Annotated in this window: 49 protein-coding genes and 2 pseudogenes (1 of these 51 running past the window's edge); 10 read left to right on the top strand and 41 right to left on the bottom strand. The window is 41.4% G+C overall.

What is annotated here, in order from left to right:
• From K5Q29_RS01115 to ligA, 16 genes and pseudogenes are all read right to left on the bottom strand, one after another.
• A pseudogene (locus K5Q29_RS01115) lies at positions 1-199 on the bottom strand (PfkB family carbohydrate kinase) (it extends 830 nt beyond the left edge of the window).
• A 54-nt stretch (positions 200-253) separates the two neighbouring features.
• On the bottom strand, positions 254-1807 hold the full coding sequence (locus K5Q29_RS01110; RefSeq protein ID WP_105139840.1) for an MFS transporter: 1554 nt from the start codon (positions 1805-1807) through the stop codon (positions 254-256).
• Positions 1808-1993: 186 nt separating this feature from the next.
• Positions 1994-2843: pseudogene (locus K5Q29_RS01105) on the bottom strand (DNA/RNA non-specific endonuclease).
• Positions 2844-2872: 29 nt separating this feature from the next.
• Complete coding sequence (locus K5Q29_RS01100; protein ID WP_012775177.1) at positions 2873-3064, bottom strand: DNA-directed RNA polymerase subunit beta; 192 nt, start codon at positions 3062-3064, stop codon at positions 2873-2875.
• On the bottom strand, positions 3057-4340 hold the full coding sequence (murA, locus tag K5Q29_RS01095) for a UDP-N-acetylglucosamine 1-carboxyvinyltransferase (protein WP_105139841.1): 1284 nt from the start codon (positions 4338-4340) through the stop codon (positions 3057-3059). Before murA ends, K5Q29_RS01100 begins: the two co-directional genes overlap by 8 nt.
• Before the next feature lie 23 nt (positions 4341-4363).
• On the bottom strand, positions 4364-4588 hold the full coding sequence (locus tag K5Q29_RS01090; protein WP_012775178.1) for a DUF1146 family protein: 225 nt from the start codon (positions 4586-4588) through the stop codon (positions 4364-4366).
• 59 nt (positions 4589-4647) lie between these two features.
• A complete protein-coding gene (locus tag K5Q29_RS01085; RefSeq protein ID WP_002936007.1) occupies positions 4648-5064 on the bottom strand; it encodes a F0F1 ATP synthase subunit epsilon in 417 nt (138 codons plus the stop codon).
• A 9-nt stretch (positions 5065-5073) separates the two neighbouring features.
• Complete coding sequence (gene atpD, locus K5Q29_RS01080) at positions 5074-6480, bottom strand: F0F1 ATP synthase subunit beta (RefSeq protein ID WP_024407431.1); 1407 nt, start codon at positions 6478-6480, stop codon at positions 5074-5076.
• A 19-nt stretch (positions 6481-6499) separates the two neighbouring features.
• Positions 6500-7378 carry a F0F1 ATP synthase subunit gamma gene (locus tag K5Q29_RS01075; protein ID WP_002936012.1) on the bottom strand — a complete coding sequence of 293 codons (879 nt, stop codon included), beginning with the start codon at positions 7376-7378 and terminating at the stop codon, positions 6500-6502.
• Between the two features lie 11 nt (positions 7379-7389).
• Positions 7390-8910: a F0F1 ATP synthase subunit alpha gene (atpA, locus tag K5Q29_RS01070; RefSeq protein WP_032497571.1), complete on the bottom strand. Its 1521-nt coding sequence runs from the start codon at positions 8908-8910 to the stop codon at positions 7390-7392.
• A 3-nt stretch (positions 8911-8913) separates the two neighbouring features.
• Positions 8914-9447 (bottom strand): F0F1 ATP synthase subunit delta, encoded by a 534-nt coding sequence (locus K5Q29_RS01065; RefSeq protein ID WP_024400742.1) that lies wholly within the window; start codon positions 9445-9447, stop codon positions 8914-8916.
• On the bottom strand, positions 9448-9954 hold the full coding sequence (gene atpF, locus K5Q29_RS01060) for a F0F1 ATP synthase subunit B (protein WP_029171228.1): 507 nt from the start codon (positions 9952-9954) through the stop codon (positions 9448-9450).
• 17 nt (positions 9955-9971) lie between these two features.
• Positions 9972-10688: a F0F1 ATP synthase subunit A gene (gene atpB, locus K5Q29_RS01055; RefSeq protein ID WP_024407435.1), complete on the bottom strand. Its 717-nt coding sequence runs from the start codon at positions 10686-10688 to the stop codon at positions 9972-9974.
• Between the two features lie 36 nt (positions 10689-10724).
• Entirely contained in the window at positions 10725-10925 is a 201-nt protein-coding gene (locus tag K5Q29_RS01050) for a F0F1 ATP synthase subunit C (protein ID WP_002936021.1), read from the bottom strand.
• A 136-nt stretch (positions 10926-11061) separates the two neighbouring features.
• Positions 11062-12105 (bottom strand): diacylglycerol kinase family lipid kinase, encoded by a 1044-nt coding sequence (locus K5Q29_RS01045; RefSeq protein WP_105139842.1) that lies wholly within the window; start codon positions 12103-12105, stop codon positions 11062-11064.
• A gap of 10 nt (positions 12106-12115) precedes the next feature.
• A complete protein-coding gene (gene ligA, locus K5Q29_RS01040; protein WP_105139843.1) occupies positions 12116-14074 on the bottom strand; it encodes an NAD-dependent DNA ligase LigA in 1959 nt (652 codons plus the stop codon).
• A gap of 122 nt (positions 14075-14196) precedes the next feature.
• Here ligA and K5Q29_RS01035 point away from each other — a divergent pair, with 122 nt between their 5' ends.
• The 5 genes from K5Q29_RS01035 to K5Q29_RS01015 all read left to right on the top strand — a co-directional run bounded on the left by K5Q29_RS01035 (position 14197) and on the right by K5Q29_RS01015 (position 18393).
• Positions 14197-14343, top strand: coding sequence for an SPJ_0845 family protein (locus K5Q29_RS01035; protein WP_002936026.1), 147 nt, complete (start codon positions 14197-14199; stop codon positions 14341-14343).
• A 1-nt stretch (position 14344) separates the two neighbouring features.
• The gene (locus K5Q29_RS01030) at positions 14345-15250 is read left to right on the top strand and encodes a permease (RefSeq protein WP_105139844.1); all 906 of its coding nucleotides are present in this window, start codon (positions 14345-14347) and stop codon (positions 15248-15250) included.
• Positions 15247-16062 carry a TIGR03943 family putative permease subunit gene (locus K5Q29_RS01025; RefSeq protein WP_029175337.1) on the top strand — a complete coding sequence of 272 codons (816 nt, stop codon included), beginning with the start codon at positions 15247-15249 and terminating at the stop codon, positions 16060-16062. Before K5Q29_RS01030 ends, K5Q29_RS01025 begins: the two co-directional genes overlap by 4 nt.
• Positions 16063-16140: 78 nt before the next feature.
• A complete protein-coding gene (gene zwf, locus K5Q29_RS01020) occupies positions 16141-17628 on the top strand; it encodes a glucose-6-phosphate dehydrogenase (RefSeq protein WP_105139845.1) in 1488 nt (495 codons plus the stop codon).
• 42 nt (positions 17629-17670) lie between these two features.
• Positions 17671-18393, top strand: a complete 723-nt coding sequence (locus K5Q29_RS01015; protein ID WP_105153158.1) for a DNA alkylation repair protein — start codon at positions 17671-17673, stop codon at positions 18391-18393.
• A 38-nt stretch (positions 18394-18431) separates the two neighbouring features.
• On the opposite strand, the gene ftsY is transcribed toward K5Q29_RS01015, so the two are convergent.
• The 5 genes from ftsY to rnc are packed head-to-tail and all read right to left on the bottom strand — an operon-like array spanning position 18432 to position 25538.
• Positions 18432-19706 carry a signal recognition particle-docking protein FtsY gene (gene ftsY / locus K5Q29_RS01010; protein ID WP_105153159.1) on the bottom strand — a complete coding sequence of 425 codons (1275 nt, stop codon included), beginning with the start codon at positions 19704-19706 and terminating at the stop codon, positions 18432-18434.
• A 1-nt stretch (position 19707) separates the two neighbouring features.
• Positions 19708-20520, bottom strand: coding sequence for a Cof-type HAD-IIB family hydrolase (locus tag K5Q29_RS01005; RefSeq protein ID WP_105120964.1), 813 nt, complete (start codon positions 20518-20520; stop codon positions 19708-19710).
• Positions 20510-21319, bottom strand: a complete 810-nt coding sequence (locus K5Q29_RS01000) for a Cof-type HAD-IIB family hydrolase (RefSeq protein WP_105120963.1) — start codon at positions 21317-21319, stop codon at positions 20510-20512. The genes K5Q29_RS01005 and K5Q29_RS01000 overlap by 11 nt, the downstream gene beginning before the upstream one ends.
• Positions 21316-24849 carry a chromosome segregation protein SMC gene (gene smc, locus K5Q29_RS00995; protein ID WP_203181148.1) on the bottom strand — a complete coding sequence of 1178 codons (3534 nt, stop codon included), beginning with the start codon at positions 24847-24849 and terminating at the stop codon, positions 21316-21318. Before smc ends, K5Q29_RS01000 begins: the two co-directional genes overlap by 4 nt.
• Positions 24850-24851: 2 nt before the next feature.
• Positions 24852-25538, bottom strand: coding sequence for a ribonuclease III (gene rnc / locus K5Q29_RS00990; RefSeq protein ID WP_012028264.1), 687 nt, complete (start codon positions 25536-25538; stop codon positions 24852-24854).
• 188 nt (positions 25539-25726) lie between these two features.
• Here rnc and K5Q29_RS00985 point away from each other — a divergent pair, with 188 nt between their 5' ends.
• A complete protein-coding gene (locus K5Q29_RS00985) occupies positions 25727-26716 on the top strand; it encodes an acyltransferase family protein (RefSeq protein ID WP_105153161.1) in 990 nt (329 codons plus the stop codon).
• Positions 26717-26960: 244 nt separating this feature from the next.
• Here the strand turns inward: K5Q29_RS00985 and K5Q29_RS00980 are convergent, their stop codons facing one another.
• Together K5Q29_RS00980 and K5Q29_RS00975 are read right to left on the bottom strand one after the other, a co-directional pair.
• Positions 26961-28001, bottom strand: a complete 1041-nt coding sequence (locus K5Q29_RS00980; protein ID WP_105139851.1) for a helix-turn-helix transcriptional regulator — start codon at positions 27999-28001, stop codon at positions 26961-26963.
• Positions 28002-28011: 10 nt separating this feature from the next.
• Positions 28012-29280: an MFS transporter gene (locus K5Q29_RS00975; protein ID WP_105139852.1), complete on the bottom strand. Its 1269-nt coding sequence runs from the start codon at positions 29278-29280 to the stop codon at positions 28012-28014.
• Positions 29281-29551: 271 nt separating this feature from the next.
• On the opposite strand from K5Q29_RS00975, the gene K5Q29_RS00970 reads away from it, so the two are divergent.
• Positions 29552-31039, top strand: a complete 1488-nt coding sequence (locus K5Q29_RS00970) for a DUF1846 domain-containing protein (protein ID WP_105139853.1) — start codon at positions 29552-29554, stop codon at positions 31037-31039.
• Positions 31040-31082: 43 nt separating this feature from the next.
• Here K5Q29_RS00970 and ptsP read toward each other — a convergent pair whose 3' ends face one another.
• The 5 genes from ptsP to acnA all read right to left on the bottom strand — a co-directional run bounded on the left by ptsP (position 31083) and on the right by acnA (position 38208).
• Entirely contained in the window at positions 31083-32816 is a 1734-nt protein-coding gene (gene ptsP / locus K5Q29_RS00965; protein ID WP_105139854.1) for a phosphoenolpyruvate--protein phosphotransferase, read from the bottom strand.
• 4 nt (positions 32817-32820) lie between these two features.
• Complete coding sequence (locus tag K5Q29_RS00960) at positions 32821-33084, bottom strand: phosphocarrier protein HPr (RefSeq protein WP_002936050.1); 264 nt, start codon at positions 33082-33084, stop codon at positions 32821-32823.
• Positions 33085-33239: 155 nt separating this feature from the next.
• Positions 33240-34421: an NADP-dependent isocitrate dehydrogenase gene (gene icd, locus K5Q29_RS00955; RefSeq protein WP_105139855.1), complete on the bottom strand. Its 1182-nt coding sequence runs from the start codon at positions 34419-34421 to the stop codon at positions 33240-33242.
• Positions 34422-34423: 2 nt separating this feature from the next.
• Complete coding sequence (locus tag K5Q29_RS00950; RefSeq protein ID WP_044683198.1) at positions 34424-35542, bottom strand: citrate synthase; 1119 nt, start codon at positions 35540-35542, stop codon at positions 34424-34426.
• Positions 35539-38208: an aconitate hydratase AcnA gene (gene acnA / locus K5Q29_RS00945; RefSeq protein ID WP_105139856.1), complete on the bottom strand. Its 2670-nt coding sequence runs from the start codon at positions 38206-38208 to the stop codon at positions 35539-35541. Before acnA ends, K5Q29_RS00950 begins: the two co-directional genes overlap by 4 nt.
• A gap of 387 nt (positions 38209-38595) precedes the next feature.
• Between acnA and nrdH the strand changes: the two genes are divergently transcribed.
• From nrdH to nrdF, 3 genes are all read left to right on the top strand, one after another.
• Positions 38596-38814 carry a glutaredoxin-like protein NrdH gene (gene nrdH, locus K5Q29_RS00940; RefSeq protein ID WP_004299071.1) on the top strand — a complete coding sequence of 73 codons (219 nt, stop codon included), beginning with the start codon at positions 38596-38598 and terminating at the stop codon, positions 38812-38814.
• A 32-nt stretch (positions 38815-38846) separates the two neighbouring features.
• Positions 38847-41006: a class 1b ribonucleoside-diphosphate reductase subunit alpha gene (gene nrdE, locus K5Q29_RS00935; RefSeq protein WP_105139857.1), complete on the top strand. Its 2160-nt coding sequence runs from the start codon at positions 38847-38849 to the stop codon at positions 41004-41006.
• 189 nt (positions 41007-41195) lie between these two features.
• A complete protein-coding gene (gene nrdF / locus K5Q29_RS00930; protein ID WP_105139858.1) occupies positions 41196-42155 on the top strand; it encodes a class 1b ribonucleoside-diphosphate reductase subunit beta in 960 nt (319 codons plus the stop codon).
• Positions 42156-42399: 244 nt separating this feature from the next.
• On the opposite strand, the gene K5Q29_RS00925 is transcribed toward nrdF, so the two are convergent.
• From K5Q29_RS00925 to K5Q29_RS00865, 13 genes are all read right to left on the bottom strand, one after another.
• Positions 42400-43401, bottom strand: a complete 1002-nt coding sequence (locus K5Q29_RS00925) for a LacI family DNA-binding transcriptional regulator (protein WP_029188556.1) — start codon at positions 43399-43401, stop codon at positions 42400-42402.
• A gap of 94 nt (positions 43402-43495) precedes the next feature.
• Positions 43496-45472 (bottom strand): heparinase II/III family protein, encoded by a 1977-nt coding sequence (locus K5Q29_RS00920; RefSeq protein ID WP_172699859.1) that lies wholly within the window; start codon positions 45470-45472, stop codon positions 43496-43498.
• A gap of 256 nt (positions 45473-45728) precedes the next feature.
• Positions 45729-49244: a hyaluronate lyase gene (gene hylA, locus K5Q29_RS00915; RefSeq protein WP_105139859.1), complete on the bottom strand. Its 3516-nt coding sequence runs from the start codon at positions 49242-49244 to the stop codon at positions 45729-45731.
• Between the two features lie 92 nt (positions 49245-49336).
• Positions 49337-49645, bottom strand: coding sequence for a preprotein translocase subunit YajC (gene yajC, locus K5Q29_RS00910; protein ID WP_105139860.1), 309 nt, complete (start codon positions 49643-49645; stop codon positions 49337-49339).
• Between the two features lie 6 nt (positions 49646-49651).
• Positions 49652-50467 (bottom strand): PTS system mannose/fructose/sorbose family transporter subunit IID, encoded by an 816-nt coding sequence (locus tag K5Q29_RS00905; protein ID WP_002936073.1) that lies wholly within the window; start codon positions 50465-50467, stop codon positions 49652-49654.
• Positions 50454-51230, bottom strand: coding sequence for a PTS mannose/fructose/sorbose/N-acetylgalactosamine transporter subunit IIC (locus K5Q29_RS00900; RefSeq protein ID WP_002936077.1), 777 nt, complete (start codon positions 51228-51230; stop codon positions 50454-50456). Before K5Q29_RS00900 ends, K5Q29_RS00905 begins: the two co-directional genes overlap by 14 nt.
• 18 nt (positions 51231-51248) lie before the next feature.
• A complete protein-coding gene (locus K5Q29_RS00895) occupies positions 51249-51740 on the bottom strand; it encodes a PTS system mannose/fructose/N-acetylgalactosamine-transporter subunit IIB (RefSeq protein WP_024412368.1) in 492 nt (163 codons plus the stop codon).
• A 9-nt stretch (positions 51741-51749) separates the two neighbouring features.
• Positions 51750-52940, bottom strand: a complete 1191-nt coding sequence (locus K5Q29_RS00890; protein WP_104930073.1) for a glycoside hydrolase family 88 protein — start codon at positions 52938-52940, stop codon at positions 51750-51752.
• Between the two features lie 11 nt (positions 52941-52951).
• Positions 52952-53386: a PTS sugar transporter subunit IIA gene (locus K5Q29_RS00885; protein ID WP_032505021.1), complete on the bottom strand. Its 435-nt coding sequence runs from the start codon at positions 53384-53386 to the stop codon at positions 52952-52954.
• Between the two features lie 285 nt (positions 53387-53671).
• The gene (locus K5Q29_RS00880; protein WP_024399468.1) at positions 53672-54313 is read right to left on the bottom strand and encodes a bifunctional 4-hydroxy-2-oxoglutarate aldolase/2-dehydro-3-deoxy-phosphogluconate aldolase; all 642 of its coding nucleotides are present in this window, start codon (positions 54311-54313) and stop codon (positions 53672-53674) included.
• A gap of 10 nt (positions 54314-54323) precedes the next feature.
• Entirely contained in the window at positions 54324-55325 is a 1002-nt protein-coding gene (locus K5Q29_RS00875; protein ID WP_105139861.1) for a sugar kinase, read from the bottom strand.
• Between the two features lie 16 nt (positions 55326-55341).
• Positions 55342-55983 (bottom strand): RpiB/LacA/LacB family sugar-phosphate isomerase, encoded by a 642-nt coding sequence (locus K5Q29_RS00870; RefSeq protein ID WP_002936092.1) that lies wholly within the window; start codon positions 55981-55983, stop codon positions 55342-55344.
• A 50-nt stretch (positions 55984-56033) separates the two neighbouring features.
• Entirely contained in the window at positions 56034-56849 is an 816-nt protein-coding gene (locus tag K5Q29_RS00865) for a gluconate 5-dehydrogenase (RefSeq protein WP_029188565.1), read from the bottom strand.
• Positions 56850-57671 lie beyond the last annotated feature (822 nt).

The following is a 57671-nucleotide window of genomic DNA, read 5'->3' as shown; positions in this document are numbered from 1 at the left end:
GTTCTGCCATTTTTCCCACTTCATTCTTAGGCAGTGCCGTCACCAACTCAACTGAATGCCCCAGCTGAGCCAAGCTGGCTAAAACATTCAACTCCGAACCACCAAACTGACAATCTAAACTGGTAGCCTGTGTTAAGGTCTGATAATGAGGAGGAGATAGCCGCAATAAAACTTCTCCAAATGCTAAGATTTTTTTCATACCGCCTCCTAGATAAAGACCCAGCTGGAAGCCTCCAACTAGGTCGTTAATGTATTATTTATCGTCGTATTGATCAACCTTATATTGAGTTACATCAACATAATCCATATCAGATAATGGAACATTTTTTGCAATCGCACGCACACGTTCTTCATCTTTTGCCGCTTTCATAACATGGATTTTTTCTTGAATACGAGCCATTTCTTCACGGTCTAGTTTGTAGAATTTCATCAAGAACAAGGATACACTCAATACCGCTGCTGGAATCACTGTCAACAGGACAATCAGTGCCATTCTCAAATCTGTTGAGAATGCTGTTTCAACAGTTGGGTACTCTTTACCAAAACCGATACCTGCTAATACAAATCCAACAACCATTGGAGCAAATGAAGAAGCAATTGAGTCTGTCAATGAGAAGATAGTCCCAATCATACCTGACAAGTAACGACCAGATACTGATGTTTCATAGTCTGTAATATCCGCACCCATGGTCAATACCAAACCAGATGGAGCACTAGATGCGTAGCGAGCAATGATATAAACAACAAAGAAACCGATTGTGTAGAGATTCCAATTTGTCAAATCCAACATACCTGGTTTAGCTGAAAAGAGCATTGCTGCCAAGGTCACAAGACCAGCAATCCCAAGTTGAAGCGCTGTAATATAGGCAAAACGTAAACCTTTACGACGAGCCAATTGCGCAGCACCAACTGTTACAAGAATACCTGGCAAAATCAAAAGCATAGACATTTTTCCAGAAAGAGCATAGTCACCGAAGATAATACCATACAGCATAACTCCGATAACGGAATCTCCAAATAGTTGAGCAACAAATTTTACAAAGGCTGCAGAGATTGAAAGAACCTGCAAAGGTTTGTTTCCTTTGATAACTTTCCAGTAGTCTTTCAACTTAGTTTCCTGTGTCTTCTCACCAAGACCAAAGTATTTCTTATTGTCTTTCTCCCAAATACCGATAATAGCAAGAATACCCAGAACAGCTGAAATTACTACTACACCGAGGAACAATTCTTGGAAGAAACTTGGAGTGAAACCACCATGTTTCGGAACCAATGTCCCTGACACAACAACCTGACTACCAGTCATCAACACAGTTGTGGCAATACCATCAACAATATTAAAGATTGGACGTTGCTTTGGATCATTGGTAAGCGCAACTTGTCCTGCTTTTGTAATAGTCTGTTGCAATGAATAACCAATTTTATGGATAATCAAAACAAGGATGAATAGAGGAAGACGGAGACTCTCACTAACTCCACTTAAACCTAACATCATAAAAAGAGAAGCTGCTGTAATGATATTCCCCCAAACCAAGATAGGACGATATTTACCAAACTTAGTATCCGTTTTATCAATGATAACTCCGATTGTAGGATCAATGAAACCATCAAAGATGCGAATATAGCCCATGAGTTGACTAACAAACAGGGCTGCAAGACCAAGCACACCTGTCGATAAATAAGTCACGAAAGTAAAGGCAACCAAGTAAATATTCGTCGATGAATTGTTCATCGCAAATAATATGATTTGCCATAACTTGGCTTTGTTATAAGTAACGTCTTCGACACGTTGCTCAACATGTTTTTCCATTGGAAATTCCTCCTAAATGTTTTCTACGACAAAGTCGTAAGCGTTTTCTTTAACTATATTCTAATATTCATCAGATGATTTGTCAACTGTTTTTGTAAATATTTTTAATTATACGCAAAAAAAGACGATTTTACGTGAAAATCGTCTGATATATTTGATTTAGCGAGAGAGAATTCGTCTGACTATTTATTGATTTACTGTAATTTCCCCACTATGATAGTTGATACTGAGACCACTCTGCACATTTGGAACGAACACATTGAACTCTAGGCTACCATCTGCTGCTTTTGCCTCTAGATGGCTTCCGACAGGAACAAGGTCTTCACTCTCAGCATACACCAAGGTCACACGATAGCGGACACGCTTATTTTTATCCAAGGCCCGCCGAATCTGACTTTCAAAATAATTCTGCATAATTCTGCCCAGTTGAAGTTTGGTCATTAGCTTGGTTGGACCAAGCTGTTTGAACTGCAATATTCTTAGGATTGCTGGTTGAAGCATCGAAACCAGACAATCCACCAATCAAAGCATAACCTAGGAGGTGACCACGGTCCACTGCATGGTCATATTCTCCAGTTAAATCATGGACCTGATGCCAACCCGCAGGTGTCCAAGAAGTCCGACCGTTTCCTGTTTCTTCACGGTCCTTATACTGACGTGTAGATTTGGCTAAAAGCGCATTGGCTACTGTTGGAACCGTTTCTCCCTGGACTGTTTTTGTCTTATTATCACCATAAGGAACACTGGCAACCGATGCATCTAAATCCGTTTGATTCCCGTTAATAATAAATGCTCCAGCACCATTCCATTCAATCGAATTCCCCAGTTGTTTTTTTACATCTTCTGTCAAAACCGAACTAGCCAGTTCCTGACTAGGTGTGCTCTCACTTGCCTTAGACTGATTGACATAATAGGAATAATCAGCAACGTTACTGCTCTTGTTATCACTTAAAAGATAGCCACCCGCTACTACAACAATCGTAGCCAATAAGCTGAGCAGACTCATTGCTTGTTTTTTTACATTTTTCTTCGCCATTTTCTCTCCATCAAAAAAGCAGGTCCAGCCTACTTTCCTGTAAATTTACCGATTAGTTCTTGCCACTTAGCTGGTGACAACACCGCAAATACATTGTCTCCATCTCCTATGACACCGTAACCAACCATTAATCCTAAAATAAACACCAAAATAGCAATCAACAAAACAACTGCTACTAAGATTAAATTTTTACCAACATAGCTAAGATTATCCTTATCCATTTTCATCTTCTCCACTCACACGTTCAATCGTTGCACCTAAAGTAGCTAATTTCTCATGAAAACGATAGTAACCTCGGTCTAAGTGCGTTAATTTACCTACAATCGTCTCACCTTCAGCAACCAAACCAGCCAGAATCAAAGCGGCACTTGCTCGTAAATCAGTAGACATAACCTGAGCACCTTGCAGAGCTTGTCCTCCCGTGATGATAGCTGTATCTCGTAAAATTTCCGAATGCAAATCCATCCGACGCATTTCTTCCAAATGCTGGAAACGATTCTCAAATACCGTTTCAATCATGGTAGATTCACCCTTTGCAACTGCCATTAGGGCTGTAAATTGAGCCTGCATATCCGTTGGGAAGCCTGGGTGTGGCAAGGTTTTTACTGTTACAGGTTTAAGCTTATCCACTTGCGAACGAACTCGAATCCCTTCAGCTTCTTCCGTCACCTCAACTCCCATTTCCAACATCTTAGAGATAAGTGGACGGTTGTGTTCCCATACAGCATCCTTGACTAAGACATCACCACCAGTCATTGCCGCAGCTACCATAAAGGTCCCTGCTTCGATACGGTCTTGGACAACTTGGTGTTCTGCGCCAATCAATTCTTCTACACCAGTAACCGTAATTGTCTCTGTACCTGCCCCCTTAACTTTGGCCCCCATTTTGTTTAGGAAAATAGCCAAGTCAACAATTTCAGGTTCTCGCGCTGCATTTTCCAATACCGTTGTACCCTGCGCCAGAGTTGCAGCCATCATCAAATTTTGCGTTGCCCCAACACTTGGGAAGTCAAGATAGATATGAGCTCCCTGCAAGTTCTCTGCACTCGCTTCAATATAACCAGCTCGTTGTTTAATTTTAGCCCCCATAGCTTGCAAACCTTTTAAGTGCAAATCTATTGGACGACTACCAATTGTACAACCTCCTGGCATAGAAACCTTAGCATAACCATTGCGTGCCAAAATCGGACCAAGAATAACAATAGAGGCGCGCATTTGACTCACATACTTATAAGGAGTTTCGCTACCAAGTTTACCTGTTGCATCAATATCGATAGTCTTTGTTTCCTCGTCAAATTTCACACGAACTCCCAGACCACGTACAACATTATTCATTGTATAGACATCAGACAAAATAGGAACCTGAGTCAATTTGGTTTGCCCTTGACTTGCTAGAACTGTTGCTGCCAATAAAGGCAGAACGGCATTCTTCGCCCCCTCAATCTCAACCTGTCCTTTCAAACTGTTTTTACTACCTGTAACAATAATTGTATCCATTTCTTATCCTTTTCTTACTTAAATCACATATTTGCAAAAGAGCGTCCCATCATCAACAATTCTAAAAAGAAAGTCGAGACCAAGTACCCCAGTGCTATTGCCAGAAAGAGAATCAGCAAATTGATTTTACGCTGATTGTCCCCTGTCACCTTCAACCACCGTGACCAATCAACTGTTGTAACCAAGAGATGATGAGCCAGATAGATAAACAATATATGACTAAAAAACTGTAAAATTGAAATTACCATATTTCCATTATACCATGAAATTAAAAAATGGAACTGAACCAAGTTCAATCCCATATAGATTAATGTTTCCCAACACGGATACGATTTATCGCACGTTGGAGGGCGACTGTTGCACGCATCTCCATATCAATATTACGAGCAGTCTGTGCTTCTTCCAATTCACGTTCCGCGCGCAATTTGGCACGTTCCGCACGACTAATATCAATATCCCGTTCCCGCTCAGCGGAATCAGAAATGACCGTAATAATATCCTTGTTGACTTCAATGATTCCACCATTGACCGCAATCCAGTCTACATGGTTTTCATCATCAACACGACGCACTTTCATTTCACCGATTTCCAAAACTGCAATCAGTTCTTCATGTCCAGAATAGACCCCCATCTCACCATCAACCGTTTTGACCAAAACAAATGCTGCATGATGGTCATATTTGATACCGTCTGGTGTTACGATTTGTACAGTCATTTGTCCCATAAGCCACCTCTAGAATTTCATTTTAGCAGCTTTAGCGACCACATCCTCAATTGAACCAACATTTCGGAAGGCATCTTCTGGTAGATGGTCGTGTTTGCCGTCCAAGATTTCCTTAAAGCCTTTCACCGTTTCAGCTACTGGCACATAAGAACCTGGCATACCTGTAAATTGCTCCGCAACGTTGAAGTTTTGAGAGAGGAAGAATTGGATACGACGAGCGCGACCAACCAAGGTCTTCTCTTCATCTGACAATTCGTCCATACCGAGAATGGCAATAATATCTTGCAATTCTTGGTAACGTTGAAGAACACGTTTTACTTCCATAGCCACTGCATAGTGCTCTTCACCAACGATTTGTGGAGAAAGCGCACGAGATGATGATGCCAATGGATCCACCGCAGGGTAGATACCAAGCTGAGTCAACTTACGTTCCAAGTTGGTAGTCGAGTCCAAGTGAGCGAAAGCTGTCGCTGGAGCTGGGTCTGTATAGTCATCCGCAGGTACGTAAATAGCCTGAATAGATGTAACAGAACCCTTCTTGGTCGAGGTAATACGCTCCTGCAATTGTCCCATCTCAGTTGCAAGTGTTGGCTGATAACCAACGGCTGATGGCATACGACCCAAGAGGGCAGACACTTCTGAACCAGCCTGAGTGAAACGGAAGATATTATCGATGAACAGAAGAACATCCTGCCCTTCCACATCACGGAAGTATTCCGCAATGGTCAAACCAGTAAGAGCAACACGCATACGGGCTCCTGGTGGCTCATTCATCTGACCAAATACCATGGCCGTTTTTTCAATAACACCTGATTCTTTCATTTCCCAGTAAAGATCGTTCCCTTCACGGGTACGCTCGCCAACTCCGGTAAATACAGAGATACCACCGTGTTCTTGGGCAATATTGTGAATCAATTCTTGGATAAGAACGGTTTTACCAACACCGGCACCACCGAAGAGACCAACCTTACCACCTTTTAGATAAGGTGCTAGGAGGTCGATAACCTTAATCCCTGTTTCCAAAATTTCGCTTGAAGTAGATAATTCGTCAAAAGCTGGCGCTTTCTTATGGATAGGCTCACGTTCAAAATCTGCCGGAAAAGACTCTTCAAGGTCAATGGTATCTCCCAACACATTGAAGACACGACCCAGCGTTTCTTTACCGACTGGAACAGAGATAGGACGACCTGTATCGAGAACTTCCATCCCACGTGTCAATCCATCCGTTGATTCCATGGCAATGGTCCGTACAACGCCATCACCAAGTTCCAAAGCCACTTCAAGCACGACTTTTTGTTTGGAATCATCATTTTTATATACAACGAGTGCGTTGTTAATCTCAGGAAGTTTATCTTCTGCTGCAAACGCAACGTCTACAACTGGTCCGACAACCTGAGTAATTTTGCCTGAACTCATTCTATTTCCTCTATTTCTATTACTCAAGGGCTGAGGCACCAGCTACAATCTCAGTAATTTCCTGAGTAATCGCTGCCTGACGAGCCCTATTGTATTGGATTGTCAAATCGTTAATGACATTCTTAGCATTATCCGTCGCTGTCTGCATGGCTGTCATACCTGCTGCATTTTCAGCAGTTTTGGCATCCAAAATCGCTCCATAAATAGTTGATTCTGCATATTGAGTCAAGAGTTGTTCCAAAATAACCTCACGGTTTGGTTCCAACTCAAAGGTAGCTGTATAACCATCTGCTTCATTGTGGTCCAAATCTTCTACAGGAAGCATCTGTTGTACACGCACCTGACTGGTCAAACTATTGACATGGTGGTTATAACAAACATACAACTCATCAAAGAGTTCATTCTTGTACATCTCAACAGACTTAGAAATGATTTTTTGAACCTCTTCAAAACTTGGGTTGTCTGCTAAACCGCGCAATTCAAAGACAGGATTGATACCACGAGCACGGAAAAAATCTGCTCCCATACTACCAATAGCAATAATCTCATACTCATCTTTCGAGTCATGGTCCTGTTCAATCATCCCCATCACAGCCTTCAAAATACTGGAATTATATGAACCTTTTAGTCCACTGTCAGAGGTAATGACAATATAACCCGATTTTTGAACTGGACGGCGAATCAGCATTGGATTGCTTGTATCTGAAGCCATCAATTCTCCACGCAAGAGATCCGTTGTAATCTGACGAACCTTACTAGCGTAGATCTGAAAGGATTGCGCTAATTGCTCTGATTTGGCTAATTTAGAAGCCGAAACCATCTGCATGGCACCGGTGATTTGACTGGTTTTCTTAGTTGATGCAATTTTTGACTTGATTTCATTGAGAGAACCTGCCATTATTCACTCCTTTACTTAAAGACAGACTGGTCTTTGAAAGCTTGGATAGCAGCATTCAATTCATCTGTGTCAGGAAGATCTTTTGTTGTGCGAATAACATCTAAAAGACCATCGTAGTGCAAATCAAAATATGCGTACAGTTCTTCTTCAAATGCCAAAATGTCATCAATTGGCACTGAATCCAAGAAGCCATTTGTCAAAGCATACAGAATCAAAACCTGTTTTTCAACTGGAAGTGGCTTATGCAATGGTTGTTTCAACACTTCCACAGTCCGACGACCACGGTTGAGTTTGGCCTGAGTTGCTGCATCCAAATCCGAACCAAATTGAGTAAAGGCTTCTAATTCACGATAAGAAGCTAAGTCGATACGAAGGGTACCTGCAACCTTTTTCATGGCCTTAATCTGTGCAGAGCCACCTACACGTGATACAGAAGAACCCGCATCAATCGCTGGACGGATACCAGAGTTGAATAAATCGTCCTTCAAGAAGATTTGTCCATCCGTGATAGAAATCACGTTGGTCGCGATGTAAGCTGAAATATCTCCCGCTTGTGTTTCGATAAATGGTAGAGCTGTAATGGAGCCACCGCCCAATTCATCTGAAACCTTTGCTGAACGCTCTAGCAAACGACTGTGCAAGTAGAATACATCCCCTGGATAGGCTTCACGACCCGGAGGACGACGAAGCAAGAGAGATAATTCACGGTAAGCTACCGCTTGTTTTGACAAATCATCGTAAACAATCAAGACGTGTTTGCCTTCATACATGAACTCTTCTGCCATCGCAACACCAGCATAAGGAGCCAAGAAAAGCAATGGAGACGGTTGTGAAGCAGATGCAGTTACTACGATTGTGTAATCCAAAGCACCGTATTGACGAAGCGTTTCAACCTGAGTACGAACAGTTGACTCTTTCTGACCGATAGCCACATAGATACAAATCATGTCTTGGCCTTTTTGGTTGAGAATAGCATCAATAGCTACAGATGTCTTCCCTGTCTGACGGTCACCGATAATCAATTCACGCTGACCACGACCAATCGGAACCAAAGCGTCAATCGCCTTAAGACCAGTTTGAAGCGGTTCATTAACCGACTTACGTTGCATAACACCTGGTGCTGGATATTCGATCGGACGAGTCTTACTAGTACGAATTTCACCAAGACCATCCACAGGTTGACCGAGTGGGTTGATGACACGACCAATCAAAGCCGAACCAACTGGTACTTCCATAATTTTACCAGTACGACGAACAACTGACCCTTCACGAATATCGGTAAATTGTCCGAGAATGATGATACCAACATCGTTGGTTTCTAAGTTTTGTGCCATACCAATGGTGCCATTTTCAAATACCAAAAGCTCTCCACTCATGGCATTGTCAAGACCTTGCGCACGGGCGATACCGTCACCGATATAGGTTACGACACCAGTCTCTGTGTAGTCAAAGTCAGGCTGAAAGCCTTCAATTTGTTGTTTTAGTAAAGCGCTAATTTCTTGTGCATTAATCAAAAGAACACCACTTTCTATTTTCTAAAGTTTTTTTCTAACGTCCTTCAACTGTGTCCGAACGCTTGCATCGATTACCTTATGGTTAACCGTTACAATAAAACCACCGAGGAGACTTTGATCAAGTTCTTCCGTGATATTGCGTACACGCAAGGAAAATCGTTGTTCTACCAAGTGACGGAGACGCTCTTTTTGAGCTTCTGTCAACGGATAGACCGAAACCACACGGGCTTCAAATTCATTTTTAAATTTACTGATTTGTAATTGGACACGCTCAAGGGTTTCAAGAAGCAAATCTGCATGACCATCACGAATAACATCTTCAATCAAGTCATTGATTTGCCAGAAACTAGATTGACGTACCGTCCTTACAAAGTCAGCCTTTTCTTCTCTCGACACTGTCGCTGACAGCAAGAGTCGATTCAGCTTACTATCATGAATGATGGAAATCAAGTCAGAAATCTGGTCATACATATCCCAAATATCTGCATGATCACTGACTTTTTCAACAAATGATAGAGCATATTTTTGCACGATGGCATTTTCTCTAGCGTTCATCTACTTGTCTCCTAGTTTGTCCAAATAACGGTCAATCAAGTTACTATGAGCTTGTTGGTCCAAATCTTCCAAAATAATTTTGCTTGCAAGATCAACTGCCAATTCAGCAACTTGAACACGCAAGTTTTCTTGTGCTTCACGTTTTTCAGCTTCAATTTCCAATTGAGCTTTTTGCTTCAATCCTTGAATTTCAACATCTGCTTGCTCAAGAATACGTTTTTTCTCTAGTTTTGCGCGTTCAACCGCGTCTTGAATAATCTTTTGACTTTCAATACGTCCCTGTACCAACTCATCTTCACGTTGTTGAACAAGGTTCGCTGCTGCTGTTAGTTTTTCTTCTGCAGCATCAATATCATTTGCAATCTTATTGGCACGTTCTTCAAAAATACCTGTAATTTTATCCCATGCAAAAACACGAATAAGAATAATAAGTATTGTAAATGAGGCTGTTACCAAGATAAAGTTTCCAAGAATGGTACTAGATTGCATTGTAATAGTTGTTGCCATAGTTGTCATTCCCTTTCCTATTCACTCTCACCACTAATTTTTTTATTTAAGTACATAGATACCAACATGATAAATACATATCCCTGCAAGCATGAAATGAATACAGAAAATGCTGTCCAAACAACGTTTAGAGCAAAGGCAATTGGATATGCAAGTGCACTTTGTTGAGATAATTGTAGAAGAAGAGAGACAAGCACTTCACCAGCATAAATGTTACCGTACAGACGAAGAGCAAGCGACACAAGGTTGGTCACTTCTTCCAAAATGTTCATTGGAGCCATAGCCCAGGGTGTCACAAAAGATTTGAGGTACGCCTTGAAACCGCGACGACGAATACCTTCAACATGACAAAATACTGTTGCAATTGTTGCCAAACCGAAATCGTAAGCCATATTGGCCGTTGGAGAAGTCCACAAATTATGTCCTTCTGCTGTTTCCAATTTGGTCATCAAACCTAGATTATTGGCAACCAAAAGAAAAGTAAAGACTGTAAAGAAGAACAAGGAATACCGCTTTGCTTCCGCATCGCCAAGATTCCCTTTTGTAAAATTGATGGTCAATTCGTAAACGTACTCCAAAACATTCTGTTTCCCTTTTGGCTTGAGCTCCATCCGACGACTAGCCCAAAAAACAAGTAAGAAAATAATGGAAATGGTAATGACAGAAACCAATACCATGGTCAGGTCAAAGGTTACGGGACCAAGGGTAAGGGTTGGACTTAAATGTTCTTCCAATGGAGGTTCCCCCCTTTTCTATTTCTCTATTTTCTACTATTTCAAGACAAATGTCATAGCCAAGGTTACGAAGAAAGTTCCCTCGATAAAGGCAACACCCAAAAATACACCAGCCATCAATTTACTTTGCATTTCTGGTTGACGTGCAGTCGAACTAAGGTATGAAGCCACCAACAGTCCCTCACCGATACTTACACCAAGACAGGCCAATCCAAGGGCCAATGCGCCTAAACTCATAACGAATTCTCCTTTTAAAATTTAATACCATGTAAGGATACTCCTAAAACATCTATTTGTCAAGAAAATACCGCCATTGTAAGCGTTTAATTCGTTTTTACAAAATAAAAAGAAAAGACGGTTTCATCTTTTCTTCCTATTTAATAGCTTCATCAATATGGTCTGTTTCTTCAATGAATCGTTTGGCCATATCTTCTCGATTCATCTGATCAGTATCAAGAGTGATTGCATGGTCAGAAACCAGATCTGTATCTGCGAAAAACTCTATATGGTTTGATAGGTTGTACAGACGTACAGGGGCTTCCCCACCAAACTCTCCATCTAGATTGAGCAGTAGACGGTTATCTGGGTTCAGATTTTCGATGGATAGGCTCTTGGTTTTTATGTATTCAACTAAATCACTATCAATGTGTTTGCCACCGTCTAAGACTTGACGAATCAGATGCAGAATTTCAAATAAATTCCCTGTTTTAACCATCAATAAGGTAAAATTACCATCATCTAACTTAGCATCTGGAACGATCTGTTCAAAACCTCCAATTGAATTGGTTAAGGCAACAAAAATCATTGAAACCGAGCCTTCGAATACTCCCTCATCATGCTCTACACAAACAGGTGTAAATTGTACTTGTGGCAGGAGTTCTGCTCCTTTTACCACATAGGCCAAATAGCCAAACATGGTCTTAAGTTGACTTGGAACACTGTAGGTCAATTCCGTAAGTGTACCTGCCGCAGCAATGTTGATAAAATAATGTTCTTGATGAAAACCATTTTTTTGATTTTTGGCTAAACCAATATCCATTAAAATGGTCTGCTGCTTACCAATAACCTTAGCTGCTTCTACAGGATTTCCCCTGGGCACTTTTAAGGCACGCGCATAGTCATTGGTGGTTCCAGTCGGTATGATGGCCATCTGCGGACGTTTTTCAAGCGGAGCAATTCCATTGACGACTTCATTGATCGTTCCATCTCCACCAGCCGCAATAATCAAGTCAAAGCCCGCAAGTGCCGCACGTGTAGCCTCATTTTTTGCAGAGTCTTTCTCAGCAGTTGTTTGGAAAGCTGAAGTTTCATAACCGTAACCTTCCAAAATTTCCAATACTTCGGCCACATTTTTCTTCATGATTTCTTGACCTGAGGTCGGATTATATATTAGTCTAGCACGTTTTCTTTCTTCCATCGTTTTACCTTTACAAGCTCTCTAACCAAGCCTCATCTTTAATTTCGATACCTAGCTCCTGTGCTTTGGTCAATTTACTACCAGCATCTGTTCCAGCAACCACAAGATTAGTTTTTTTAGAAACTGATCCTGCTACATTTGCCCCTAAAGCTTCTAATTTGGCTTTGGCTTCGTTTCGTTTCATTCGCTCCAATTTACCAGTCAGTACAACTGTCATACCCGATAGCGCAGCATTTTCATCTACTACTTGTCCGAGATAGGTCAAGTTTACCTTAGCTTCCTTAAGTTCAGCTAAAAGTTGCTGCGCACCTTCACTAGCAAAAAAAGTTGTCAAGGACTTAGCAATAACCTGACCAAGACCTTCTAGCGAAGCAATTGCTTCTTGTTCAGCAAATGCTAAGGTTTCTAAATCGCCAAATTTTTCTACTAAAATCTTACTTGCCTTACTGCCGACATGGCGAATTCCTAGTCCAAACAGGAGGCGTTCTGCTGAGTTGCTCTTAGAAGTTTGAATGGCTTGATAGAGCTTGTCAGCCGATTTTTCTTTGAAACCTTCCAAGGTCAATAGGTCATCAACAGTTAATTTATAAATATCGGCAACATCGTGTACCAAGCCTGCTCCAAAGAGTTTTTCAACGATTGAAGACCCTAGCCCTGCGATGTTCATGGCATCCCGACTTGCAAAATGTTCCAACTTACTCATCAGCTGGCTAGGACAAATAGGGTTGATACAGCGGAGGGCAACTTCGTCCTCATAGTGTTGTAGGTCGCTCTGACAAGACGGACAACGACTAGGAACGGGCATGATTTCTTGCTCTTTTCGATACTTGTCCACCACTTTCAGAACTGCTGGAATAATATCTCCCGCCTTATAAACAATGACCGTATCGCCAATACGAATATCTTTTTCGGCGATATAGTCTACGTTGTGCAAGGTCGCTCGACTGACAGTCGTTCCTGCCAGTTGAACAGGACTAAGGTTGGCAGTTGGTGTCACAACACCTGTCCGGCCAACAGTCCAATCAACCGACAAGATTTCTGCTTCTTTTTCCTCAGCTGGAAACTTGTAGGCTACTGCCCATCGTGGCGCTTTTACTGTAAATCCTAGTTCTTCTTGTATAGCTAAATCATTTACCTTGATGACAACACCATCTATCTCATAGGGTAAATCATCTCTACGCTCTGCTATTTTTTCAATAAAATCCCACGTGTCATCAATCGACTCCGCCAAGCAATATTCGTGGTTGGTCACAAATCCCAGAGCATCTAACTTGCGAAGCACATCGGACTGACTAGTCGCTTCAGATGGACTAGCCTCTTGGTAAAGGAAGGTTGCAAGTCCACGCTGGGCCACGACACCTGTGTCTAATTGGCGAAGAGTTCCTGCCGCTGCGTTACGCGGATTAGCAAATTCAGCTTCACCAGCCTCCTGACGCTGTTTGTTAACACGGTCAAAGGAAGCCTTTGGCATATAACACTCACCTCGGACAGTGATGTCCACAGCTTCGGGTAGGGTTAAAGGAATATCAGCCACTCGTTTGAGATTTTCTGTGATATTTTCACCGACACTACCGTCACCACGTGTAGCACCCACGACTAAATTACCCGCTTCATAGGTCAGGGAAATAGATAGACCATCAATCTTCAATTCACAGATATAAGTTGCTTGAGGAAATTCCTTGCGAACTCGCTGGTCAAAAGCTTCTAATTCTTCACGAGAAAAGGCATCCTGCAAACTAAAAAGAGGATAAACATGACTATATTTTTCAAATCCGTCTAGCACCTTTCCCCCGACCCGATGGGTAGGACTATCTGGTAAAATCAGTTCTGGATGAGCTGTTTCCAGTTCTACTAATTCACGATAAAGCGTATCATATTCTGCATCTGATACGCTAGGTTGGTCCAATTGATAATACTCTTTAACGTATTGATTGAGCACGCTAACTAATTCTGATATTCTTGTTTTCATAAGAATATTATATCATGATTTGAGGGTGCGAACTATATTTGCGCTTCAATAAAAACAGATTCCTTTAGATAATTTTTAGTAAAAAATGTATAATGTGTATATAAAATTTTTGGAGGTGCCTTATGGCTGTAACCTATAAACGACAAGATGATTTAGAAAAGATGCTGGAAGAATTTGCTTCATTTGAAAAACTGGAAGAAATTGAGTACCCTGATCCAAAATCAAAAGAAAATTCCGAGAAAAACAACTTGAATCAGGATAAAAAATAATATGTTCGGTCTTGATCAATTACCTACCTCCGTCCTACAGGCAGGGGCTATTTTCCTGTCTATCATGATTGAAGCCTTGCCCTTTGTGTTGATTGGAGCATTGATTTCTGGCTTTATTGATGTGTTTATCACCCCTGAAAAAGTCCATAAACTCCTTCCCAAGAACAAGTTTCTTGCCATTCTATTTGGAACCTTTATCGGCTTCATTTTTCCGTCTTGCGAATGTGGTATTGTCCCTATTGTCAATCGGCTATTAGAGAAAAAAGTACCTAGTTATACTGCTGTTCCCTTTTTAGTAACGGCTCCTGTGATTAATCCCATCGTCCTTTTTGCAACCTTTACTGCTTTTGGCAATTCCTTACTTTTTGCCTTCTATAGAGCCCTAGGAGCCATCATTGTATCCCTAGTATTGGGAATCATTCTTGGTTTTTTCATAAAAGGACCAATTCTTAAAGGAAGCAAGTTTGACCATCACCAGCATGATTATTCAGATAAAACCAGCTGGCAAAAAGTTGGCTTCGCACTTATTCATGCCATTGATGAATTTTTTGATACGGGACGTTACCTAGTCTTTGGTTGTCTCTTTGCAAGTCTCGTACAGGTCTATATTCCAACTGCTGTCCTGACTACCATCGGTCACAGTCCATTAACAGCTATTTTACTGATGATGTTGCTGGCCTTTCTTCTTTCCCTATGTTCTGAAGCCGATGCCTTTATTGGTGCATCACTACTATCCAGCTTCGGATTCGCCCCAGTAATGGCTTTCTTAGTTATCGGACCCATGGTAGATGTTAAAAACTTGCTCATGATGAAACATTATTTCAAGGGGAAATTTATAGCCGGTTTTATCATTACTATCACTCTCGTTATTTTGGGATATAGTCTGATACTTGGAGGTGTAGTATGATTCGTTTTTTAATTCTTGCAGGTTACTTTGAGATGACCATGTATCTTTATGTCTCTGGAAAATTAGACCAATACATCAATCTGCACTATAGCTATCTAGCCTATCTATCCATGGTTTTATCTTTCATACTTGCCATCGTACAATTGTATGTCTGGGTAAAAGAAATTCGAGTACATAGCCATTTAAAAAGCAAAATTGCCAAACTATCAAGCATTGGACTATTGCTCATTCCTCTTGCTATAGCCTGGCTCTTTCCTACGGTAAGCCTGGATTCAACAACTGTTGCTGCCAAGGGCTATCATTTCCCACTAGCAGCAGAAAACGATGCTAATACACAAAACCAAGAAGGGACGACTGTTCAGTATCTCAAGCCTGATACTTCTATTTATTTTACGAAATCTGCCTATCAAAACCAGATGCGTGAAATTGCTGATCGGTACTTGGCTGAAGAAACCATTGTCGTAACTAATGAAAACTATATGGAAGTGATGGAAGCAATCTACGACTATCCTACGGAATTTTCAGGAAAAACGATTGAAATGATTGGATTTGTCTACAATGACCCTGACAATAGCCAGCAATTTTTCCTTTTCCGCTTTGGTATTATTCACTGCATTGCTGATTCTGGAGTATATGGCTTACTCTCTACGGGGGCTACCACAGAATTTCCTAACAATACTTGGGTAAAAGCCAGAGGAACAATCAAGGTTTCCTACCATACATCGTTGAAACAAAATCTCCCAACACTTGAATTGCAATCGATGGTTCAGATTGAACAGCCAGATTCCCCGTATGTCTACCGTGTTTTCTAATAATTCCAATTCAAAAAGTGAATTTTCTGACAATTTATGCTATAATAGTGTCTATACTCAACAGATAGGAATGAAATTATGTCATCACATGTATTGTTTACAATTTTTGGTGCTAGTGGCGACCTTGCCAAACGCAAACTTTACCCATCTTTATTCCGCCTCTATAAGGCTGGACACATCAAGGAAAACTTTGCAGTAATTGGTACAGCTCGCAGACCTTGGACCAAGGAATTTTTTGAGCAAACCGTCATTGAATCACTAGGTGATCTACCTGACACACCACGTCAAGCTCATGAATTTGCTAGTCATTTCTACTACCAAAGCCACGATGTCAATGACACGGAACATTATGTAGCTCTTCGTAAATTGCAGGACGACTTGTGTGAAAAATACGATACCCAGCACAACAAGGTCTTCTTCCTCTCCATGGCACCTGAATTTTTCGGAACCATTGCCAAACACCTCAAATCTGAACAAATCGTTGACGGACAAGGTTTTGAACGCTTGATTATTGAAAAACCATTCGGAACTAGCCTTGCAACCGCAAGCAAACTCAATGATGAATTGGCAGCAGCCTTCAATGAAGACCAAATCTACCGTATCGACCATTACCTAGGCAAGGAAATGGTGCAAAATATCTTTGCGGTTCGCTTTGCAAATATCATTTTTGAGCATATTTGGAATCGCGATTACATCGATAACGTCCAAATTACATTTGCTGAAGCGATTGGTGTTGAGGATCGTGGGGGCTACTACGATCATTCTGGCGCCTTAAAAGACATGGTGCAAAACCATGCCCTTCAAGTTCTTTCACTTCTAGCAATGGATAAGCCAGCCAGCTTCAAGGAGGAAGATGTCCGCGCTGAAAAAATCAAGGTCTTCCAACACCTTCGTCAGCCTTCTGATGAGGACCTCAAACGCAACTTCATCCGTGGTCAATATGCAGCAGGTTCCATCGACGGAAAAGACTACGTTAGCTACTTGGATGAACCAAATATTGCCGAAGCTTCTCAGACAGAAACCTTTGCAGGAGGTGTCTTCTTCGTTGATACTGACCGTTTCCGTGATGTCCCTTTCTTCTTCCGTACAGGTAAACGCCTGACAGAAAAGGGCACACGCGTGACCATCACCTTCAAGCATGCGGAAGATATTTTTGGTCAACCTTCTGAGGCCAATGTCTTGACCATTTTCATCCAACCAACCGAAGGCTTTATGCTCTCTATCAACGGTAAGGAAGTTGGTTCCCATTTTGCTCTTACTCCTGCTAAGCTCAATTTCCGCCACAATGCAACTGCCCTTGGAAATTCACCTGAAGCCTATGAAAAATTATTTTTCGATGTCCTAAATGGTGATTCTACTAACTTTAGCCATTGGGAAGAAGTGAAAGCAAGCTGGAGCTTGATTGACCGCATTGTTGATTTGTGGGCAAGCAACCAAGTCCCTCTCCACACCTATCCAGCTGGAACTATGGGACCTGAGGCTGCCTTTGATTTGCTAGAAAGCTACGGTTGCAAGTGGGTTTGGACTCCAGACGTCTGGTATCGTGAACGTGGCTTGTTAAAATAACACATGAAAACTGGAGCAATCCAGTTTTTTTCGGAGATATTTATGACTGAATTAAACACTATTCTCACCCAACTTGAAGCAGCCAGCCATGCTGGCACCCTCAAGCGTTATGAAAAAATTGGCGAAACTAAGCCCTACTACGGCGTTCCGATGGGAGCTATTTCTGGTATCGCCAAGGCCTATAAAAATCGACTGGACTTGTTTGCTCCACTCTGGCAAACAGGTGTCCTTGAGTCACAATATTTAGCTATTCAAATTGCCAAAACAAAACCTGACCAGCTGACTTCTGCTGTTTTAGAAGCCTGCCTAAATGAACAAGTTTCGGTCAACGTCCTCGATAAGCTAGCTTCCATCATTCTTAGCAAACGCAAGGATAGCAAAGACTGGGAGGAATACTTACTCATCCAAGACCAAGCAATTTTTCAGCGACTTGGTTGGTTCCTTCGTGCCAAATACTTTGCTGGAAAAACAGCAACAAATCAAGAAATTGAAGAGACTCTAGACCATATTCGCCAGCATTTACAGAATGCAGAACCACTTATCCAATGGACCATGAACCAGTGCTTGGTGGAGATTGCCGTTGCTTACCCCGACTATCTAGAACAAGGCCTTGCAATCGGTCAGGAGTTAGCTGTCTATGTGGACATGAAAGTTCCAAAAGGCTGTACTTCTGCCTACGCACCAGACTGGATTGAGGCTTTATTGAGGAGGAAACAATCGTGGTATTGTGGACATCGCCATTTACTCACTGCTGCATACAGATAGAAAAAGTCGCTAGTTCTTGTTGAACTAACGACTTTTTTCTACACCAATCCCTCCAAGAGCCCACGCATGAACTCTTCGGATTTGAATTCTCCGATGTCATCGATTTTCTCACCGAAACCAATCAGCTTGACTGGAATATCTAATTCCTGACGGATAGCAAGGACAACACCACCTTTTGCAGTCCCGTCTAGCTTGGTCAAGACTAAGCCTGTCAATGGGGTAATTTTTGCAAATTCCTTGGCTTGACTGAGGGCATTTTGACCTGTGGAGGCATCCAATGCTAAGAGGGTTTCATGCGGTGCATCAGGTAGAGTCCGTTTGATGATGCGACCGATTTTTTCCAGCTCTGCCATGAGGTTGTCTTTATTCTGCAAACGACCTGCTGTGTCAATCATGAGAATATCCACACCTTCTGCCACGGCACGTTTTACCCCATCAAAGACCACACTAGCTGGGTCTGACTTTTCAGGTCCTGTGACCACAGGCACATCGACACGGCGACCCCACTCAACCAGCTGGGCTACCGCACCCGCACGGAAGGTGTCCGCTGCGACCAACATGACCTTCTTGCCAGCCTGCTTGTACTTGTAGGCCAACTTTCCGATAGATGTCGTCTTCCCAACACCGTTGACACCGACAAAGAGCATGACTGTCAAATCATCTTGAAAATTGATTTGCTCGCTGAATTGACCATCTTTTTCGTAAATATCCACCAATTTTTCGATGATAACACGACGGAGTTCATCTGTCTTCTTGGCATTTTGTAGCTTGGCTTCATAGCGGAGCTCCTCTGTCAGAGTAGAAGCAACTTGCACACCTACGTCTGACAAAATCAGCATTTCTTCCAACTCTTCGAAAAATTCTTCATCAACCGAACGGAAATTGGCAAAGAATTCATTGAGCCGTGCTCCAAAGCCTGTACGGGTCTTTTTCAAGGTCCGCTGATACTTGTCCTGCTCACTTTCTTGCTCTACTGAAGCAACTTCCTCAACAGGCTCTTCCTTGACCTTGGTTTGAATAGCAGGGTCAAAGCCTTGTTCCTGCGCTTCCTTCACTCGAGCCGCAGCAGCTTCTTTGGCTGCATAATACTGAGCCATCATGTCTAAGGTCCGTTGTTTCTGAGCTTCTTGCTCAGCAGTCAATTCAGACTCTACTACTTCAGACTGGAACTCTTCCTTTTCTTGACCAGCTGACTCAACCTCAGCAGTTACAGTATCTTCGCTAGAAGCCGACTGCTCCGTTTCTACTTCTTCAACAAGAGCGACTTGCTCCTCTTGTTTTTCTTGTCCAAATAATCGATCAAATAATCCCATACTAGTCCTCATTCAATACATAGTGCTCGATGGCCCAAGCAATGCCATCTTCATCATTGGTTTTTGGCAGGACAAGGTTGGCCGCAGACTTGATTTCATCAGTCGCATTCGCCATGGCAACACCCAAACCAGCCCATTCAATCATGGAAAGATCATTTCCTTCATCGCCACAGGCCATAACTTCTGATTGATCAATCCCCAGATGTCCAATCAACTTAGCCAAACCATTTGCCTTGTGGACACCTTTTGGACTCCATTCGAGCAGAATATCACGCGATTTGAAAATCTCGAAGCGCTCGTGAAGTTCCGCAGGAATTTTTGGAATTTGTCCATCCAAAAAGTCTGCTGCCACAGCTGAAACTGCCTTATTGTAAACAAAATCTTCTGGCATTTCCTCATCGCTTGCCACAATTTTATTAAGCAATGGATTACAAGTTAGATAAAGCGATTCATGGGCTGATGGTAGAGAATAGACATCACCACCATAGAGAACATCCAGAGGCAGGTCCAAATCATTTGTCACACGACGGATGGCACGGACATCTTCAATGGTGAATCCAACCTTATCCAAAACCCGACCTGTATTTTCCTGGACTAGACCACCGTTAAATGTAATCGAATATTGATTCTCCCCTAGCAGATCTAGTTCTTCTAGAAAAGTACCGATAGCTTGTAAAGGACGCCCTGTTGTCAGAACTACATAAACTCCACGATCACGCGCTGCCTGCAAGGCCTTTTTATTAGCTTCTGAAATCCGTTTGTCCGATGTCAGAAGTGTTCCATCTAAATCCAATGCAATCAACTTAATTGTCATTTACTTCCTCCTCTAAATAGGCTAATACTGCTCCATCATTGCAATGACCAATCATCAAATCTGCCCGAGCTTTCACTTCCTCTCTTGCATTTTCTGTCGCAAGAGCCAGACCTGCAAAGTCAAACATATCCAAATCATTTTGATTATCACCAAATGCCACTACATCCTGACGGGCAATTCCAAAATGAGCACAGAGATGACTCAATCCAACTGATTTATTTGAACCATTTGGAATTATATCAATATTGTCAAAACCAGTTGTCATGGCCGTTACACCTTCAAATGTATCATTTAACCATCGTCTGGCATCGTCCATTTCCTCAGGAGAAAATTTGGCATTGATTTTTATAATCTCTTCTCGAACTTCTTCAAATGTGTCTACCAATCGAAAATGCGCGTAATAATTCGCCATCGCTTCTAAAAACTGAGGCTCAGCATTTTTTAATAAATAAAAGTTTTCGAGGCCAGACAGCACCATGGACTGACTGCTACCAAAGGGACCTGCATCAATACCCGCGATAATCGGCAGATAGATTTCAGGACTAATTGGATCATCCATAAAGATAGTCTGTCCCTGATATTCAACGATTGAACCATTTTCTGCCACAAAACCGATTTCATCTACAAAATCTTCAAAAACAAGTTTCAGGCTTTGCATAGATCGCCCACTTGCTGCCACAAATAAATAACCTTTTTCTTTGAACTGATTCAGTATACGACGAAACCGTTCCTTATCAAAACTATGGTCTTCTCGTAAAAAGGTACCATCCATATCACTGGCGTAAATTTTGTTAATCATAATTTCTCCACATCTTTCAGCTTAACGGAAACAATCTTGGACACGCCAGATTCCTGCATGGTCACCCCATACATGGCATCCGCTGCCGCCATGGTCCCTTTACGGTGGGTTACGACAATAAACTGACTCTCCTTATCAAAACGGTTGAGGTAGTCACCAAAACGTTTGACATTGGCCTCATCCAAGGCTGCCTCCACCTCATCGAGAATTACAAAAGGAATGGTCTTAACACGGATAATGGAAAATAGCAGAGCGAGGGCCGAAAGGGCTTTTTCGCCACCTGACATAAGATTGAGAGATTGAATTTTCTTACCCGGAGGTTGAACTGAAATCTCCACACCCGCAGTCAATAGGTCACCTTCTGTCAAAATCAAATCCGCTGAACCACCGCCAAACATTTGTTTGAAAGTTTGCTTGAAACTTTTACGAATAGCTTCAAATGTGACTTTAAAGCGTTCTTTCACCTCATCATCCATCTCATGAATCGTACCAAGGAGAAGATCACGCGCTGACAAAATATCAGTCCGTTGCTCATTGAGGAAGGTTAGACGATTATTGACTTCGTCATACTGCTCAATAGCATCCAAATTGACTGGACCCAAAGCACGAATAGCTCTTTCTAGGTCTTTGAGGCTTTGTTCAGCAACTGCAAGATTCTCAACTTCCTTGGCCTGAGACTGGGCAGCTTCAAAACTCAATTTAAAATGCTCGGTCAAATTACCAAGTAGAGTCCGTAATTTATCGCCCGCTTGCTCACAATCCGCCTCTAACTTAGCCTGCTTACGAATCAAATCATCATTCTTAGTCCGAGCTTGTTGCAATCTTTCTTCCAAGTCTTCAAACTGCCCATCAATATCTTCCAATTCAAACTTTAAGCGAATTAGAATCTGATTTGTCTGGTTTTGCTTATCAGATGCGGCCTGCAATTGTTCTTCAAGAATCTCAATACTAGTATCTTCAAGAGCTTCTAGCTTCTGGTCAATCATATCCTCTAAAAGAGAAATTTCCTTATCTGCAACCACTTTTTCTTCTTGCAAACGTCTCAGATCTGTCTGTTCAAAACGAAGTTGGCTAGTCAGTTCAGCCTGTTCCAAAGTTAGTTTACCCTTCTGAGTCTGTAGTTTCTGCAAGCTTTCTTGAATACTGTCGCGATTATCACGGACTTGATTGATTTGTTGATCCAAGGCTAGTTTTTTCTCATTCAAGGCTTGGACATTTACTTCTTCCTTAGCAGCAGCCTCTTCTAGCTCAGTCAAAATGGTCGGACTAACCTGACTCATTTGCAGGTCATACTGGGCTGATAGCTGAGCCAGTCTATTTTCTGCCTGTTCCTGATGGATCCTTGCGCTCTGCTGGTTCAATCTAGCTTCTTCCCCCTCCGCCTTAATCGTTTCCAAGGCTTCTCTGGTTTGGTCTAAGCTAGTTTTCTTAGCTGCAACCAAGCTTTCTTGCTCCTGCAACTGGCTAGACAGCTCTGCTATTTCTCCTAAAAGAGCATCCAGTTCTGGTTTGATAAAGGTCGTGCTGTTATTTCGATTGCTACCACCAGCAAAGGCTCCACCAGGACGGATTTCCGCTCCATCCATGGTCACCATACGCACTTGAAACTTGGTTGCCAGCGCCGCCTGATTGGCATGGTCAATGGTATCAAAAATCGCGATAGTGCCTAGCAAATTTTGGAAAATCGCATCTAAATTTGGCTGATAAGTCACCAAATCACTTGCAAGCCCCAAGAATCCTTCTGAAGATTCTAGTAAAGAGACTTGCTGTCCAGAAAGCTGACGTGGCCTGATAGTTGTTAGAGGTAAGAAGGTTGCCCGTCCTTGCCGTTTTTCTTTCAAAAATGCGATAGCTCGTTTAGCAGTCGCTTCGTCTTCAACGATGACGTTTTGACTAGCACCTCCAAGAGCAATTTCCAAAGCCGTTTGGTAACGAGTATCAAAGGTCAATTGTTCACTGACTGCTCCAATAATTCCTCCTAAGCTTGGTGCCGCCTGTAAGACAGCCTTAACCCCCGCGTAGAAATTGGAATGATTTTTTAAAATAGCTTCTAAACTAGACTGGCGAGCCTGCTTGCCTTTCAACTGATCCAGCAAATCAAACAAGCGACCTTGCTCAGCCTGATAAGCAGTCTGGACTTGATCCAATTCTGTTTTTTTGGTCTGATAGCTCTCAAGCAACTGGCGTAACACGTGATCAGCTTCTTCCAAACTTTTCCGACTCTTATCAAGTACTTCTTGAGCTGTTTGTTTTTCCGTCTGTAAGCGTGCCAAGTCTTCCGATTTACTCTCAGAAAGACTGATTTGATTGGCAATATCCTGCTGAATCTTGGTCAGACGGTTTGAAGCTTCTGCCTCTTCCTGCATCAGAGCAACATACTGTTCACGCAAATGATCTAAAACCTGATCAGGATCTTCTGAAAAGTAGGAAATTTCTTTGTCTACCGCAGCAATATCGTCTTTCAAGCTAGACAAGGAACTATCTAATTGCGCAAGCGTTTCTTGCTTTTGCTCAATCTGTTCTGCCAACTGCTCTCGTCTAGTCAACAAGTTCTCCAAGCGCGCCTGCGCTTCTTGACGACTTGATTCGTTTTGACTAGATTCCAGTTTATGGACCTCAATTTTTCGCTCCAAATCACTGATTAACTTGGTCAAATCTAACAGAACTGCCTGTTCACGCTCCAGTTGTTCTGAAAGGCTGTGGCGCTTCTCTTTCAAGTTCTGATTTTCTTGCTCCAGCTCAGAACGCTGTTTGTAGTAGCTAGTCAATTCAGTTTTGACAGACTCTAGTTCGGCTTCTTTTTCCGATAACTTTTCCTTACCAAGCGACAACTGAGCCACCAAAACATCTAAGTATAATTCCTTACGTTGACCATCTAATTCTAGAAATTTCTTAGCAGTTTGTGCCTGTTTCTCTAATGGTTTGACCTGATTATCCAATTCATAGATAATATCATCCAAGCGGTCCAAGTTGCCCTGGGCCTGTGCCAACTTACTTTCTGTTTCTTTTTTACGCGTCTTGTATTTTAAGACCCCTGCCGCCTCTTCAAAAATAGCACGGCGTTCCTCAGGCTTGGAATTGAAAATTGCTTCAACCCGCCCTTGTGAAATGATAGAGAAAGAATCACGTCCCAAGCCCGTATCCATGAAAAGATCATGAATATCCCGTAGACGAACCTTTTGCCCATCAATCAAGTACTCACTATCACCAGATCGATAAATGTGGCGTTCTACCTTGATTTCTTTCTGTTTATTGGCGATAAAACCTGTGCTATTATCCAAGGTTACGACAACCGAGGCATAGTTAAGAGCCTTGCGGCTTTCTGTTCCCGAAAAGATGACGTCTGGCATCTTGCCTCCACGTAGGCTTTTAGCAGACGACTCTCCCAAGGCCCAACGTAGACTTTCTGTAATATTGGACTTGCCAGAACCATTCGGCCCTACAACAACAGTCACTCCACGATCAAAGACTACCTTAGTCTTATCCGCAAAGGACTTAAAGCCCTGCATTTCAATTGATTTTAGATACATACCTATCCTCTAGCCTCCACAGCATTTTTGGCGGCGGCTTGTTCAGCTAATTTCTTAGAGCGACCCCGACCACGACCAATCACACGCTGATCAGCAGATACCTCCACTTCAAAGGTCTTATCATGGGCAGGTCCAGACTCAGCTATTACTTGATACGAAATAGCAATCTCACCATTGACCTGCAAAATTTCCTGCAAAGCAGTCTTATAGTCGGTCACGCGCTCAAAATTCCCTTTTTCTAAACGAGGAATCATGACCTTATGGATAAATTCCTCCACGGTCTTTTCCCCCTTGTCCAATAGCAGAGCTCCTAAGAACGCCTCGAAAGCATCTCCTAAAATAGTATCGCGATTTCGCCCTCCAGACTTCTCTTCCCCCTTACCAAGACGAAGAAACCGATCAAAACCACAAGCACGTGAAAAACCAGCCAAAGACTCCTCACGTACAAAGGTCGAACGCAACTTGGACATCTCACCTTCGGGTCTATCAGGATATTTTTGATAGAGATATTTGGAAATCATCAACTGGAGAACAGCGTCTCCTAAAAATTCCAAGCGCTCATTATGTGAAATTTTTAGAAGGCGATGCTCATTGGCATAAGAAGTATGGGTAAAAGCCGTTTCTAATAAATTCAAATCCGAAAAATCAATCCCAAAATCAGCCAATAATTTTGCATGTAAATCTTTCATCTATATGCTCCTTTCTAACTTAAACGAAATAGATGGTTTACATTTACTCCGTCCTAACATTATACCATATTTTCCACTGGACTTCTCTTGTCAACTAAGTTTCAGCCAGCACCTCTCCACATCTTTTTGCAAACATTTACATATTCATCAGATTTCGATAAAATAGAAGAAAAAAGAAGAACGTTAGCATGCAAAATAAGACAAAACAACTCAATACATCACTGCTCTCCCTCATCCAGTTCATCGGATCCATCCTCGTTATCGCCCTCCATTGCCGCAGGTTATTTGAAGCAGACCAGCTCCACTTCATCCAAAAATCAATCTTTAGTCGCATGGTCGTTCCCTACTTCATGGTCACAGCCAGCTTCTTCCTCCGACGCAACTACCCCAGCCTCTCCAAACAATACCTGATCCGCTACAGCAAACAATACTTGACCTGGTCCGCCCTCTACCTGCCCTTCTACCTCATCTACCTAACACTCCAAGAAATCCCCTTCCCCTACTATCCCCTCGCACTCCTAGTCGGACTGACCTACACCGGCACCAGCTACCAACTCTGGTACATGCCCGCTTTCTTTCTAGGTCTTATCCTCGTCCATTTTTCCTTGGAGAAATGGGGCTGGCGCATCACAGCTTGTCTAGCCTGCCTTCTCTATCTTCTAGGCTCAATCGAAACCTACTCCTCCTACCTGGCAGAATCGATTTTCCTGACCGCATTTGACAGCTACAAAACCTTCTTTTTCACCAGCCGCAATGGCCTCTTCTACGCACCGATTTTTGTCCTGACAGGCTTTTATCTAGCCGACAAACTCAATCACCCCATTTTCCAATACCGACAAAAAAACAAACTACTTGTCTGCTCAGCCCTTTTAGCTTTTGAAGCCACTGTCATCTATCTCAATCAGGGCTACGACAAGAACTTTCTATTTAGCCTGATTCCATTCACAGCCTATCTAGTCGCCTGGACCCTAACCACAGACCTCTTCCGCGAGAAAAAATTCCAATTTCTAAAAGAATACGCCAGCTATTATTATTTTATCCATGTTATCCCAGTCGAAATCAGCTTTTTCTTCCTAGAAACTAGTTCCCTGACCAAAATACAGCAAGGGTGGTTAGTCTTCCTTATCACCATCATCACTTGCCAACTGCTCAGCTGGTTAATCATTAATACTCAATGAAAATCAAAAACAGACTAGCTCCAACAGTCTGGGAATAGACTGTTGGAGGTCGGAAATTAGACGAACTTGGTTCGTGACCGTAAGATGCAGATAGAGCACTGTTCCTTATTATATTTCAAGGGAACAGGCTGAAAAGATCCACTGGACCTTTTCACTCATCAAATCAAGTCAACAACGTCTGATTTTGATTTTCGAAGAGTATAAGCACAAAAGAACCTTGTAAGATCTAACTTACAAGGCTTTTTTACAAATCAAAATCCTCTTTCAACTTATCAATCACCTGTTGGAGTAAATCCCGATTGACACTGTATTTGACATTCTTGTCTTGGGCATTAAAGAGAAGCAGGTCGCCGTTAATCAGCTTTTGGGTGTGGAAGGATACCGCTGCCCCTGTAATAGCCAGACATTCTGCAATATCCTTGCTCTTGGCATGGGGCTTGGTCAACTCCACCAAGACCTGATAACGCGTACTATCGCTGATAACCTTGAGAACCGTTGTCAAATCATCCAGATCCAGCTCGTCATTTGACAGCATAATCTGATCAATTCGACAGGAAGCCAAAAGAGCGACTTTCATATAGTCAAATTCTTCGTTGCCATAATAAGCAAACCAATAATTCCAGGGACTGAGAACGAAGAATTGGGCAGTTTCTACACCTAAGCTATCCAGGCTGGTCATGGCTAATTGCTTGGATTCTCGATAGAGTTTTTCAATATCAAATTCCTGAGCAAATTTTTCACGCTCCGCTCTTGCCTGCTCAAAATAGGGCTGATAGATTGGAAGCATCTTGTCCAAGAGAGCGACAGACCGCTCAACAGTTTCCAAAGGATTGCGAATAGCCAGTGACCAGTACCATTTATCCGCTGGTTTTTTGCCCGTATTCTCCAAGAGCGCCATGAGGCTAAGGTCCTTCTCGCGATGTCCTTCATTTTCTGATACCAACATGGTCCGCATGGCCTCTTCTACTTCTTCTTGAGACAGCTTTAAAATCAGCTGACAGGCTTCCTCAACCGTCTTAGGATCCTGTCCTTGATCCAAGAGGTAGAAATACAAGGTGTGCAAGATTGTAAAGATATGGTCCCAAACAAAGACCTCATTGACTTCCTGACGATAATCCGCCAGCTTTTCCTCTATTTCATCTCGAATTTCCAAAGCATCTTTGAGAATGTCTCTTTCTTTCTGTGACAAATCCGCCTCAAACGGCTCTTCACGATCCTTAACAATCAAGGGAATAAAGAACTTTTCAACAATCTCGCTTCTATAATCTCGGTAATCTAATTTCATAGTTTTCTTTCTAAATATTCACTAATGACTTTGCAGGCTTAATCCCTGTAAGAACAGTATAGCCCAATAGTCCCACAGAAAGCAAGAGGAAGATGAGGGAAATACTGGTCGCAGAAAGAAGAGTCACCAGCAGAGCTACCAAGGCTTGACCAGCTAACATACCAATCTGGCAAAAACTATCAATCCCCCCTCCAACTGTTGCCAATTTATCTTCTGGCAATTCATTTAAGACCAAGGCATTCATTTTCGGATTAAAAACGCCCAAAGTCATAGCTGTTACAAAAAGAACTGTCAATACCACATAGATATTGTGGAGAAAGAATCCTAGGAAAAGTAAAACAGGCATGAGAGTCGAAAACTTGAGAAGGTTGACCAAGCTAACATTTTTGAAAAGAGCCATCCCTAGACTGGAACCAAGAATGCTCCCAACTGAGAAGAGAATGGAAATCAAAGCCACCGTTGTCCCCGCATTGGCGATAACAAAATCTGGAAACTCCTTCATATTAAGAATCGCTAATGGTGAGAGGGCGGTAAAAATCGCATTCAAGCTGGCAATGGTAATGATAGAAGCCTTTAGTACAGGAATATTTTGGATAACCTTATAAGATTCTTTTATACTTTGACGCATTCCCTTGATAATCCCTGCCTCTGTTTCCACTTGCTCGGCCTGCTGGATAGGATTTTCTTTCAGTAATTTAGCAAAAGCTGGACGAAGAATTGCCATAATAGCAAGGCTAACCATGAATGTCCCTGCATTGAAGAAAGCAAGTTGTTGATAGGACATAAAACCAATCAGGATGGCTCCACTAGCTTGAAAGGCAATTTGCAAGAGGGATTTGACAGTCATCTTGAAGGCCATGGCAGATTCGCGGTCCTCTGCTGCCACAACCCGCAGGCTAACAGGCAGATAAAGACCATTTTCATATTGACCTGCCAAATCAGACAGGAAATTGATGACACATACGACTGCTACAATCCAGAGGGCTGGGGCAAATCCCATTAGGAAGCCAACAAGGGCATACAGGCCGACACGAACCAGCAGGGTTGCAAGAATGGTATCCAATTTATTTTTGGTCTTGTCTGCCCAAATCCCGATAAAGAGACCAGCCAAAATCGGCAAGGTTTCAGAAGCCGTAATCATAGCCAGGGCAAACTTGGTATCTGGTAGAAACAAGACATAGTTCATCAAAGCCAGATAATAAAGCGTGTCTCCAAAGTTGGAAATCAAGTCTGCCACAAAGCTAGATAGGAATAATGTATTGTTGACTAGTTTTTTCATAAACTTCTCCTTAAACATCAATTAAATATTCGTTTAATATCATTTTACACTTTATTTTAATAAAGTCAATACTTAATTTTATAAAAATTAAATATTTTTTAAATATCTGTTTAATTTTTCTTCTATCTGGCTTTTTCTTGACAAGATGAGCACGGTTTGTTATAGTATTGTTCGGGCACCTCTTTTGAGAGGTCGGAGAAAAGGCTCCCTAGTTTTAGGGAGCTATTTTTGTTTTTCCCAGAGAACATTACACATTTGGAGGACTTATTGGATGAAGAAAATCGCATTTGATTCAAATAAATATTTGAATTTGCAACGTGACCATATTTTAGAACGAATTGCTCAGTTTGAAGGCAAGCTCTATATGGAATTTGGCGGAAAAATGCTGGAAGATTTCCACGCAGCCCGTGTTTTACCTGGCTATGAACCAGATAACAAAATCAAACTCCTCCAAGAGTTGAAAGACCAAGTAGAAATCGTCATCGCCATCAATGCCAGCAACATCGAACATTCTAAGGCACGTGGTGACTTGGGTATTTCTTATGACCAAGAAGTCTTCCGCTTGATTGACACCTTCAATGATATTGATATTTATGTTGGTTCTGTCGTCATTACCCAATACCGCAACCAACCAGCCGCAGACGCCTTCCGCAAGCAGTTGGAAAAACATGGTATCAAGTCCTATCTCCACTACCCAATCAAAGGCTATCCTTCTGATATTGACCACATCATCTCACCAGAAGGTATGGGCAAAAATGACTACATTGAAACTAGTCGCAATCTCGTCGTTGTCACCGCACCTGGACCTGGTTCAGGTAAATTAGCAACTTGTATCTCCCAACTTTACCACGACCAACTGCATGGCGTAACATCAGGCTATGCTAAGTTTGAAACCTTCCCTGTCTGGAACTTGCCTCTCCACCACCCAGTCAACCTGGCCTATGAGGCGGCAACTGCCGACCTGGACGACCTCAACATGATCGACCCCTTCCACCTGCAAACCTACGGCAAAACTGCGGTCAACTACAACCGTGACATCGAGGTCTTCCCTGTCCTCAACCGTACCTTTGAACGTATTTTGAACAAATCACCCTATGCCTCACCAACAGACATGGGCGTTAACATGGTGGGCTATTCCATCGTTGACGAGGAAGCGGCTATCGAAGCATCCAAGCAAGAAATCATCCGCCGCTACTACCAGACCTTGGTTGATTTCAAGGCAGAGCGGGTGAGCGAGCAAGCAGTTAAAAAGATTGAACTCCTCATGAATGAAGTCGGTGTGACACCAGCAGATCGTAAGGTTGTTATCGCTGCGCGCGAAAAAGCAGAGCTGACAACTAGCCCTGCCCTTGCTATTCAGTTGCCAAATGGAGAGATGGTAACAGGTAAAACATCCGACCTCCTCAAACCAACTGCAAGTGTTCTTCTCAATGCCATCAAGCAAATTGCTAACATCGATGATGAAACACTTCTCATCGAACCAAATTACATCCGCCCAATTCAAGAATTGAAGGCAGATTATTTGGATAAGACCAATACACGGCTCGATGCAAGTGAGATCCTCAACGCCCTTGCCATCACTGCACAAGATAGCCCTCTTGCTGCAAGTGCCATGAAAGAATTGGGTCAATTAAATGGTAGCGAAGCCCATTCGACTGTTATCCTATCCGATGAAGATAAGAGCGTTCTTCGTAAATTAGGTATCAATCTTACCTTTGACCCTATCTACCAACACAATAAGTTTTATCAGAAAAACTAAGCACACAAAAAGCAAGGATTCAATTCCCTGCTTTTTTCAATGATTAGTCGAAATCAATATACTCTTTTTGAAGTTCAAGAACTTCTTCTGCCGTTGCACATTCTGTTAAGGCACGGTGAGCATATTCTTCCATCTTAGCTGTATCAAGTTTCTTCATAAGGCTACGTGTACGAAGTACAGATGTTGCACTCATAGAGAACTCGTCCAAGCCCATACCTACAAGAAGTGGAACAGCTTGTTGATCACCAGCCATCTCACCACACATACCAGCCCATTTGCCTTCTGCGTGTGCAGCCTTGATAACGTTGTTGATCAAGCGAAGGATTGATGGGTTATATGGTTGGTAGAGGTATGAAACTTGCTCGTTCATACGGTCTGCAGCCATTGTATATTGGATCAAGTCGTTCGTACCGATTGAGAAGAAGTCAACTTCTTTGGCAAATTGGTCTGCAAGCATTGCTGCAGCAGGGATTTCAATCATGATACCAACTTGGATATCATCTGCAACTGCTACACCTTCAGCCAACAAGTTTGCTTTTTCTTCATCAAGGATTGCTTTTGCTGCACGGAATTCAGTCAACAAGGCAACCATTGGGAACATGATACGAAGTTTACCATGTACAGATGAACGAAGAAGGGCACGCAACTGAGTACGGAACATTTGGTTACCAGTCTCAGAGATAGAGATACGAAGGGCACGGAAACCAAGGAATGGGTTCATTTCGTGTGGAAGGTCGAAGTAAGGAAGCTCCTTATCCCCACCAATATCCATTGTACGAACCACAACAGGCTTGCCGTTCATACCTTCAAGAACAGCCTTGTAAGCTTCGTATTGCTCGTCTTCTGTTGGGAAGTCTTGTGAGTCCATGTACAAGAATTCTGTACGGTAAAGACCAACTGCTTCAGCACCGTTATCGTTTACACCTTCAACGTCTTTTGGTGTACCGATGTTTGCTGCCAATTCAAAGTGTTTGCCGTCAGCTGTAACTGTTTGAGCATCTTTCAAAAGAGCCCATTCAGCTTTTTGTTTAGCATAGGCTTCCCCAGCTGCTTTAAATTCTGCAATCACTTCTTCAGAAGGGTTAATCACTACATCACCTGTGATACCGTTAACAGCCAATACATCACCGTCTTTAACGATTTCAGTAATGTTATTTGTACCCAAAACAGCAGCAATTTCAAGTGTACGAGCCATGATAGCTGAGTGACTTGTACGACCACCAATGTTCGTTACAAAAGCTTTTACAAACTGTTTGTTTAATTGCGCTGTATCTGAAGGTGTCAAGTCATGCGCGATAACGATTGACTCTTCGTCGATAGTTGCTGGGTTTGGCAAGCGAACACCAAGCAAGTGTGCCAACACACGTTTTGCTACGTCACGAATATCTGCGGCACGCTCTTGCATGTATGGGTTATCTTCCATACCTTCAAAGATAGCGATAAACATATCCGTAACTTCTTTCAAACCAGTCTCAGCATTTGTTTTCTTCGCACGAATTGTTTCCTTAATCTGACCAATCATTTCTGGGTCAGCAAGAACCATCAAGTGTGCATCAAATACGGCTGCGGCCTCTTCACCTAGGCTAGCTACTGCGTTCTCACGAATAACAGAAAGCTCGTTTTGAGATGCTTCTAGAGCAGCATCCAAACGAGCTTCCTCTGCATTTGTATCTTCAACTGTAACAGTTTCGAAGGACAAATCTGGCTGAACGAGTAGATATGCCTTAGCAACAGCAACACCATCTGATGCTGCGATTCCTTTAAGCATTTCTGTCATATTCTTATGCCAATCCTTCTTTTTCCATTGTTTCAGTGATAGCTGCGATTGCGTCGTCAGCATCAGCACCTTCAGCAGAGATTGTTACGTCAGCGCCTTGACCAACACCAAGACTCATAACACCCATGATAGATTTAAGGTTAACAGACTTTTCTTTGTAGTTCAAAGTGATGTCTGAAGCAAATTTACTAGCTGTTTGCACAAGCAAAGTTGCTGGACGTGCGTGGATACCTGTTTCTGCCACAATGTGGAAGTCTTTTGAAGCCATATTTGGATTCTCCTTTATTTTTACAAAATTGTGAGTTATTTGTGATAACCCTTACAAAGGACATTATACCACTTTTTGAAATCATTTTCAAGATTTTTTTACCTTTCTTTCATGTTTCCGTCATAAAAAGAGAGGTTCATTTTACTTTTTCTTCATTAAATAGAATCTAGTAGAACTTCTGAAAATTGACTGGTAGATAGATGAGCAACGTCCAAAATTTTAGCAAAATCAAGCGTAACATTTTTATTTATAAAAGCGTCTTCCAAGGCCTGAATAATTAAAGTAGCTGCTTCTTTCCAGCCTATATATTCCAACATCATACAAGCTGAAAGCAAGAGAGAACATGGATTAGCCAGATCCTTTCCTGCAATATCAGGAGCAGTTCCATGTGTCGCTTCAAAGATAGCATAACCTGTCTGATAATTAATGTTAGCACCTGGTGAGATCCCTATTCCTCCGACCTGTGCCGCAAGAGCATCTGATGCATAATCTCCATTTAGATTTGTAAGAGCAACCACTTGGAAGTTTTCCGGCGCCAATAAAATCTGCTGCAGAAAGTTATCCGCAATAATGTCATTTACTACCAAAGTCCCCTCTGCAAGTTCTGTAGCAAATTCTTCTTTTGCCAATTCATAACCCCACTTGCGGAAACCACCTTCTGTAAACTTTTGAATATTTCCCTTATGAACTAAGGTCACTATCTTCAGTTGATGTTCTAAGGCATATTCTATTGCAGAGCGAATGAGGCGTTTACTCCCTTCTTCCGAAATCGGTTTGATACCAATACTTGAAGATTCTGGAAAACGAATATTTACCACTCCCATTTCTTCTTGCAGAAAGGAAATGACTTTGGCAACTTCATCTGAACCAGCCTCCCATTCAATACCTGCATAAATATCTTCTGTATTTTCACGAAAAATAGTAATATCTGTCTTTCCAGGCTCTTTCAGCGGACTTGGCACTCCCTTAAAATAGCGAATCGGGCGCACACAGGCATACAAATCTAATTCTTGACGAAGTGCAACATTAAGAGAACGATGACCTTTCCCAATCGGCGTCCCCAAGGGACCTTTGATTGCAACTAAATACTCACGGATGATTGCCAATGTCTCATTCGGCAAAGAAGTTCCCGTTAATTCATAAGCCTTTTCTCCTGCAAAAACCTCCCTCCACTGAATAGAACGTTGACCTGCATAGGCTTTTTTCACTGCAGCATCAATAACTTTTTGACTGACTGACCAAACATCTCTGCCAATACCATCTCCTTCAATATAAGGAATAACGGGACAATCTGGGACAATTAACCGTCCCTCTCTCATCAGGATTTTTTCTGCCATATTTACCTCTTTCCAATCGGGATGTAAACCAAATTCCTACCACCTAAGTAGGAAGAGCGCGGACGAATCAATTTATTATTTTTCCGTTGTTCCTGGACATGTGCAATCCACCCCGCCATACGGCTCATTGCAAAAATCAATGTAAAAATATCACTATCAATACCTAGCACATGGTAAACTGTCGCCGAATAAAAATCTACGTTTGGAATTAAACCTTTTTTGTTTTTAATAAAGCCCTCTACTTCCTCTGACAATCTATAAAACGCTTCATCGTCTGTTCCGAATGTCAAATCACGCGCCATCTCCTTCAAATACTCTTGACGAGGATCAACCGTTTTATAGACTCGATGGCCGAATCCCATAATTTTTTCCTTCGAATCCAGCTTCTTCTGCAAATATCTCTCGGTATCACCACTCTCACGAATAGCCAGCAACATGTCAAACACTCGTTCATTTGCACCACCATGCAATGAGCCTTTCAGAGTCCCAATTGCCGTGGTGACACAAGAATATAAATCCGTTAACGTTGATGCCGTGACACGCGCAGCAAAAGTAGACGCATTCAATTCATGATCAGCATGAAGCACCAAAGCTTTGTTAAACGCTTTGATTTGCAAATCACTCGGCTCCTCACCGTTCAGCATATAAAGAAAATTCGCCGCAAAACCCAGATCAGCCCGCGGTTCGATTGGAACCAATCCGCGTCTCAAACGAGCAAATGTTGCAATAATCGTCGGAACCTTGGCCATAATCTGAATAGATTGTTCATACAAAGCTTCTAACGAATTCTCCTCAGCGTGTACATTATATACTCCAAGGAGAGATACTGTCGAACGCAACACGCTCATAGGATGCAAATGTCGCCGCGATTGAATCAGAATACATTGCTCTACCGCATCTGAAATCGCGTATTCTTTTCGCAGGCTTTTCTCAAAATAATTTAATTCAATCTGAGTTGGCAAATGCAGGTTCCACAGAAGATAGATGACTTCCTCAAAAGAAGCGTTATTCTCCATCAATTCAGCAATGTCATATCCTGCATAGGACAAGCGGTCATTTTCAATTGCACTGATTCGCGTATCACAGGCAATCGCATCTTTTAACCCATTCGTTTCTGTCATACCTTTCCTCCTAGTTTCTTTCTTACTACCATAGGTAAAATACCTCCGTGGCGATAATAACGAATATCCGCCTCCGCATCAAACCGCACCAGAGCTTGAAACTCCTTTGTAACATCGTCTGTTTGCGCATGGACTGTTACAATTTGACCAACACCGACATCTTCTGGCAAGTCGATTGTATAGCTTTCATGTCCAGTCAAGCCAAGACTTTCTGCCGACTGACCTTCTAAAAATTGTAAAGGAAGAACACCCATCATCACTAAGTTTGAACGGTGAATCCGCTCAAATGACTCAGCAAGAACAGCCTTCACACCAAGTAAACTTGAACCTTTGGCTGCCCAATCACGGCTCGACCCCATCCCATAGTCTTTACCAGCAATAACAATACTACCGACACCAGCTTCCTTATATCTCATAGCCGCATCATAGATTGAAAGAATCTCATCACCAACTCTTGTCCAACCACCAATTTTTCCATCTGCCAGCTCATTCTTTATACGAATATTTGCAAAAGTCCCACGCATCATGACTTCGTGATTTCCACGACGACTTCCATAAGAATTAAAATCCTTATAAACAATGCCATTCTCTTCGAGATAACGAGCGGCTGGACTCAATCGTGCAATATTCCCTGCCGGGGAAATATGATCTGTCGTTACAGAATCGCCAAATTTAGCCAAAACAGATAAATTTTCCAGTGGTTTTATGGATAAATCTGCCTGCATATTGTCAAAATAGGGCGGATTTTGAATATAGGTAGAAGATGAATTCCAATTGTAATTCTTATCTGTTTTTGTTTCAATCGCATTCCAAGCCTGACTATCTGTAAATACCTGTTGGTATTCTTCCTTATAAAGGTCACGAGTCACATAACGCTCAATGTAGTCGTCTACCTCCTCACGACTTGGCATAATGTCCGCAAGGTAGACAGCTTGTTGCTTCTCACCATACCCCAGCGGTTCCCTTGTTAAATCTACATTCATATTTCCCGCAATAGCATAGGCAACAACAAGCGGTGGGCTCGCTAAGAAATTAGCTTTTACCAATGGATTAACCCGTCCTTCAAAGTTACGATTTCCAGATAATACCGCAGAGACCAATAAATCTTCTTCCTTAATCGCCTCCGCTACTTCAGGACGCAGATCACCTGAGTTACCGATACAAGTTGTACAACCATAACCAACCAAATTGAAACCTAAGGCATCTAGGTAGGTCTGCAAACCTGATTTTTTCAAATAGCCAGTCACTACTTTTGAGCCTGGTGCCAATGACGTCTTGACCGTCTTAGAAACTGCCAGACCTTTTTCTACCGCATTTTTTGCCAGTAATCCTGCCGCCAAAAGGACATACGGATTGGATGTATTTGTACATGAGGTAATCGCCGCAATAGCAACATGACCTGTTTGAATTTGCTCCTCTCCTTCAACATACTTAACCATGGCTGTTTTATCTAACTCAGCTTCCTCCAAACCAAAGCCACGCACACCTACTTCACGTATTAAACTAGCCTGAAACTCTGCTTTTGCATCTGTTAGTTCTATCAAATCTTGTGGTCTTTTAGGACCAGAAATAGATGGAACTACTGTCGATAAATCCAATTCTAAAACCTTGCTATAAGACGGAAAATGTTCAGCATCATAGAATAAATAATTAGCCTTAGCATAGGCTTCTGTCAACTCCACGTGCTCCTCCGAACGGTTGGTCAATCTCATATAATGTAAAGTTTCTCCATCAATCGGGAAATAGCCACAAGTCGCACCGTATTCTGGAGCCATATTGGAAACAGTTGCTCGATCCGCTAATGTAAGAGAAGATAAACCTGGTCCAAAGAATTCGACAAACTTCCCAACTACATTTTCCTGACGTAGAAGTTGAGTGACCTTAAGAGCCAAATCCGTTGCAGTAGCAACCTTAGGCAATTGCCCAGCTAGGCGAACACCAATCACCTCAGGGATAGGAAAATAAGATGCTTCACCCAACATTGCAGCTTCCGCCTCAATACCACCCACACCCCAACCAAGTACACCAATACCATTAATCATGGTCGTATGACTGTCTGTACCAAACATAGAATCTGGATAAAGCAAGCCATCCTTGTTGATAATAACATCGCTTAGAAATTCAATGTTTACCTGATGGATAATCCCTGTCGCTGGAGGCACTGCACGATAATTTTCAAAGGAATTCTCTGCCCATTTCAGAAATTCATAGCGTTCATTATTTCTTTCGAACTCTAAGTCAATATTTTTCTCCAGAGCATCTTCAGTCCCAAAAAAATCAACTTGAACAGAGTGGTCGATGACTAAATCCACTGGAATTTCTGGGTTAATCAATTCAGGGTTTCCACCTGCTTTCACCACCGCATCACGCATGGAGGCTAAATCTACCACAACAGGAACACCTGTAAAATCTTGCAAAATAACACGACTAGGTTTAAAGGGGATTTCTCCTTTAGGAGATGCAGCCTGATAATGAAGCAACTCCATTATGTGATTTTTTGTAACGTCTACGCCATCTTCTTTTCTTAAAAGACTTTCTAATAAAATACGAATAGTATAGGGAAGTGAATGAATATCCACTTTTTCTTCCGTTGAAATCGAATCCAATGCATAATATGAGTATTCTTTCCCTTTATGAAACAAGCTTTTTCTATGTGATTTTTCCATATTTTATAACCTCTTTCAGCATTATTGAATAGTATAGTACAAAAGGTAATATATATTCAATACATGTATAACCATAAATGTTACATCTTATAACATCTTATGTTTCCTTCAAAATATTATGACATTTGTAAAAAAGCTAATCTATATTTTACTGAGAGATTGTTAGGGTTATCAAACTAAATAGAAACAGCTATGTAAACGCTATTTTTCGACTTAGTGGTAATGAGCGGAGGTACAATATATGGTGTTTTATAAAAATATTGTGCACTATATTTTGTGATTTTAAATAAACTTCCTTCTTGACTTTAACCTTAAAATCTTGTATCCTAGATTGGTAACAAAATTGGGATTTTTTATTAATCCCTTCATGGACAAAGGAGAAATTGAATGGTAACGATCTATTCAAAAAATGATTGTGTACAGTGTAAAATGACCAAGAAATTCTTGGACCAACATAGTGTAGATTATAAAGAAATCAATCTAGATGAACAGCCTGAATTTATCGATCACGTAAAAGGTCTCGGTTTCTCAGCTGCACCTGTTATCGAAACTGAAAATGATGTTTTCTCAGGTTTTCAACCAGGAAAACTAAAAGCCTTGGTTTAACTCCCTACTGTTTATAGAAAGAGATTGCGACTATGAGTTTAAAAGAGCTAGGCGATGTGTCCTACTTCCGTTTAAATAACGAAATCAACCGTCCTGTTAATGGGCAAATCCCACTCCACAAGGACCAAGAAGCGGTTAAGGCCTTCTTTAAAGAAAACGTCCTCCCAAATACCAAGCAATTTGATAGTATTTTAGACAAAATTGCTTATCTATTAGAAGAAAATTACCTTGAAAAAGAGTTTTTGGACCAATACAGTCCAGAATTTATCATCAAAATTGATCAATTCTTGAAAGACCAAAATTTCCGCTTCAAGTCATTCATGGCAGCTTACAAGTTCTACAATCAGTATGCCCTCAAAACAAATGATGGCGCCTATTACTTGGAAAGTATGGAAGATCGCGTTCTCTTCAATGCCTTGTATTTTGCAGAAGGAAATGAAGAGTTGGCCTTGAACTTGGCTAACGAAATGATTCACCTTCGTTACCAGCCAGCAACACCTTCTTTCCTCAACGCAGGTCGTGCCCGTCGTGGTGAGTTGGTATCATGTTTCCTCATCCAAGTCACTGACGATATGAACTCGATCGGACGTTCTATCAACTCTGCTCTGCAATTGTCCCGTATCGGTGGTGGTGTTGGTATTTCCCTCAGCAACTTGCGTGAGGCAGGTGCTCCAATCAAGGGCTATGAGGGGGCGGCTTCTGGGGTTGTTCCTGTTATGAAACTCTTCGAAGACAGCTTCTCCTATTCTAACCAGCTTGGGCAACGCCAAGGGGCTGGGGTAGTGTATCTGGATGTTTTCCACCCAGATATTATTTCCTTCCTTTCGACTAAGAAAGAAAATGCCGATGAGAAAGTTCGTGTGAAGACCTTATCACTCGGTATCACCGTTCCTGATAAATTCTACGAATTGGCACGTAAAAACGAAGATATGTACCTCTTCAGCCCATACTCAGTTGAACTGGAATACGGTGTCCCTTATAGCTACCTTGACATCACAGAAAAATACGATGAATTGGTGGCAAACCCTCGCATTCGTAAGACAAAAATCAAGGCACGCGACTTGGAAACAGAAATTTCTAAACTGCAACAAGAGTCTGGCTATCCTTACGTCATCAACATCGATACAGCTAATCGTAGCAACCCTGTTGACGGCAAGATTATCATGTCAAACCTCTGTTCGGAAATCCTTCAAGTTCAAACACCAAGCATTCTTAATGATTCGCAAGAATACTTGACCATGGGTACTGACGTTTCATGTAACCTCGGTTCAACCAATATCGTTAACTTGATGAAGTCACCTGATTTTGGACGTTCTGTTCGTACAATGACACGCGCTTTGACTTATGTCACTGATCATTCACACATTTCAGCTGTACCATCTATTGAAGCAGGAAACAGTCAGGCGCATTCTATCGGTCTTGGTGCCATGGGACTTCATTCTTACTTGGCTCAGAACTTGATTGATTACGGTTCAAAAACTGCCGTAGAATTTACCAACATCTACTTCATGCTCCTCAACTACTGGACCTTGGTAGAATCAAATAATATCGCTCGCGAACGTAAGGCAACCTTCCATAATTTTGACAAATCAAAATACGCAGACGGCACTTATTTCGACAAGTATGTGACTGGGGATTACCAACCACAATCTGACCATGTCAAAGAGCTCTTTGAAGGGATTTTCATTCCAAGCGGACAAGATTGGGCTGACCTACGTGAGAAAGTCATGGCAGATGGTCTTTACCACCAAAACCGACTAGCTGTTGCTCCAAACGGTTCTATCAGCTACATCAACGACGTTTCTGCTTCTATCCACCCAATCACACAACGGATTGAAGAACGCCAAGAGAAGAAAATCGGTAAAATCTACTATCCAGCAGCTGGCTTGGCAACAGAAACTATTCCATTCTACAAGTCTGCCTACGATATGGATATGCGTAAGGTCATTGATGTCTACGCTGCTGCAACAGAACACGTCGACCAAGGTTTGTCACTCACTCTTTTCCTTCGCAGCGAACTTCCAAAAGAACTCTATGAATGGAAAAAAGAGAACAAACAAACTACACGTGACCTCTCTATCCTTCGTAACTACGCCTTCAACAAAGGTATCAAGTCTATCTACTACATCCGTACCTTTACCGATGACGGCGAAGAAGTCGGCGCAAACCAATGTGAAAGTTGTGTGATTTAAGACACTAACATTCATTGATGCTAAAGCATCTAATGAATGAACGGTACTGACTACCTTACGACACTGTCGTTCATGATGCGAAGCAACTAATGAGCGCTCGATTAAAAATCCCTTTTAGGGGATTTTTTTACAGGCTACTATCTATTTGTGATATAATATTTGAAGTATAAGAAAAAGAAAGAGAATATGATGGAAACCTACTACAAAGCCATAAACTGGAACGCCATTGAGGATGTTATTGACAAGTCAACTTGGGAAAAGTTGACCGAGCAATTCTGGCTCGATACACGTATCCCATTATCAAACGACTTGGATGACTGGCGTAAACTTACTGCTGAAGAAAAAGACCTGGTTGGTAAGGTCTTTGGCGGTTTGACCCTCTTGGATACCCTTCAATCTGAAACAGGTGTCCAAGCTCTTCGCAACGATATTCGTACACCGCACGAAGAAGCTGTTTACAACAACATCCAATTCATGGAGTCAGTCCATGCCAAGTCTTACTCTTCTATCTTCTCAACCTTGAACACCAAGTCTGAGATTGAAGACATCTTTGAATGGACCAACAGCAACGAATACTTGCAACGCAAGGCAAAGATTATCAACGAAATCTACGAAACAGGTACACCACTTGAAAAGAAAGTAGCCAGCGTTTTCCTAGAAACCTTCCTCTTCTACTCTGGTTTCTTCACGCCACTCTACTACCTTGGTAACAACAAGCTGGCCAACGTTGCGGAAATCATCAAGCTGATCATCCGTGACGAGTCTGTGCACGGTACCTACATCGGCTACAAGTTCCAACTTGGTTTCAATGAATTGTCCGAGGAAGAACAAGACAAACTCCGCGACTGGATGTACGACCTGCTCTACCAACTTTATGAAAATGAAGAAGGCTACACACGCTCCCTCTATGATGCAATTGGCTGGACTGAGGAAGTCTTGACTTTCCTTCGTTACAATGCCAACAAAGCTCTCATGAACTTGGGTCAGGATCCACTCTTCCCAGATTCAGCAGATGATGTCAACCCAATCATCATGAACGGTATCTCAACCGGTACATCTAACCACGACTTCTTCTCCCAAGTTGGTAACGGCTATCTTCTTGGTGAAGTAGAAGCTATGACAGATGATGATTATTTATATGGGTTGTAGATCTGGAAAAATATCATTTCTATTTTTCTGGTTTAGAAATCTGTTGAGTTTAAAATCATATATATAATATTAATATGCAATCTTGATAAGATTGGCATAAAAATAGGAATTCTCCCACCAGTTAAGGGAAAATTCCTATTTTTTTGTATATATTAGGCGAGTCAAGGAGGATTTCAGTGAGCTCTCAATCCGAATATTCTACTTCGTTCTGACTCACTTCCTAAGAAGTAAAATTTGACTTAACTTAGAATGTAGATTCTTTCCAATGAACTGTACAATCTAAAACCTGCTGTCGTTCCACTTGGTTTCCACCCTCAATCTGATTGATCAGCATCCTTGTTGCTTGACACCCTTCTTCAAAGGCGGGTTGAACAATGGTAGAGATCGTAGGGGATGAAAAATTTGTCCATTCAGTATTGTCAAACCCCAAAAGACCAACCTGAGGAAAGTCATATTTAAGTTCTTTCATAGCATTAAAAACTAAAGGTAACGCCCAGCAATTCGGAACGAACACTAAGGTCTTTTCCTGAGGATTTACCACCCCTTGAAGAAAACGTTTAATTTCCTCTATGTCCGTATTTTCATCTGCAATTGTTAAATCTTGATAACTTTGTTTACAATCTAACAAAGCATCCATAAAACCTGTAGCTCGTTCAATCCGTGTACTTAAGCGACTAATGTCAGCTGTAATAAGAATAAATTTTTGATAGCCATTTTCTACACATAGTTGAGTTGCATCATAGACAGCATCGTAATTATTTGTCTTAATCCAACTGGTACGGTGTTCGTAAAGTTGACTGTCAAAGAAAACCATATGCTTTTTCTTATCCTCAATAATGCGCGAATATTTTCTAAAATGCGATGTCGGCTGAATAATAAAACCATCTACACCCAACATCAGCATGCTCTCAATATACTTATCTTCGCTTTCTTGATTGTAATTGCTGTTTCCGATGATAACTTGATAGCCACTCTTATGCGCTTCTTCTTCTATACCTTTGACAATTTGATTGGAAAATGTATTTGTAATATCTCCAATCAATACTCCAATCAACTTAGTATTTTTTGAATTTAGGCTCCGCGCAACAACGCTGGGTTTATAGTCTGTTTCGCGAATGACTCTCTCAATTCTTTCGCGTGTCTCTTTGGACATCTTTTCATATTTACCATTTAAGTAAAAGGAAACTGTTGTTTTTGAAGTCTGAGCCAGTTCTGCAATATCTTTGATGGTAAACTTCTCTGACACCTTACCGATACCTCCTTTAATTACTTTATTCTATCATACTATCCGTACTTTATCAGTTATTTTGCACAGAAATGACTGTATTTTTCTGTCCCTTCTAATTTTTGAGTCGGACAACTTGTCTCTTATCCCTATCCACTACTAAGCACTTACCTCTCAACTTATAACCAGCCACTTGAAGTAATTTCTCTCCCTTATATATATCATTATCAGAAACCACTAACAGAATATTCAGTCCCTTTCCTTGACAGCTAAAAGCCAAACCACTTTCTATCGAATGATAGTCTGTTTGGTAAACTGGCAATTGCTTGACACGAATTGCTTCATCTGCTAATAGAGTAAATGTAACTAATCGATCTCGAAAACTCTCTTTTTTGACCAGTTTATTGGTCTCTACTAGTTGGTTGTATCGGGGAGAACGCACGGTTTTCTGGATTTCAAAATCCTTTTGGCTATATAGCCGAAGATCATTTAACTGCTCTTCTCCAATCTTGACCTTTTCATCTAAAATCAATTGACTGGTCAACTCATGCTGGCCTGAGCAATCAACGCTATCCACTATCAGCAATAAATCACCTCCAACCATAAGGAGCTGTCGTTTATGCCAGTAAGGCAAGCCTTGGCTGGTCTGAGCCTGATAAATGCCCTGCATCCAATGACAGCGTTCAAAACCCTTATAACTGTGACTAATAAACTGAGGATATGTGTCATATTCCCATGAACCCTTTATCTGCTCTGGAGCATTGTCATCAAGGATACAAGTGCTGTGAGCCCAAGCACTTTTAAGCAAGTAGCGCTCCTCGCATTCACGGTAGCTGAAACGACCGCTGTCAATTACGATTGGTTGTCCTTTATGGTAAAAGCACAAGCTATTTTGGTCAGAGTGGCTGTGGGCACTTCCCATGGGACCGGCCTTGAAACATAAATAGCTGTCCACTTCTTTGACAATACTGTGACCTGATTCAGAAAAATGTTGTCCCCCTGACGAGCTGGGTTGAGCGGTCAAGTGTTCAAATATGCGCAAGCCATTTTCTCCGACCAAGAAGAGAACGCCTAAATCTAGCTTGGAATTATCTACTAGGTAGGTGCCATCTTCAAAGAAAATCGCAGTCATCTGTAAGATGTCAGAAGTACAATGAACATCGCTATCGCCAAGAGCCACACTTTTACCATCTGGTCCCGTCATCTGTAAGACATAGTCTGCCATCTTTTTCAAAATAGGTGTCCACTGTTTTCGATAATCTGGCAAGCTGAAAGCTAGTCTTAGCAAGAGTTTATAAACTTCCACATGGTAGAGAAAAGACTGCTCAAACTGAGTTCCATCTTCCAATATCTGAGTTTGAATTTGCTCTTCGATTTCCTGACGAGCAAAATGGTGAAGCTCTACTAAATCCACCTGATCGCCGATATAAGCATGGGCCAAGAGCATTGCGCCAGTCTGGAAAATTCCCCAATTACTCAACGTATCTTTGGCACGGTAATGACTGTGAAGATAAAATAATTGTTTTTGAATGGATACTAACAGTTGGCTACGCTCAGCTTCACTTAGTCCGCCCCAATCAATTAAAAATGGGAGAATATTGAGCCAGCTTAGACAGCGGATAGCCGTATCTAAGGTGCGACTGCTCGTTCTTTCAGGATGCCAATCTGTCACTTGTTCTATCCAACTAAAGATAAACCGTTTAACCTGCTCCATGTAGCGCGAATCTTTTTCAACCAGATAGGCCAAAACTAATTTCCACAAGTATTCCTGCCGATTGAGCATAAAGGTCCATTCCTCATCCCCATGGCAGTCGGCTGTCCAGTCAAGAGGAGCAAGATGATACCCGACTGAACAAGGTTCCATATCCCAATTGTCTTCAAAGATAAAAATATCATTTAATAAATTTTGACAGGAAAGGAGAAGCTCTTTATAAGCTGCATCTTGTTGATTGAGAATATAGGTTTTGACCGACTCTGCTGACTGATTAGCTACTATTTTTTCGAATATTGTTTGCATAACAAGTCCTTTCGCTATCGCTTCTCCAAAAGAAGAGAGGCTGGGCAAAGCCCAGATCCACTCTTCAAAGTTCATATCAACATCTCAGCGCAGTGATTGATCGGCTTTAACAGTTCAGTGGACTGTTAAAGGTTGGAGATAGGAGTTCCAAAACAAATCTCAGCAATTCGTATTTCACACTCCAAATCTGATCTAATCAACTATGCGGGGGTGGGGGTGAAACAGTCTGGGAATAGACTGTTTCAGCTCAACAACTAGAAATAAAGACTTGTTGACGAACTTTTTTATCCGTCGAGTTCTTTCACGCTCCCCCTTCACCCACGAATTTCATTTAGGAGTGCGATCTGCGACACTTGAAATCCACCACTGCCCCCAAGGTTAGCAAACCTAAGAAACCAAGACCTAGACCTGCTTCTTCTCCTGTCTGGGGCAGACGGGGCTTACTCGGCTTTGTTTTTTCAGCGGCATGATGAACCACTTGTTTCACCTCTGAACTTGGTTGGTTTTCCTTGAGTTGTTTTTCTTCTTTTTCTGTTTTTTCGACATTTCCAGTTTGTTTATCAGAACCTTCTGGCATAGTAATCTTCCAGACAGTGGATGGATAAGCCGCCGTTGGCTCCATCTCAACAGTCAGACTGGAACCTGCCTTTGTCAACTCAATGCCATTCTTTACGGTTCGGGTAGACGGATTGTAAAAGGCGATGCGATAGCCACCTTCGACTTTCTGAATGGTATACAAACCGGCATCTGTTAAGGTAATATCATCTGTCAGCTTGTAGGCTGTATCCGTGTATTTCACAACGCCCCAGACATTCTGTTCTTGGTCATATACCACTTGCAAATCCCTGTCTTGATGAAGCAGCTTCACACTAGCAGCCACCTGATTCACTTTTTCCATAGATTGGTTTGGAACAAGGACGTAAGCATAGTTACTTGAAGTCTGTGCATGTTCATGCCATAGGCTAACAAAGGAATTGCTCACTTCTTCTTTCGACTGGTTGTAGTTGATGTCACTCCATTTGCCAGTTCGCTGTTCTAATTTGGCATGGGTCGGCAGTTGGTTCAAGAAGACGTAACCGATGGACTGGTTGTCCTTGCCATTGGTCATGTAAAAGGATTGAGTCTTATCTGTCACTACTTCTTTGGACAAATCAACTGGCTGGCCATTTATGTAATAGCTATATTTTTCTCCGGTCAAGAGTTTACGGTTTTCAATCGTTGTCACGGCGCCTTGAGCAGATTGATGCTGTATATCAGTACCTAGGAAAACAATCTTATTCCCTAGAACAATCCAAGCCTTACGAGCAGTCAGACTATTGTTCCAGTTGTTGAAATCCATTGCAATCGTCGCTAAGCGGTTGCCTAACTGGCTTGCTCCAACAAAGTCACTTGCAAGAGTTACCTCGCCACTGCCATCTTCTCGTTTGTCCTTGGTCGTTGTCGTTCCCGGTAAGCGATACGGGTCAACTGTTGCCCAGTAGTGGTTACTGTAATGACTCAAATCATCATTGTAGAGGTAAACCATACCATCTGCTGTATACCAACCCTTGCGGTTTTCATTGTTCATATCTTCATAGTTTTGAGTTCTAGAAGAGTACATAGACAAGGCAAAGGTAAAGCCTTCTTGAGCACTTCGATAAACAAACTTATCCATATTGTTGAAGGCTGCAATATAATCTTTATCCACTTCAGCAGGGATTTGATTATCAGTTAAAAGCTTGTTGACCAAATCAATATCCTTATAGGATTTGAGGCTGCGGTAGCTGTCATAGAAGGTATCAGAGGTCAGCTGCGCCTTAACAAAGGAGAGAAGTTTGGTTTTTTGCTCAGGCTGAGCCGATTCTGCAATGCGGACCAAAGACCTTAAAATCTCCATGGCCTGAACATGTGATTCACCAGTTGCCCGACTGATGGAACGACCGCGGGTCATATCCATCAGTTCACCGCGAACCAATATTGGCATAAAGGCTTTTTCAATCCATTCATAAAGAATGTTGGTCTGTTCTTCCTTGAGGGCAAACTCCGTTGGCTGAATAACTGGTAGTAACTGTGAAAAACCTTCAATGAGGACATTTCCGTACGCTCCTGTGTAGGCAACATTGGTGTGGTCGATAAAGGAGCCATCCTTGTAGAATCCCTCTCCCTTATCTACAAATTTCATTATCGTTGTCAAACCTTGCGCACCAGCCCTCACACGGTCAGCATCTTCGCGAAGAGCTCCTTCCAAGATGGCCACCTTGCTCAAATCTGTCTGATTACCGCCCACTGCTGGAACAGGATTGGACAAGGTTTTACGGATAGTGGTTGGATCTGGTACAAATTTCGAAATCGGTTTGGTATAGGTTAGAATCTCCTCCTGACTAAAGTAGGGATGCATATATATTAATGCATTGACAACTGCACGCGGAGTCCCAATTTCATAATCCCACCAATTCCCATCAATTGACTTATTTTCATTATAAACATTGGTATAAAGCCAGTTCATTCCTTTTCTGACCAAATCGATAAGTGAGCGGTCGTGGTAATAGGTTGAGTCTGGATTCTCAACTACTTGGGCCATCTGCTCCAAGCGGCGATAGACCGTTGTCAGGTGGCTGGATTTACTAAAGTCAATATCGTTGAAAATCGTTTTGCCCTGCTCTGTTGGTTCAACCCATTTTTTAAGAGAAGAAGCTACGCCGGCATCTAAACGCCCTAGAAAGGCTTTCATCTGAGTATCATTAGATTGGTAGCGTTTATTGGCTAAAGAAATATCTTCCCAGTTGTTCCTTAAGGTATCAAAGACTGTTGCTTGATGCTTCGTAACTGTCAGCTCGAAACTAGATAGTTTGGTGTCTTTATCATAAATATCTACCTGAGTTTTTCCAGCCACAAGCGGACGAATCATATTTTTCTCCACAGTGGCCACAGTCGCATCTGCAATACGATAGGTCAGGTCTGGGCGAACAGGCAGGTAAACCTTATTGCTGGCAAGGGTAATCTCCCCTGTTTCAGGTTGGACAAGTTCTGGGCTTGACTCTGGTGTTTCTGGTGTTTTTTCAGCATATTCTACCAGCGAGATGTTATCCAGCCAGGCTTGGCCTATACCATTCTCAAAAAACAGCTCCACCTTCAATTTACGAGTTTCGGGAGAAACTGTTAACTCTTTTTCCACCTTTCTTTGTTGTGTACCAGCCACAAAATTTGTGAAAGTAAATTCTTGCGGGCTCAAATCCTTGCCTTCTGCAGTCAAACTGCGCAAGCGAACACGAACACCGCTTCCCTTCAAATCCTTGGTTTCGACATCATAGCTAAAGAGGTAGCGCTTGCTAGGATCTACATCCACTGTTTGGTGCACTGCCACTCGGTAAGTATTTGTTGAAGAAATATGAAGTTTCCCATCATCAATAGAAACAGCTCCATTTTCTTTTTTAATATCATTCGGAATCCACGTTTCCCAGTCTGTAGCAGCCGATTCTTTCCAGTTTCCTGATGGTGCCGTTGTACTGATGAACTCCCCATTGGCTACTAGGTTCTTCTCTTCTTTTGTCGCCTGAACAGCTTGCGGACTGGCTACAGTTTCTGCAGTGGTGCTTGAAGGCTGGCTTTCTGTTGACATAACAGGACTAGCTTCAGAGCTGACCTCACTTGTCGTTACTGGTTCTGTCGTATGATTAGCTACTTCTGTCGCTTCTGAAGTGGTTTCCACTAACTGACTGGTTTGTGGACTAGCTGTTTCTGTACTTGGCAACTGATTGGCTGCAACCCTTGTTCCCAATATAGACAGCGCAATAAGAGCTGAACAAACTCCAATTTTATATTTACGAATGCTATAATATCGCTTCGTTTGACTGGTAAAAATCCCCATTGGTATTTCCTTTCCTTTTTATATAGTGTAAAACAATGTTACTACAACATTTTTTATTTCGCAATCGCTTTTCTCTCTTAAAGAAAGAAGAACTACTTCGTAAAAAGTAGTTCTTTGGCTTTTCCCATAATCGACTCTTTTTCAACGTAAACAATAATGCCTTTTGCAATCTGTAGTTCTACCAAGCTATCTGTTAGTTTGATAATTTTACCATGCAGTCCAGAGAAGAGGATAACCTCATCTCCAGCCTGTAAGGTTGATAAGTAGCGTTGGCGTTTTTCCAGTTGCTCCTCAAGAGCTTTTTGTTGTCGTTTACGATTGACATAAGACATAAGTACAGGAAGTATGGTCGATAGAGCTACTAAAATAATTAGTGCATAGTAGAGTGTTTGTTGATCCATAATTGCTTATGCAAGGATGCCTAGCCAGCTACCCAAAATACCGATGATAACTGTCAAGATAACCAATTTATAGGTAGTCCATTTCTTGTTCTTGATGAGATAATAAACTAAAATCGTAAACAAGGCTGGAAGCAATGCAGGGGCAATCTTGTCTAACATTCCCTGGATGGTTACAATTTTCTGATCTGCTCCTTCTGTTAATTCACCCGCCGCAAAGGTAATTGGCACCGAAATTTTTACAAAGGTTACTGCTAAACCAGAGATAACTGTCACACCGATGATATTAGCTACCTTAGAAATTGTTGCCATTTGGTCACTCAATTTATCAATCACGCTGGTACCAAATTTATAGCCATACAAACCAGTCAACAACTTGATAGAGGTCAAGATAATGTTCATTCCAAGGAAGAAAAGAATCGGTCCCATAACCAGTCCTTGACCTGCTAGAGAGGCAGCAATCGTAGATAAAAGGGGAGCTAATACAAATTGTGAAAGTGAGTCACCAATTCCTGCCAACGGCCCCATCAGTGCCATCTTAATCCCACGAGTCTCTTCTTCTGGGAGATCATTTTCTAACATGACCAAATGAAGACTAGTAATGAATGGAAGAAAATGCGGATTGGTATTGTAAAACTCACAGTTTTCTTCTAAAGCTTTAGTTAATCCTTCTTTGTCGTCACCAAAATGCTTCTTAAAAGCTGGATACATGACATTTGCATAGCCAATCCCTTGATAATTACTGTAATTGAAACCATTCTGCAAGAAGAAGGCCCGTAGAGATGTGTTGAGATAATCTTTTTTAGTTAGTTTAGATCCAGTCATCGTGTGCTTCCTCCTGTTTCACTGCCACTTGTTCTGGTTTATTAAAGAATTCCTTAAGTGCAAAGATACTACCGACAATTGCGATACCAATTACAGGCAGTTGTAGATAGGCTGCACAAACATAGCCAAGCAATACAAACGGGATCAATTCTTTCTTAGCCATTACAGACAAAATCATTGCAAAACCGATAGCTGGAAGCATCTTACCTGCTACACTCAATCCGGTTAATAATACTGGCGGAATCATTTCAACCAATTTCAAAAGAGTATCCATTGAATAGGCACCCAAGAAACCGAGAGCAAATCCTAAAAAGGCGAAAGTAATCACTGTACCATTTGCAACACGTTTAAATTTAGAAAGGTTTCCTGCACGAAGATGTTTGATAGCTGATTCTGGAGCACCCGCATGTAGAGTATATGCTGAAGTTTGTAAGAATTGAATACCTACCGCAATAGGTGTTGAAAGTGCTAAAGCTGCTTCTGGTGTTACTTTTCCAGCACTTGTAATAGCCATCAAAGTACCAAAAATACCAGGTCCGATTGGATTTGGAGGAACGGTCCCCCCAGCACCAACACCAAATCCCATGTATGCCAGCTCACTGATAGCACCCATAGCTAAAGCCGTTGGTAGATCTCCTAAAATGATTCCGACCCCAAAAGAAAGCACGATACATCGGTTTGTGTAAAGCCCCAATAATAGACCGCTAAAACAGAAAGCTGTCCACAGACCAATAAGAGCTGCTTGAATTAGACTGATCGTCATGATAATTCTCCTTATTTTTTAAATATAATCCAATATATTAACTTCAACTGCCCCATCATTACCAGAAGGCGTTGTCTTTGTGTTGAAGCGAATCTTATAAACATCGTTCAACTCTCTCACTATAGCCTTATCTTCTGAACCAAAAAAGATAGACCGTGTTACTTGCGTTTTTCCAGGCGCATTATGAATATTTCCAATATTTAATTCTGTGATTGGCACTCCACCTTTAACCAAAGTTAGTGCATCTTGCAAATCTTTAATAACTAAGAAAATAGTTTGAGCAGGATTAGCCTTATGAATCACATCAATCACTTTCTGCAAAGGGAAGAAACGCATAGCTACTGAATCTGGAATAACCGTTTTCATTAATGTCTGCTGAATCTTATCCTCACTAACCTTATCATTTGCCACGATGACAGTATTACAACCTAAGGATTTAACCCATAGTTGTCCCTGTCCATGAATTAGTCGCTCATCAATACGAGCCATTACAATATTTGGTGTTGCCATTTTAACCTCCTACCAATATAATTCCCAATCTTTATAAAAACGAAGCAAAGCTTCTAAGTAATAATAATCGCCCCAAGTATTTCCTTCATTGACACCTTTTCCTGAATGCCAAGAGTAGACCCCATGTAGAAGCAATGGGCGACCTGGAGCTAACTCACGGTTAGCATAGTTATCAATCAAGGACCGTAGCATCGTGTGCATAGCGTATTTATAAGTTTCCTTGTCCTCATCAACTTCTGGCAAATATTTAAGCATCTCGTGAATACCACAAACCGCTATTGCTGTCGCAGAAGAATCACGAGCGTGCCCACTACCATCATTAAAAATTAAGTCCCAATAGGAAACGTTATCCTCTGGCAAACGATTAAGAAAGTAGTTGGTTACTCCTTTAAACAAATTTAAACATGCGGGATCTTTAATTTTACGGTAAGCTAACGGAATACCGTAAATACCCCAAGATTGACCACGCGCCCAGGAAGAGTCGTCACTAAATCCTTGTCGAGTAACCCCTTTGAGCGGTTTTCCTGTTTCAGGGTCAAAGTAATAGGTATGGAATGTTGAAGCATCATCTCGAATAACTGTATTAACAGAAGCGTAGAAATGACTAAGAGCTACATCATAATATTTCTGCTCACCTGTCTCCTCATAAGCAAAGAAAAGTAATTGTAAATTCAGCAAACAATCAATAATCAGTCGATAATCTTCTGCTTTACCAAGTTGCCCCCAGGCCTGAATAAAACCTCCCTTTTCTTGATAGCGCTCCATTAATTTATCAGCAGCCAAGAGCGAAGCTTCTAAAGCCTCTTTACTACCTGTCAATTTATAATCAGCTACCGTTGATGGTGAATACAGGAATCCCAAATCATGATGATCCAATTCAATTCTTTGTTTGACACGTTCCAAGAAAGATGTCGTATTCTTTTTTGCCAGCGCTTTCATTTTGTTGTTCAAAGAATACTCATGTCCTAACCAAAGCGCACCCGTCCAAAAACCATTTGTCCACTCTGTATTATCCATCTTTGGATAATGGTTATCAAATGTGGCCGGAGTCGGGAACGACTCACCAAAATATTCACAATTGATAACAAGTTGTTGAATCGCCAATTCTATTGCATCCTCAACTTCTTTCTTACTCAATAGAGTGGAATTTTCAAACTCTCTTTTTTTAGCAATCGACTCAATCAAAACGTCCTTAATCATAAATCTCTCCCTCATATACCATCTTCAAATAACTCTTCATCATGGTTATCCTCTGCTAACAGACTGACCGAATCAACGATTCCATCTTTAGAGGTGGTAATCAATTTACCAACCAATTGTTCTAAATCATCTGTTAACCGTGAAAAATTCGCTTCCAAAATCATCGCAAGATTTAAACCTGAAAGAACGACAACATTCTGCTCTTTCTGTTCTGCTGCTAATTCTACACTAACTTTAAAAGGCGTACCTCCTAGTAAATCAGTTAAAATCAAAACTTCTCTTTCGCCTAATATAGCTGCTTTGATGCGTGCTTTTAGTTCTTGCGCCGACATTCCTTCACTAAAATCAATTGCCTCAATATTCTCCACCTCTCCTGCAATTAACTTTAGTGAAGTAAGAATCCCACTAGCAAACTGTCCATGAGCAACGACAATCACTTTAATCATAATTCTCTCCTTTTAACTTTACCGGTTTACCTACACTTTGTATTGTAGACTATTGACAACCACTTGTCAATAGATTTTATAAAAAAATGTAAGCGTTTTATATTTTGTTGGACTTTTATTTAAAAAATATTCTCCAGCTCCCTCTTTTCATAAACAGGAGCACCAAATCTCTCCATGTTTCCGTTCAAAATTTCCCCTGTAACATCTCACTTTCTCCCACATTCAATCCCGTTGGAGGCAGGAGAAAGTGAAAACGTTAAAATACAGTCCTTATTTTGAAATAAACTACTTCATCTTATCTCTAACACTTGTATAAGAGGACGCTAATTCTTGAATTGTACCGAACTCTCCTTTAGTAGCTAATTGATTAAATTCCCCACCAATACCAAGAACAGTTGCACCAGCGTTAAACCATTCTGAAACATTATTAAGCTTTACTCCACCGGTTACCATGATTGAAACATGCGGTAATGGTCCTTTGATTGCAGTAATATAGTTTGTCCCCAAAACACTACCAGGAAACAGTTTAACCATTTCACAGCCTGCTTCCAAAGCATTTGTAATCTCCGTTAGAGTCATACAGCCCGGAAGATATGGCACTGCATAAAGATGACAGATTTTTGCAACTTCTATATTAAAAGATGGTGAAACAATATAACTTGCTCCTGCCATAATGGCTTGCCGTGCCGTTACAGAATCTAGAACCGTTCCAGCCCCAATTAAAACAGAAACATCATCTTTATGGCATCGACTAAGTTCTGTAATAATCATATTCGCATCAGGATTTGTATAAGCAACCTCTATAGCTGTAATTCCTCCTGCAATACAGGCCTGTGCCGTCTTAAATCCGACTTCTTTGTCATCTCCTCTAACGACTACAACAAGCCCTTGCTCCTTCAATTTTGAAATAATTTGTGATGGACTCATTTTTTCTCCTTTATCGTATAATGTCATTTTTCCCCTCTAATAAAGACTCAACTTTGCTAAGAGATTGCCGCATGTGATCCCCTTCTATGCTGCATTTATAAGTTCCACTAGCAACAGCAAAATCTAAAATCGCCTTTAACGACGTCCTCTCTAACAATTTATATAATGCCCCAGCAACAAACGCATCACCACTGCCAACACGTTGTAACACCTGAGTTTTCAATTCTTGAGAGCAACAAAATTCATCAGCTAATCCGTAAGCCTTATATAAATTTCTGCCTAGTTCATCTGTCTGCCTAATCGTATGGAAGATTGCTTGGAACTTATAGGCTTCCTTTAAAGTTTGCATCCGTTCTCTTATTGTATGGACAGTAGCCGTATCTCTTTCAAATAATCCCCAATCTTTTTCATTAGCCATAATAGGTTCCAGACCAAAACAATAGTCTGCATAGGTCGCAAATTGCGAGAACACTTTTTTTGCATCTCTTAATCCAATCATCTTAGAACGCCAATTAAGATCCATCGAAATCGGAATTTTACGACGCTTTGCTTCTTTTAATACTTGAACAAGCCATGCCCTAGCAGCTGAACCAATGGCCACGGTGATACCACTAAAGTGAACCAACCCAACCTCTAAAAACAATTGATCCATATCAAAATGATCGACTTGAATAGCTTCCAAACTAGACTGACCCCGATCATAGTAGACTTGACTAGAACGGCAACCAAATCCTGCTTCCATGTAGTATACTCCCACACGTTCCCCCTTACGTTGAACACTGGAAGTATCAATCCCTTTCCCATCTAAGAAATCTAAAAATCTATCACCTAGAGAGCCTTGTGGTAGTGCGGTCAAAAGCTTGGTTTCACATCCAAATCCTTGAAGATTACAAGCGACATTTATTTCTGAACCTCCAAAAAACACACGACTTTCTACACCATCTGTCAATTCTTGATAGTTTGTTGGTGTAATGCGAATTAAAGGTTCACCAATCAGTAATACCTTCTTCATAACCGCCCCTCACTCTTTAACTTTCTAATACTGTTTTTAAATATGCTGCAATTGACTCGTCCTGACAGTTGGCAAAGAAATATTCTTGGAAATGTTCACCTGAAATAGTTTCTTTCAAAAAATCTTGATCAATTTCTTGAAGTACTGTCAGTAAGTCTTTATAGGTGACTGCTTTCATTTCATTCAAAATACGGGCATTTCGTTGTTCTGGAATAACGCGTTCACGGGGATAACCCCCCCCCATTTCCTCTGCAAACAGTCGCTCAAAAAGTAATTTGAGATTTAATTCAGCTCCCCAACCAAATCCCTTTGCAAATGGCAGAGACAAAGCATTTCCTCCATTTATCTGTGAAAAGAGGTATGCATCCGTCGGATCTACCGCGAAGCCACAAACTACCCCTGGAAAACTATTAGCCGCCAACATGGCACCTACCCCCGTGCCACAACCTGTAATAACAAAATCCGCTGCCTTACTAACTAGAAGGATTGAAGCCAGCAGACCATTTTGTACATAAGTCAACTGACTTTCTCCCTCTTTACCATACATTCCATAGTTAAAAACATGATACCCTTTAGCATCTGTTACTGACTTCAATGTTTCAAAAATAAGACTATTTTTAGCCGCCTGACTATTTTCATTAATAAGTGCAATTTTCATCGTTTTTTCCCTTCTTATATCAAAATTTGTTAAATTTGTTAATTCGTTTATTACGCTTCCGGCTGTTTACCAATGTAAGCTAGAATTCCTCCATCAACATAAAGAATGTGCCCATTCACAAAATTACTAGCATCACTTGCTAAAAAGACTGCTGGACCCATCAAATCCTCAGCTTCACCCCAACGAGCTGCAGGGGTCTTCGCGATAATAAATTGATCAAATGGATGACGAGAACCATCCTTCTGGAGTTCACGTAACGGAGCTGTTTGTGGAGTTGCAATATACCCAGGACCAATGCCGTTACATTGTATATTGGCTTCACCGTATTCCGAAGCAATATTCTTCGTCAACATCTTAAGCCCACCTTTAGCCGCTGCATAAGCAGACACTGTTTCTCGTCCTAACTCACTCATCATGGAACAAATATTGATAATCTTCCCATGCCCCTTTTTAATCATAGATGGAATAACCGCTTTAGAAACAATAAACGGAGCATTTAGGTCAATATCAATAACTTGACGAAATTGAGCTGCTGTCATTTCAATCATTGGAACCCTACGAATAATACCAGCATTATTCACTAGAATATCAATAACTCCAACTTCTGATTCAATTTGAGCAACCATAGCCTGTATTCCATCCTCATCAGTTACATCGCAAACATAGCCATGCGCATTAATACCTGCTGCCCTATAGGCTTCCATTCCCCTATCAACCAACTCTTGATTAATATCATTAAAAACAATTGTCGCCCCTGCTTTTGCATAAGCTGATGCAATCGCAAAGCCAATCCCATACGATGCTCCTGTTACCAATGCAATTTTTCCTCTCAGAGAAAATTGATCCAATGAAAATTGCTGATTCATATTCGTAACTCCCTTGTATTTTATTTTGTAAAGCGTTTACAAAATGTATTGTAATATAGTAAACCGGTTTTGTCAACGATTTTTATCATTTATTTTAAATACTTTCAAAACGAATCTTGATATAATCTTATAAAATTCGAGTATCTTCATTCCCCAAGCAATAAAATATACTTAATACAAATATGATTTTCTTCTTCGATTTTATCAATCATTAGTAAACATTTTACATGTCATTATTCATATACTATCCAAAATGGACTATACTACATTCACGAAAGTAAACCATACAAAATGGGAGCGGGAAGTGATACGACTGACTCCCTTACTACCAATTTCCCACCTCAAACAATCTCCAGAATATTCGAAACTCAACCACTCCGCCTAGATGTTAATAGGAACTCAAACATTAACATTTTTACCCTGTGTTTACTACTCTAAATAAAAAATACCCTATTGCAACGTGCAACAAGGTACCATCTATCTCAATCGTATATTCTGTAATTCATTTTATATAGTCATATCAGTTTATCTTTAATTACTTCGACGAGCGAGGAAACGTCGTTTCCTTATTTCCAACCTAGAACAGATTTTAGGCTGTTCTAGCAACCTGTAGCTATTGAGGCGAACTTGTTTCGCCCTATCTCCAGCCTTCAAAGGCTCCCGAACCTTTGAAGCGAGTACTAAAAGCAAACTAAATGACTGATATGTAAAGCCCTTTGTCAAGTAAAAACAATCGAACTGATAAAAAATGAAAAGTATCTAGAAAGAGCCTAGTTCTTAGCTTCGGGCATTGGCCACTCTGATATTCGTGGATTGGTTACC

Origin of the sequence: Streptococcus sp. 2018037 (assembly GCF_019754195.1) — a bacterium.
In the GTDB taxonomy this organism is placed as follows: Bacteria; Bacillota; Bacilli; order Lactobacillales; family Streptococcaceae; genus Streptococcus; species Streptococcus hashimotonensis.
This window is presented reverse-complemented; position numbering and strand designations above follow the sequence as displayed.

Excerpts from the sequence above, each read along its gene's own strand:
- nrdF (WP_105139858.1), top strand. The coding sequence starts at position 41,196 with ATGGAAACCTACTACAAAGCCATAAACTGGAACGCCATTGAGGATGTT.
- K5Q29_RS00960 (WP_002936050.1), bottom strand. The coding sequence starts at position 33,084 with ATGGCTTCAAAAGACTTCCACATTGTGGCAGAAACAGGTATCCACGCA.
- K5Q29_RS00950 (WP_044683198.1), bottom strand. The coding sequence starts at position 35,542 with ATGACAGAAACGAATGGGTTAAAAGATGCGATTGCCTGTGATACGCGA.
- K5Q29_RS01085 (WP_002936007.1), bottom strand. The coding sequence starts at position 5,064 with ATGGGACAAATGACTGTACAAATCGTAACACCAGACGGTATCAAATAT.
- K5Q29_RS00895 (WP_024412368.1), bottom strand. The coding sequence starts at position 51,740 with ATGGCAACACCAAATATTGTAATGGCTCGTATTGATGAGCGACTAATT.
- icd (WP_105139855.1), bottom strand. The coding sequence starts at position 34,421 with ATGGCAGAAAAAATCCTGATGAGAGAGGGACGGTTAATTGTCCCAGAT.
- K5Q29_RS01035 (WP_002936026.1), top strand. The coding sequence starts at position 14,197 with ATGGCTGTAACCTATAAACGACAAGATGATTTAGAAAAGATGCTGGAA.
- K5Q29_RS00870 (WP_002936092.1), bottom strand. The coding sequence starts at position 55,983 with ATGAAAATTGCACTTATTAATGAAAATAGTCAGGCGGCTAAAAATAGT.
- K5Q29_RS01050 (WP_002936021.1), bottom strand. The coding sequence starts at position 10,925 with ATGAGTTTAGGCGCATTGGCCCTTGGATTGGCCTGTCTTGGTGTAAGT.
- K5Q29_RS01100 (WP_012775177.1), bottom strand. The coding sequence starts at position 3,064 with ATGGATAAGGATAATCTTAGCTATGTTGGTAAAAATTTAATCTTAGTA.
- rnc (WP_012028264.1), bottom strand. The coding sequence starts at position 25,538 with ATGAAAGATTTACATGCAAAATTATTGGCTGATTTTGGGATTGATTTT.
- K5Q29_RS01090 (WP_012775178.1), bottom strand. The coding sequence starts at position 4,588 with ATGGTAATTTCAATTTTACAGTTTTTTAGTCATATATTGTTTATCTAT.
- K5Q29_RS00920 (WP_172699859.1), bottom strand. The coding sequence starts at position 45,472 with ATGAACTTTGAAGAGTGGATCTGGGCTTTGCCCAGCCTCTCTTCTTTT.
- K5Q29_RS01075 (WP_002936012.1), bottom strand. The coding sequence starts at position 7,378 with ATGGCAGGTTCTCTCAATGAAATCAAGTCAAAAATTGCATCAACTAAG.
- K5Q29_RS00900 (WP_002936077.1), bottom strand. The coding sequence starts at position 51,230 with ATGACGATCAGTCTAATTCAAGCAGCTCTTATTGGTCTGTGGACAGCT.
- K5Q29_RS01030 (WP_105139844.1), top strand. The coding sequence starts at position 14,345 with ATGTTCGGTCTTGATCAATTACCTACCTCCGTCCTACAGGCAGGGGCT.
- K5Q29_RS00875 (WP_105139861.1), bottom strand. The coding sequence starts at position 55,325 with ATGAAGAAGGTATTACTGATTGGTGAACCTTTAATTCGCATTACACCA.
- zwf (WP_105139845.1), top strand. The coding sequence starts at position 16,141 with ATGTCATCACATGTATTGTTTACAATTTTTGGTGCTAGTGGCGACCTT.
- atpD (WP_024407431.1), bottom strand. The coding sequence starts at position 6,480 with ATGAGTTCAGGCAAAATTACTCAGGTTGTCGGACCAGTTGTAGACGTT.
- nrdE (WP_105139857.1), top strand. The coding sequence starts at position 38,847 with ATGAGTTTAAAAGAGCTAGGCGATGTGTCCTACTTCCGTTTAAATAAC.
- K5Q29_RS01000 (WP_105120963.1), bottom strand. The coding sequence starts at position 21,319 with ATGATTAACAAAATTTACGCCAGTGATATGGATGGTACCTTTTTACGA.
- K5Q29_RS01065 (WP_024400742.1), bottom strand. The coding sequence starts at position 9,447 with ATGAACGCTAGAGAAAATGCCATCGTGCAAAAATATGCTCTATCATTT.
- K5Q29_RS00890 (WP_104930073.1), bottom strand. The coding sequence starts at position 52,940 with ATGATTAAGGACGTTTTGATTGAGTCGATTGCTAAAAAAAGAGAGTTT.
- smc (WP_203181148.1), bottom strand. The coding sequence starts at position 24,849 with ATGTATCTAAAATCAATTGAAATGCAGGGCTTTAAGTCCTTTGCGGAT.
- K5Q29_RS00885 (WP_032505021.1), bottom strand. The coding sequence starts at position 53,386 with ATGATTAAAGTGATTGTCGTTGCTCATGGACAGTTTGCTAGTGGGATT.
- nrdH (WP_004299071.1), top strand. The coding sequence starts at position 38,596 with ATGGTAACGATCTATTCAAAAAATGATTGTGTACAGTGTAAAATGACC.
- K5Q29_RS00905 (WP_002936073.1), bottom strand. The coding sequence starts at position 50,467 with ATGACTGGATCTAAACTAACTAAAAAAGATTATCTCAACACATCTCTA.
- murA (WP_105139841.1), bottom strand. The coding sequence starts at position 4,340 with ATGGATACAATTATTGTTACAGGTAGTAAAAACAGTTTGAAAGGACAG.
- K5Q29_RS00880 (WP_024399468.1), bottom strand. The coding sequence starts at position 54,313 with ATGAGTCCATCACAAATTATTTCAAAATTGAAGGAGCAAGGGCTTGTT.
- K5Q29_RS01005 (WP_105120964.1), bottom strand. The coding sequence starts at position 20,520 with ATGACAATTAAGTTGATTGCATTGGATTTAGATGGAACACTTCTGACA.
- K5Q29_RS00970 (WP_105139853.1), top strand. The coding sequence starts at position 29,552 with ATGAAGAAAATCGCATTTGATTCAAATAAATATTTGAATTTGCAACGT.
- ligA (WP_105139843.1), bottom strand. The coding sequence starts at position 14,074 with ATGAAAACAAGAATATCAGAATTAGTTAGCGTGCTCAATCAATACGTT.
- ptsP (WP_105139854.1), bottom strand. The coding sequence starts at position 32,816 with ATGACAGAAATGCTTAAAGGAATCGCAGCATCAGATGGTGTTGCTGTT.
- K5Q29_RS00865 (WP_029188565.1), bottom strand. The coding sequence starts at position 56,849 with ATGAATCAGCAATTTTCATTGGATCAATTTTCTCTGAGAGGAAAAATT.
- K5Q29_RS01025 (WP_029175337.1), top strand. The coding sequence starts at position 15,247 with ATGATTCGTTTTTTAATTCTTGCAGGTTACTTTGAGATGACCATGTAT.
- atpF (WP_029171228.1), bottom strand. The coding sequence starts at position 9,954 with ATGGCAACAACTATTACAATGCAATCTAGTACCATTCTTGGAAACTTT.
- K5Q29_RS01110 (WP_105139840.1), bottom strand. The coding sequence starts at position 1,807 with ATGGAAAAACATGTTGAGCAACGTGTCGAAGACGTTACTTATAACAAA.
- hylA (WP_105139859.1), bottom strand. The coding sequence starts at position 49,244 with ATGGGGATTTTTACCAGTCAAACGAAGCGATATTATAGCATTCGTAAA.
- K5Q29_RS01045 (WP_105139842.1), bottom strand. The coding sequence starts at position 12,105 with ATGGAAGAAAGAAAACGTGCTAGACTAATATATAATCCGACCTCAGGT.
- yajC (WP_105139860.1), bottom strand. The coding sequence starts at position 49,645 with ATGGATCAACAAACACTCTACTATGCACTAATTATTTTAGTAGCTCTA.
- K5Q29_RS01015 (WP_105153158.1), top strand. The coding sequence starts at position 17,671 with ATGACTGAATTAAACACTATTCTCACCCAACTTGAAGCAGCCAGCCAT.
- K5Q29_RS00985 (WP_105153161.1), top strand. The coding sequence starts at position 25,727 with ATGCAAAATAAGACAAAACAACTCAATACATCACTGCTCTCCCTCATC.
- acnA (WP_105139856.1), bottom strand. The coding sequence starts at position 38,208 with ATGGAAAAATCACATAGAAAAAGCTTGTTTCATAAAGGGAAAGAATAC.
- ftsY (WP_105153159.1), bottom strand. The coding sequence starts at position 19,706 with ATGGGATTATTTGATCGATTATTTGGACAAGAAAAACAAGAGGAGCAA.
- K5Q29_RS00980 (WP_105139851.1), bottom strand. The coding sequence starts at position 28,001 with ATGAAATTAGATTACCGAGATTATAGAAGCGAGATTGTTGAAAAGTTC.
- K5Q29_RS00975 (WP_105139852.1), bottom strand. The coding sequence starts at position 29,280 with ATGAAAAAACTAGTCAACAATACATTATTCCTATCTAGCTTTGTGGCA.